We start from the raw sequence: 57,671 nt of genomic DNA, 5'->3' as shown, positions 1-57,671 counted from the left end.
GCGCCGTGGGAGGAGAACCGGCGGACACGGTGATCGGGTACGCCGAACGAACATCCGGCTGATGAACCGGCTCCGACTCTACCCCCCGGGGCAAGCGAACGGCTCAGCCTTGCGCGCCGCTGTCCGAATCCCCGTCATTTGCCGCATCCGCCACCGACATCGCCACCCACGCGGCGAACAACCCGGCCTGCACGTACGGTGCGGCTTCCCCGACCGCACGCACCACCTGCCGGGCACGCCCCTCAGGCCGCTCCGGTGTCTGCGGTCCCGGGACTTCGGCCGGGCGATCGGTGCGCCACGGCGTCTCCCCCGGCCGTACCTCGGCGAGGAAGTCCGCCGTCGGGTCACCGTCGGAATCGCTCATGCCCCACACCCTGACACCGCGGGCCGCCGCTCGCAGGCATATTCCGCGAATCCCGGGGAAACGGGTCAGAACAGCAACGGCAGCAGCGCCTGCCGCCGCCGGAGCACGGCGCCGTAGCGGGCGTCGAGGCGGAGCCAGGAATCGGTGGCGGATACGCGGACCACATCGCCGTCCACCGACGAGTCGAACAGGCCCATCCCGGACAGCGCGAACAAGCAGCGCATCTGGACCTTCACTTCGAGGTCTCCGCCGGTGACGGTGAGCACCGCCTGGTCCATCAGAGAAGCGGGCGGGGTGCCGTGTGGGCCGGCGTTGTCGCGGGCGAGCGCGACCCCGCGGTCGGACAGCTCGGACACCACGCCGACCGGCAGCTCGTCCACCAGCCGCCACCGGCCGCTCGGCGGCAACTCGCCGTGCCACAGCAGATCACGTGCCGGGCCGGGATCCATCACCTCGCCGCCGGCCACGGTGAGCGCGGCCAGCAGCTCGTTGCCCGACACCGTGACGTCGGCCGGGGTGACGGTCCCCGCCACCGCGCGGGTGGCGAGGACCTCGAACGGCGTGGCCGTCCACGCTTCCACGATCTCTTCCCCGGCACGGCGGCGCAGCCGGACCGCGGTGGTCCCGTCCAGCCGGACCGCGCGGGCCACGAACGCGCCCAGCGTCTCCCGGTCGGCGGGATCCGGGATCCGCAGTTCAGGCACCCGCGAACACCCGCTTGAGGAACTCGCCCTCCGCCTCGCTGAGCCGCCGGGGCCGCAGCTTGACGGTGTCATACGGCGCGAGCACGGTCTCCGCGGTGACGGCGACGGGATCGGTCTCGTCCGGACCGCCGTGCACCCGGTAACCGAGGGTCACCGTGGAAGCCTTCAGCTCGGTGAGCTCCATCTCCACGCGCACCGAGCCTTCGGGCCTCGCGACGATCGGCGCACGGTAGTGCACCGCGAGCTTCACGACCACGACGCCCTTCGGCAGCTCGGTGAGACCTTCCTTCACCGCTTCGCCGAACAGCACCGGAACCCGGGCCTCTTCGAGCAACGTCACCACATTCGCGTGGTTGACGTGCCCGTAGAGGTCCATATCCGACCACCTCGGACGGACGTGGCTGACGTAGGTCACCGCACAGTGCTCCGGATCTGTCGCGCGGCCACGGACAGCGTCGCGAGGTCGAGCCGCCCGGAGCGGGTGATCTCGTCCAGCGCCACGCGCGCCCGCGAAAGCCGCGAAGCGTTGGCTTTCTCCCACTGCGCGATCTGCTCGTCGACGGAACGGTCCTGATCACTCTGCCGCAACGCATCGAGCGTGATCGCGCTCAACGAACCGTACACGTCGTCGCGCAGCGAGAGCCGCGCGAGGGCGTGCCAGCGGTTGCCGCGCTCCAGCTTGCTGATCTCGGTGAGCATCCGGTCCACGCCAAGGTGATCCGACAACGCGTAGTACAGCCCCGCGGTGTCCGCCGGCGTGTGCGTGGCGTCCAGGCCGACCTGCTGTTCGGCCAGCTCGGCGACCTCGACCACGTCGAGCAGGCCGTAGCTGTGCAGCAACAGCGCGACCCGGCGGGCCAGATCCGCGGGCACCCCGTCCTTGACGTAGGCGGCCGCGTCCTCCTCCACCGACTCCAGCTCGACCCCGCGCAGCAACCCGCCCAGCTTCGGGCCGAGTTCGGCGAGCACCGGGCCGAACCGGGTGATCTCGGCCAGCGGCGCGAGCGGCTGCGGGCGGTTGGTGAGGAACCAGCGGGCGGCCCGGTCCAGCAGCCGCCGGGTCTCCAGCACCATCCGGTCCGCCACCTCGGTGGGCACCAGGTTGTCCAGCTCCGCGATCTCGACCCAGAGTTTCGGCAGGTCGTAGACGTGGGTGACCACGGCGTAGGCGCGCACCGCGTCGGTCGCGGTCGCGTTCATCTCCTCCATCAGCCGGAAGACGAACGAGATGCCGCCGCCGTCGACCAGTTCGTTGGTCACCAGCGTGGTGATGATCTGCCGGCGCAGCGGGTGCTGCGCGATCGCCTCGGCGAACCGTTCCCGCAGCGGCGCCGGGAAGTACTCCGGCAACCGCCGGGCGAACACCTCCGATTCGGGCAGGTCGGACTCCAGCAGCTCGTCCTTGAGGTCGAGCTTCACGTGCGCCAGCAGCGTGGCCAGCTCCGGCGAGCTGAGCCCGTCCCCGGCCTTCTCCAGCGCGCGGAACTGCGAGGTGGTCGGCAGCGCCTCCAGCCTGCGGTCGAACGCGCCCTTGGCCACCAGCGCGGAGACCTGCCGCGCGTGCACCGAGACCATCGGCACGGCGTGCGCCCGGCTGACCCCGAGCACCGCGTTCTGCCGGTAGTTGTCCGCGAGCACCAGCGCACCGACCTCGTCGGTCATCTCGCCGAGCAGCTCGTCGCGCCCGGTACGGGCCAGCCTGCCGCTCGCCACCAGATGATCGAGCAGGATCTTGATGTTGACCTCGTGATCGGAGCAGTCCACCCCGGCCGAGTTGTCCAGCGCGTCGGTGTTGATCTTGCCGCCGGTGCGGGCGAACTCGATCCGGCCGAGCTGGGTCAGGCCGAGGTTGCCGCCCTCGCCGACCACCTTGACCCGCAGCTGATCGCCGTTGACCCGGATGGCGTCGTTGGCCTTGTCCCCGGCGTCGGCGTTGCTCTCCGAGCCCGCCTTCACGTAGGTGCCGATCCCGCCGTTCCACAGCAGTTCCACCGGCGCCAGCAGGATCGCCTGGATCAGGTCCATCGGCGCGAGCCGGGTGACGCCCTCGGCCAGCCCGAGCGCGGCCCGCACCTGCGGGCTGACCGGGATGGTCTTCGCCGAGCGCGGGTAGATCCCGCCGCCCTCGCTGATCAGCGAGCGGTCGTAGTCGTCCCACGAGGAGCGGGGCAGGTCGAACAGCCGGCGCCGCTCGGCGAACGAACTCGCCGCGTCCGGCTCCGGGTCGAGGAAGACGTGCATGTGGTTGAAAGCGGCGACCAGCCGGATGTGCTCGGACAGCAGCATCCCGTTCCCGAAGACGTCGCCCATCATGTCGCCGATGCCGACCACGGTGAAGTCCTCGGTCTGGGTGTCCTTGCCCAACTCGCGGAAGTGCCGCTTGACGCTCTCCCACGCGCCTTTGGCCGTGATGCCCATGGCCTTGTGGTCGTAACCGACCGAGCCGCCGGAGGCGAAGGCGTCGCCGAGCCAGAAGCCGTACTGCGCGGAGACCTCGTTGGCGATGTCGGAGAACTTCGCGGTGCCCTTGTCCGCGGCGACCACGAGGTAGCTGTCGTCCGCGTCGTGGCGCACCACGCTCGGAGCCGCGACGGTGGCGCCCTCGACCCGGTTGTCGGTCAGGTCCAGCAGACCGGAGATGAACATGCGGTAGCAGGCGATGCCCTCGTTCAGCTGTGCCTCGCGGTCGATCCCGGCGTCGCCGGTCGGCGACGGCGGCCGCTTCACCACGAAGCCGCCCTTGGCCCCCACCGGCACGATCACCGCGTTCTTCACGGCTTGTGCCTTGACCAGGCCGAGGATCTCGGTGCGGAAGTCCTCCCGCCGGTCCGACCAGCGCAGCCCGCCGCGGGCGACCGGGCCGAAGCGCAGGTGCACACCCTCGACGCGGGGCGAGTACACGAAGATCTCGAACTTCGGGTGCGGCTCCGGCAGATCCGGCACCGCACTCGGATCAAGCTTGAGGGCCAGGAACGCGCGCGGGTTCCCACCGGAGTCACGCACGTGGTAGTTCGTCCGCAGGGTAGCGTTGACCACCGCGGTCATCCTGCGCAGGATGCGGTCCTCGTCCAGGCTGGTGACCTCGTCGATCATCGCGGAGATCTCCGCGGCCAGCGTCTCCTCGCGGGTCGCACGGTCCACATCGGACAGTTGCGGGTCGAAGCGGGTCTCGAACAGGCGCAGCAGTTTCGTGGCCACCTGGGTGTGCTTGACCACGGTGTTCTGGATGTAGGACTGGGAAAACGGGCTGCGGGCCTGCTGCAGGTACCGCGAATAGGCGCGCAGCACGGCCACCTGCCGCCAGCTCAGCCCGGCCCGCAGCACGAGCGCGTTGAGCCCGTCGACCTCCGCGTCGCCGTGCCAGGAGGCGTGGAACGCCTGCTGGAAACGGTCGCGCAGCTCGCCCAACGCCGTGCTGTCGGTCTTTTCCAGGCCCTTCGAGTCGATGCGCAAGCCGAAGTCGTAGATCCAGCTCGCGCCGCCATCCTCGCGGAACAGCTCGTACGGCCGCTCGTCGACCACCTCGACGCCCATCGCCTGCAGCACCGGCAGCACCTTGGACAGGGTGACGCCCTCACCGCGCAGGTAGAGCTTGAACCGCCGCTCTCCCGGCTCGGCGTCGTCGGGCAGGTAGAACGACTGGGCGAGATCGCCTTCCTCGGCCAGCGTGTCCAGCTTCCGGAGGTCGGCCAGCGCGTCCTCCGCGCCGAAGTCCTCCTTGTAGGCCTCCGGGAACACCTGGGCGAAGCGCTGGCCCTGCTCGACCGCGGACTCCTCGGCGACCGCGCCGCCCGCGCCCGGCCGCTCGCGGCGCTCGGCGAGAATCGCCTCCGCCAGCCGGTCCTCCCAGCTGCGCACGACCGTGTTGAGCTGCTCCTGGATGTGCAGGACGTCCGGCTCGATCCGGTTCGCCGGATCGGTGTGCACGATGAAATGCACCTGGGCGAACAGGGTCTCGCCGATCCGCGCGCTGTACTCGAGCTGGACGCCCTCCAGCTCCTTCAGCAGCACGTCCTGCATGGCCAGCCGGGTCTTCGTGGTGTAGCGGTCGCCGGGCAGGTAGACCAGGCAGGAGAAGAACCGGCCGTAGGGGTCGCGGCGCAGGAACAGCCGCAGCCGCCGCCGGTCCGACAGCGTGATCGCGCCGGTCGTGGTGGCATACAGCGAATCCGAGTCGGCGGAGAACAGGTCGGCGCGCGGCCAGTTCTGCAGCACCTCCAGCATCCGCTGACCGGAGAAGGACTCCATCGGGAAACCGGCGCGGTGGATCACCTCGCGCACCCGCTTGCCCACCACCGGGATGTCGAGCACGTTCTCGTGCAGCGCGATGGTGGTGAACATGCCGAGGAACCGGTGCTCGCCGGTCACCCGGCCCTGGTCGTCGAACGTCTTCACGCCGACGTAGTACGGGTACACCGGGCGGTGCACGGTGCTCGGCGCGCTCGCCGGGGTAAGCACCAGCAGGGTCGGCGCGAGCCCGTCGACCGAGCTGTCCGGCCCGGCGGTGAGGCTGCGCGCGGCGAGGCTGTCCTGGCGCAGCACACCGAGACCCGACGCGAGCACCGCGCGCAACGCCGGCTCGTCCGTGTCCGAATGCGGGTTGTCGACCAGCTCGTAGCGGCGGTAGCCGAGGAAGGTGAAGTGGCCGTCGGCGAGCCAGCGCAGCAACCGGGCGCCTTCGTCGATCTCGCTTGCGGGCAGCTTCGGCGGGTTCTGCTCCAGCTCGCCGGCGAGCGCACAGGCCGTCTGGCCCATCTTGTCCGCGTCCTCGACGACCTCACGCACGTCACCCAGCACCGAAGCCAGCCGGTTGTCCAGCTCACGCGCCCGATTCGGGTCGGTCACCAGGTCGATCTCGGCGTACATCCAGGATTCCGCCGCCGCACCCGCGGGCGGGTCGCCCGGGTCGGCGTCCAGATGCAGCCCCTCCAGCTCACCCGTCAGCCCACGGCTGACCACGACGATCGGGTGCACGATCCGGTGCACCTGCACGCCGTCGCGGGCGAATTCCGCGGTGATGCTGTCCACCAGGTACGGCATGTCGTCCGTGACCACCTGCACGACGGTGGCCTCCCGGGTCCAGCCGTCTTCGGCGGTGGTCGGGTTGAGCAGCCGTACCGCGGGCCGCCCCGGCATCCGCTGCCCCGCCAGCTGCAGATGCGACCGCACCGCACCGACCAGCGCGACCGGATCGTCGCCGACGATCTCGTCGGCCGGAATGTGCCGATAGTAAAGGCGGATCAACTCTGCGATCTCGGGCGCGCGCGCCGCGGCGGCCTCGACCAGTTCGTCCCGGATCTGCTCCGGGCTGGTGGTACCGCTTGGCGCGCCGGCGTCCGTGCCGACGTCGGTTCCGGACAGGGACGAGGCTCCCGTCGAGCTCATTGAGCAACTCTCCAGTGTGCGAGATCGAGACGCGTCCGTCACCACAACGTGCCGGACGCCCCCACCCTAATCGGCCCGCCACCGGGCCCGTACGGCGCGGGGAAAGACTTAAGGTTCCCGCTATTGCGTTGCCCCGCAGGGTTTGCGCGTGATCGGTTCAGCTACCCGCCGGTCGCTTCGCGGTGCCCCGCCGGGAAACCCCCGGCACCGGCCCGCCACCGCGGTCACGGGCGCCGCGGGCACCTTTCGGAATCGGTTCAGAAGTCTCGGCTCGAACGTCTCGTGGTTGGGAAGGGTGCTTCGGCCGAGCGTGAGGATTTGCCACAACGCACGGTCGTTGCTTGCGTCGTGCCGCTGGCCGATGGCCGTGCTTCGCCTCTGGCTCCGGCTGGCGCCGCCCGGTCTTCTCGACGGTCTACGACTGCTGTCTTCCGGCGCACCCTTTTCGCCCACACGACACGGTGCCTCTCGGCCACTTCCCGACCGCACACCTTGCGAACCAACGGCGCAATCTGCTGATCTGCGCAGGCCCCCGGTCGACGCCCACTGCGAACCCGAACCCGCCGCTTGCCTCCGGTCCCCACGGACTCCACCCGCTCCGTACCGCGCCCGCCCTACACCGCCAGGCGTTGCCCGCCAGCCACCACCGGACCGCACACCCCGCGAGCCAACATCCGAGCAGACCGCGCAACCCCGCCGATCTACGCCACCCCGGCGAACCCCATCGCGCCCCTCTGGCCGTCCGGTACGCGATGCCCACACATCACGCGTACCCTCCGCGTGGCCCTCCCGCGGCCGAACCCTTCGCACCTTCGCAGCCGAAACATCCCGCCTGCCTGGACAACCCGGCCGTCCCAGCGATCATCCCGTTCTCAAGCCATCCCGATCGCGGCTTCTTGTGCCGCCCCCAGCCACCGCGTCCTTGACCCGCCCGGCCCCACGGTGTCGCCCCGAGCGCTGGCCGAGCAGTTCGAGTCAGTCGGTCCTGCGGTGCCGGTCCGCGGTGGCGTGCCCGTTGATCGAACGCTTCGTCCCGTCCTCCGGCCCGAGCCGCTTCACCAAGGCGGCCGCGCTCGCGGTCCCCGCCTGATGTTCGGCGAGCGCGCGGGCGAGCAACTCGGCCAGACCCGCGTCCGCCGGCGGTTCGTCCTCGGCGATGGCCCGCGCGTAACTGTCCGGGAACGGCTGCGACGACGGCGTCCAGTCCTCCACGTCCGTCAGCGGATCGAGCGCGGGCGGCATCCGCAACCGCGGCAACCACGGCTCGCCGGCAAGCTCGTCCAGTTCCGGCTCACGCGCACTCCCGGCCGCCGTTTTCCCCTCCCCCGCAACGGTTTTCCCCGGCTCGGCGGGACCGGCCGACTCCGCGGGCCACTCGGCCTCTTCCGCCTGCGGTCCGGTCGCGCCAGATAGCCGTCCGGGTTCCCCAGCCCACCGCTCGGTTTCCTCGACCTGCCGCCCGGCTTCGTCATCGCGGTGACCGGCCGCGTCGGCCCGACGCCGACCGCCCACACCGTCCCCGGCGGAAATCCCCAACCGGTCCAGCACGGACCGCGCCGCGACCGACCCGTGCTCGGCGTCATGCCGCGTCGTCCGGCGAGCGTCCCGGCGGGCCTGTTCCTCACGCGCCCACTCGTCGCTCTCCCACAACGGCGCCGCGGGCTCGTCCGCCGGCGCCGGCGCCAACGGCAGCTCCGGCAAAATGTCCGAAAGATCCGGCATCCGCAACGAAAACCGCAGCGGTTCATGCGTCGACCGCTCCGCCGGTCCCCTCGGCGCCGAACCGTCCTGCGCCTCGTCCCGTGCTTTCGGCTCGACCTCCGGCCACCGGCCGGAGGTCGCCACATCCCGGCGAACAGACTCCCCAGCGGTTTCCCGACGCACAGTCTCCGCGACTTCCCCACGGGCCGCCGATTCCCCGGCCGCTACCCGACGCAGCGGCTCTTCTCCGACCGGCTCCGCGCCGTCGCCACGCCCTCCCGACCCGCCGACTTCGCCTCGCCGCAACAATTCCGCGTTGTCGCCACGCTCTGCCGGCTCCCCGGCTTCGCCTCGCCGCACCAATTCCGCGTTGTCGCCACGCCCTGCCGGCTCCCCGGCTTCGCGTCGCCGCACCGGTTCCTCGAGAGCCCGCCGCGCAGCCTCCTCGACGGCCCGCCAAGCAGCTTCCCCACCGGAAAGCCGCGCAGCCGCGTCAACCGCCCGCAGCGCGGCCTCCTCGGCCGCTCGCCGCGCAGCACCCCCCGCCGTCCGCGGCGCTCCGTCGTCCACAGCCCGCAGGACTGGCTCTCCCGTCACCCACGACTCGGCTTCCGCCGATACCCGCCGCACGGATTCCCCGGAAGTCCCAGGCACGCCCTCCCCGACAGCCCCGGTCACAGCCTCCCCAGCCGCCACATGCTCCTCTCCCGCCACATGCTCCTCTCCCGCCGCACGCCCCTGCCTCTCCACACGCGCTCCTCCGGACCCGCGTACTCCCCCAAGCCCGTGCGCCTCTCCAGCCACACGCATCTCTCCAAGCCCCTGTACTTCCCCAGGCACACGCACTACCCCTGGCACACGAGCCGGCAGCTCCTCATCAGCCCCGCTCGCCCCACTCCCCTCAGCCCCGCTCGCCCCTCTCCCCTCACGCACCTCGTGGCCCTCTCGCGCATCACGAGCCTCACCAACCTCACGCACCTCACCAACCTCACGCACCTCACCTACAGCACGAAGCGCCCGAGCCTCACCAGCTCCACCCACCTCACCCACCACGGATTCCCCAACAACCCCACGCTCCCCAACCGTCCTCTGCTCACCAACAGCCCCTTGTCCCCCCAGAACCGCATGCGCCACAGACTCCCCGGCGACCCCTTGCTCCCCAGCATCCCCCTGCTTCCCACCAGCATGACGCCCCGCACCCGCCCCAGCAGCCGCACGCCGCCCGACGGTCCCCCAAGCCCCGGACTTCCCACCAGCAGCACGCTTCCCAGCAACAGCCCCCTCAGACGCCCCCGTCGCCCGCGTACGCGCTGTACCCGGCGAAGCAGCCGAAGCCGTGCCACGCACCGCGCGCCGCTCGGACACCTCAAGCAGGTCCGCCACAGACCGCTCAGCAACGTCCCGCCCCTGCTTCGCGGCGTGAGAACCCGCCGGCAGCGAAGCAGCCGTCTCACCACCCCCAGCGACATCCGGCCGCAACGCCCGCACACTCCCCACGGACGCAACAGTCCCCACAGACGCAACATCTTCCCCAGAGACAGCCGGAAACACAGCCGTCTGCTCAAGAGACGTCTCCGCGACAACAGCCGATTCAAAAGGCGGCGAAGCCGACGACGGCTCGTCCCGGATCACCGGCATCACCGAAGTGACCGCCGCCTCAACCCGTGGCTCAACAGCCATCGCCACCGACTGGGCGTCACGCGGCCCACACGTCGCAAGTACCTCGTCCAGATCGAACGACGCCAGCTCACTGGCCCCGAACTCCCCAGCGAGCAAACCGCACGCCTGACGCCGCGCGCGGGCGTGTACGTGCTCCGCAGCGCGCGAGCGGTGTAAACACGCAATGGCATCTTCAGCCCTGCCGAAGCGTTCCTCGATCTGCGACAGCTCCAGCCACAGCCGCGCGGTGAGCGCCGGCAGACCGTGCCGGTCAGTGGCGCCGACAGCGTGCGCCACCAACTCCGCGGCAGCGTCGCCGGCCCCTGCGGGCATATGTACGCGCGTTGCGACGGCGAGCCGCAACCAAGCCGCAGGCGCCACACCAGCAGCGCGTTCCGGCCCCCGCAGCATCGGCTCCGCGATGTCGTACGCCATGTCCGCGTCGCCGCGATCCAGCAAAGTGCTCACCAGCTGTAGCACCAGCCGGATCCGTACGAGGCCACCGTCGTCGCCAGGGCGATCCAGCTTCTCGAGAAAGCCGAGACCGGTGCGCGCGGCGTCCGCAGCCGCCGTGAGATCACCATGCCGGCGACGATGCGCAGCAGTCCCGTTACGCAGCAACGCACGCATGAGGAGACGGCTGTCCGCGTCGAGCGCGTCGTCGGCCACCAGCAGCTTGTCCGCTTCCACCAGTACGCGGTCCAGCTCCGGCTTGCGGCCGAACTGGGCGAGGCAGCCCACAAGGTGACACAGCGCTTCGGCGCGCAACGACGGCAGTACGTCCTTCGACAACGCAGGGCGCAGCGCGGCCAGGCCCATCACCGGTACGCCGAGGCTGCGCGCGCACACCGCCAGGTCGATGCGCAGCCGCGCGGCAGTGTTCACGTACCCGGCGTGCTCGGCCGCGCGCAACGCCGCCACGGCACGGCCGACCGTGTCGGTGCGATCGCCGACGCGCACCCGCGCGGACACGACCAGGCTTTCCGCCCGGATCCAGTGCCCGTCCGCGCCGGCCGCTTCGGCGAGCGCCGCGGCGCGCTCGCCGAGCACCAGTGCCACCTCCGGCGCGCGCAGGTGCAGCGCCTCAGCTTGCCCGATGAGCCGGGCGAGGTCGGCGAGAGTCCCGCCACCGGCAACGGCGGGCCGCCCGTCCGCGGATGCGGACGGGCTGGGCCGGTTGTGCCTGCTGGTTTCCACTCTCCGACCCCCCGCGCCGGTCAGTCGCGCGTCAACTTGCGATGGGTGACCCGGTGCGGGCGGGCGGCTTCCGCACCGAGGCGTTCGATCTTGTTCTTCTCGTAGCCCTCGAAGTTGCCTTCGAACCAGAACCAGCGGGCGGGGTCTTCCTCCGTGCCCTCCCAGGCCAGGATGTGCGTGGCCACCCGGTCGAGGAACCACCGATCGTGCGAAATCACCACGGCGCAGCCGGGGAACTGTCCGAGCGCGTTCTCCAGTGAGCCCAGCGTCTCCACGTCCAGGTCGTTCGTCGGCTCGTCGAGCAGGATCAGGTTGCCACCCTGCTTGAGCGTCAGCGCCAGGTTGAGCCGGTTGCGCTCGCCACCGGAGAGCACGCCGGCCGGCTTCTGCTGGTCCGGGCCCTTGAAGCCGAACGCACTCACGTACGCGCGCGAAGGCATTTCAGTCTGGCCGACGTGGATGTAGTCGAGCTTGTCGGAGACGACCTCCCACACGGTCTTCTTCGGGTCGATGCCGCCCCGGTTCTGGTCCACATAGGACAGCTTGACCGTCTCGCCGATCTTGACCGAGCCGCCGTCCGGCTCCTCCAGCCCGACGATCGTCTTGAACAGCGTGGTCTTACCGACGCCGTTCGGCCCGATCACGCCGACGATGCCGTTGCGCGGCAGGTCGAACGAGAGCCCATCGATGAGGACACGGTCGTCGAAGCCCTTGCGCAGCTTCTCGACCTCGACGACCACATTGCCCAGCCGCGGACCGGGCGGGATCTGGATCTCTTCGAAGTCGAGCTTGCGGTGCTTGTCGGCCTCCGCCGCCATCTCCTCGTAGCGGTCCAGCCGCGAGCGGGACTTGGTCTGCCGCGCCTTCGCGTTGGACCGTACCCACTCCAGCTCGCTGCGAAGCCGCTTCGCGAGCTTCGCGTCCTTCTTGCCCTGTACCTCGAGCCGTTCGCGCTTCTTCTCCAGGTACGTGGAGTAGTTGCCCTCGTAGCCGACGACGCGGCCACGGTCGAGCTCCATGATCCACTGCGCGACGTTGTCCAGGAAGTACCGGTCGTGGGTGACGGCCAGCACGGCGCCCGCGTAGTTCGCGAGGAACTGTTCCAGCCACAGCACGCTTTCGGCGTCCAGGTGGTTGGTGGGCTCGTCGAGCAGCAGCAGGTCGGGCGCGGAGAGCAGGAGCTTGCACAGCGCGACGCGGCGACGCTCACCCCCGGAGAGGTGGGTCACCGGCTCGTCCGGCGGCGGGCAGCGCAGGGCGTCCATCGCCTGTTCCACGGCGGAGTCGAGTTCCCAGGCGTCCGCGTGGTCGAGGTCCTCCTGGAGCTGCCCCATCTCCTCCATCAGCTCGTCGCTGTAGTCGGTCGCCATCTGCTCGGCGATCTCGTTGTAGCGGTCGAGCTTCTTCTTCGTGTCGCCGAGGCCCTCCTCGACGTTCTGCCGCACGGTCTTGCCCTCGTTCAGCTCCGGCTCCTGCATCAGGATGCCGACGGAGGCCCCCGGCTGCAGGAACGCCTCGCCGTTGCTGGCCTGCTCGATCCCCGCCATGATCTTCAGCACGGTGGATTTACCGGCGCCGTTCGGGCCCACCACGCCGATCTTGGCGCCGGGGTAGAACGCGGTGCTGACGTCGTCGAGGATGACCTTGTCCCCGACGGTCTTGCGCACCTTCTTCATGGTGTAGATGAACTCGGCCATGCCAGCGATCGTAGAGTGGGCCTCTCGGCGCCCTGACGGCGGTCACCACCGTGCTACCGAGGGTCACCCCGACATCACTCCGACGACATCACTTTCCGGGGGTTTTACTCGCTCCGCTTGCCCTGCGCGAGGTTCTTCAACATCGCGTTGTAGGCGGTCAGCTCCTCGTCACCGGTGTTCTCCTCGCGCCGGTCACGTCGTTTCGCCTCGCGCTCGTCCGCGCGCGCCCACTGCACCAGCAGCGCGATCAGCACCAGCAGCACGGGCACCTCACCGGACGCCCACGCGATGCCTCCGCCCAGCCGCTGATCCGTGAGCAGGTCACCGACCCACGGCAGCCGAAGCGAGGTGTAGAACTCACGGCCGATGACCGTCTGCATGTTCATCAAGATCACACCGAAGAACGCGTGAAACGGCATCGCGCCGAACATCATGCCGAGACGCCCGATCGGGGGCAGCCGTCGCGGCGCCGGGTCGACGCCGATCACCGGCCAGTAGAAGACGTAGCCGACGAGCAGGAAGTGGGCATTCATCGCCAGGTGTGCCCAGTGGTAGTTCAGGGCGGCGTCGAAGAGTCCCGAGAAGTACAGCCCGTAGAACGACCCGATGAAGAGCAGCAGGGCGATGATCGGGTTGGTCAGGAACCGCGACACCGGTGAGTGCACTGCGGCGAGCAGCCACTCACGCGGGCCTGGCGGCGCGTCGCGACCGGCTGCCGGCAGCGCGCGCAGCGCGAGCGTGACCGGCCCACCGAGGACAAGCAGCACCGGCGCCACCATCGACAGGAGCATGTGGTTGCCCATGTGCACGCTGAACATCGCAGGCGCGTAGCGGCCTATACCGGACGACGTGGCGAGAAGGATCACCAGGCAGCCGGCGACCCACGAGATCGTCCGGCCGATCGGCCACTGGTCCCCACGCTTGCGAAGGCGGCGTACGCCGGCGAGGTACGCCGCGGCGAGGACAATCGCGAGAGTGCCGTACACGAGGTCAAAGCGCCATTCGGTAAGCAGGCGCCAGAACGTGGGTGGACCGTCGAGGTTGTAGCCGATGAGCAGTTCAACGGTGGACGGCTGGGTCACTGCGTCCGGCGGTGGTGGCGTACGCGCGAGCCCGGACGCGATTCCGATCGTGACGAACATGATCAGCACCTCGACCGCGGCCAGCCGTAACAGCTGGCCACCGCCCTTGCCGCCGACCAGGTTCGCGACGCCGCGCTGCCGCTGCTGGTGGCCGAAAACACCGAGAAGCAGCAGCGCGACCACCTTCGCGACCACGAGCAGGCCGTAATCGGTGGTGAACAGGTCGCTCAGGTTGATCCGCACCAGGGCGTTGATAACGCCGGAGACGGCCATCACGATCCAGCACACCAGCGCCAGACGCGAGAAGCGCTGCGCGGCGAGCGAAAGGTGCTTACCCCGGCGCCAGCCGAGCGCCAGCAACGCCAGTAGCCCGCCAACCCACAGCGCGGCGGCGATGAGGTGGAACAGCAGGCTGTTGGTGGCCATGTCGTGGGAGCCACCGCTGGCCGAGTGACCGGTGACCGCTACCGGTATGAGTCCGGCGACAGAGACGAAGAAGAGCGTCGCCGTCCAGCCCCAGCTGAGCACGAGACGGCTGCCGAGCGCGAGCAGGACCGCGATCAGCGCCGTCCAGAGCCATGCCTTCGGTTGTTCGATCGCGTCGACGAGGTCGAGCAACGTCTGTGGGGACAGAACCTCCGACAGTGGCTTCCCTGCGCTGTCGGCGGCGGTGAAGACGACCGAAAGAATGGAAGCGGCAAACCAAACCCACGCGGCGATACCAGCCGCGCGTACGGCGGCGTACCCCTCGGGAGCGAGCGTGCCATTCTGCTGTGGCGGCACCAGGAACGCAGCCAGCAACAGCGAGCCGACAGCGACAACTGACGCGCCTTCGGCCAGCACACGGACAACGGTGACGCCGTAGCGTGTGACGAGGCCCGGATCGGGCAACCCGGCGATGACGTAGCCCGCGCCACCCGTCAGCGCGACGAGACCGACTGCGACCACCGCGGCGAGCAGGACGCCGACCGAGAGCAACGGCAGCACGCTCGTCCGTCGACGAGTGGGTGCTTCCGGCTTCAATACGGGCTCCGACGTCACCCGTCGAGACTAAGACTGTCCCATTTGCCGCGGCACGGGGGTAGGCCGCTGTCACTGGATCAAACCGACCGGCACACGGTCATGTCGTGCCGCCCGTGCCGCGCCGATTGCCGCTGGCACGATCAGCGCGGCGATGAAACCGATTAGGACACGGACAACGACGTCGCCTGGGCGATTCCTCCGATCGATGGCGGCCCGGCGAGGAATCCCGAGTAGGCGATCGTCGACACGAATGCGAGTTCTCGTTCACCACCGCCACCGTCTGCGCGCTGGCCGGCGTCGCCAGCCAGACTGAGCGCGAGGGGAAACACAGAGGCCAACCCCGCCCCTGCGAGCGCGAATCCGGCGTACGCGAACCCTGCCGGAGGCAGTGCGGCATTGACCAGACCTAGTGCGGCGAACCCGGCACCGACGGGCCAGGGAACGCGTCGCGCCGAACCGCTCGTGAATCGACGCGCCCACGGTTCGCGAAAGCGCCATCGCCAGAGCGAAGCCGGCGTACGCGAGCGCGGCCGCGCCCTGGCCGACACCGTGCGCCGTAACCATGAGCAATGCGGACCAGTCGGAACTCGCTCCTTCTGCGATCGCCGAGCACAACGCCACCGAAGCAAGCAGCCACAGGACCGGGCGTCGGATCGGCGCACGCGCGGGCGACTGTTGCCGTGTCTCGTGGGCCGGCCGCCGACCAGGAACAGCGCGCAGCACAGCAACCAGCACGACCAGCGTCACTGCCGCCCCGGCTGTCAGATGCCTCGCAGGAGACCAGCCCTGTCCTGCAGCCAATCCGGCAAGCAGGGAACCGACGAGTGCGCCGAAGCTGAACCCCGCGTGCAACGTCGGCATCACGGCCCATACGGCGTTCTACGAGCACCCCGGCGATGTTCATCGCCACGTCCAATGCTCCGACGCTCGCACCAAGCACGAACAACGCAGCAGCGAGCAACGGGACCGACGACGCGTACCCGACAAACGCGAGCGCGACAGCTGCCACGACCGTGCTCCCCGCAACTGCCATACGTGCGCCGAGCCGTTCCGTAAGCCGACCGGCTAGCGGGGCGCCACACAGCATCCCGACGCTTGCGCCGAGTAACGCGAGGCCGAAGGTTCCCGGCGTAGCAGCGACCTGGGCGGCGAGGGCCGGCGTACGCGGCGCCCACGAGCCGAGCGCCGCACCGTTGAGCGCGAAGACCGTAAAACCGCCGTCCGATCGCGCACCGCACCGTTCCTAATCGGTAGTAGGGGTAGTTCTTCCGGCTCGTGGCCGGGCCTGTTGGTGCTGGTCCGCCGGCGGGCGACGCCCGTCCGTTTCCCGTCGTTCGACGACTTACGAAAGAACGGCGCGTCTGCCGGTGGGCTGGTGATTGTGGTGGTGGGATGTCGTTGCTCGAGTCCGCCGCAGGAGGTGACCTCTCGATGTGTTCCCGAGCTTCGAGCTCTTTGGCAGAACGAGGTTCCTGCGGTGTGCTGGAGTCGCGAACGGCTACTGAGATGACGGACCGCCGAGTCCCGCGATTAGGGCGCTGCGTGACCCCGCCTGGACCCGTGAACAGCAGGAACACCGAAGGAGACGTGACAGGTTGAGACTTTTCTGCGGCATCGACTGGGCCGAATCCCACCACGACGTCGCGATCATCGACGACACCGGAACCGTGGTCGCGAAGGCCCGGATCGGTGACGACGCGGCCGGGTTCGCTCGCCTGCTCGACCTGCTGGCCGGGGCCGGTGACACCGCCGAGGCGCCGGTCCCGGTGGGCATCGAGACCGACCACGGTCTGCTCGTGTCCGCGCTGCGCTCCACCGGCCGCACCATTTATGCGATCAACCCGCTCTCGGCGTCGCGTTACCGGGCCCGGCACCAGGTGTCGGGCGCCAAGTCCGACGCCGCCGACGCGGTGATGCTGGCCAACATCGTGCGCACCGACACCGCCGCGCACCGCCCGCTGCCCGCCGACACCGACCTGGCCCAGGCCATCCGGGTACTGGCTCGGGCGCAGCAGGACGCGGTCTGGAGCCGCCAGCAGCTGGGCAACCGGCTCCGCTCGCTGCTCACACAGTTCTACCCCGCCGCGCTCGACGCGTTCGCCGGGCTGCCCGAGGGCGGCCTGGCTCGCCGCGACGCCCGCACCATCCTCGCCGCAGCACCCACACCCGCGCTCGCGGCAAAGCTGACCCGAGCACGTCTGCGGACGCTGCTGACAAAGGCTGGACGCCGCCGCAACGTCGACCACGACGTGGATCGCCTCTATGGCGTGTTCCGGTCGCAGCGGTTGCGGCAGCCACCCCTGGTGGAGAACGCGATGGGCATCCAGTTTTCGGCTCTGCTGAGCCAATTCGAGGCAGCCTGCGCCGCCGCCGACGATCTCGCGGAGGCCGCGCGAGCACATTGTGAGCAGCACCCGGACGCCGTGATCATCACCAGCTTCCCCGGCCTCGGGCTGCTGGCCGGTGCCCGGGTGCTCGCCGAAATCGGAGACGACCGCACCCGCTTCGCCGACCCGCGCGGCCTCAAGGCCTACGCCGGCTCCGCCCCGATCACCCGCGCCAGCGGACGAAAGACCGTCATCTCGCACCGCCACATCAAAAACCGGCGCCTGGCCGCAGTCGGCCCGATCTGGGCACTTGCATCGCTGCGCGCCTCGCCCGGCGCTCGTCGGCATTTCGACACCCGCCGAGCCGCCGGAGACTGGAACCACCAAGCCCAACGACACCTGTTCAACAAGTTCCTCGGGCAACTGCACCACTGCCTGCAAACGGGCTGTCCTTACGACGAACATCACGCCTTCCCACCCCCACTCGCTGCTGCGGCTTGACTTCTAACAACCTGAGATGTCTTTCGCTCCGTCGGCAAGCCTGACTTAAGCGCTTCAGGAAAACTAGGGCACGCTATGCTCCGCCGATGAGCACCACCCGGCGACGGCGCCCGACATTGGACGACGTCGCAGAGGCGGTCGGGGTTTCTCGCGCCACCGTGTCCAACGCCTACAACCGCCCGGACCAGCTGTCGACGAAACTGCGCGAAGAGATCCTTCGCGCGGCGCGCGGTCTTGGCTACCCCGGCCCCAATCCAACGGCGCGAAGCCTCGCTACGAGCCGCACCGGCGCCATCGCGTTCCTGCTCGACCAATCGCTGTCCGCGGCGTTCTCCGACCCAGCACTGTCGATCACTCTCGACGCGCTGGCGAAGACCGTCGACCCCACCGGCCACGCGCTGCTGCTACTTCCCGGACGCGAAACCCAGGACGGTCCCCCGGCAGAACGCGTACTAGCCGCGCAGGCCGACATCGCCGTTGTTTACTCCCTAGCCGACGGCACTGACGCACTAGACGCCGTACATGCCCGAGGCCTCCCCTTGGTGATCATCGACCAGCCCCCGCTACCCGCAACCGCCCGAGTCGGCTGCGACGACCATGGAGGCGCCTCCCTCGCTGCGCGCCACCTTGTAGAACTGGGCCATCGCCGCTTCGGAATCCTCTCCGCGCCGCGGGTCGCCGTCACCCCGCCAGCTGAACCCGCTCCCACCCAGGCCGCCACTCCCCCAGGATTTGCAACCGCCAACGCCGCACGGCTTTCACCGGGCGACGCCCCGCCAGACTGCTCCGCCAAATCCATTGGCACCACTCGACCGACCCCCGTTACGACCGCGTCGTCCACCGGAAAGCGCAGCAGCCCCGCGACCCCACGACAGCTCGACACGGATCGCCCTGTCGACAAGCGCCAAAGGCCCCACGCCGCCGCCTCGCGTACGCCACCGACCGATCGCCTCGCCGAGCGGGACACTGGCCGCACGCCAGAACTCACCGGCCCAGCACCCCGTACCGGCCTAGAATCCGCCCAGGCCAGCGCCTTCCGCGGTACCCGCGAACGACTGGCGGGCTACCTCGACGTTCTCACCGCCGCCGGAATCACCGAAGTCACTGTCTCCGAGGCGCCCTGGCTGGCCGCGTCGACCGCACGGGCCAGCGCCACCGAACTGCTCACCGCGGAGCCCCGCCCGACCGCCGTGCTGTGCATGTCGGACCAACTCGCCTTCGCCGCCATCGCCGCCGCCCGCCGACTGGGCCTCCGCGTCCCGGAAGACGTGTCGATCGTCGGCTTCGACGACACCCCGCAAGCCTCCTGGTCCGACCCGCCGCTGACGACCGTCCGCCAGGATCTCGCCGGCAAAGGCCGCATCGCCGGCGAACTCGTCCTGCGCCTCCTCGACGGCGATCCCGCTCCGCCGCCGATCGAACTCCCGGTGTCGCTCATCATCCGGGAAAGCACCGCGACGATTTAGGCAAGGCAACTCGCCGATCTGTGGACAACTCGTCCCATTCGAGCTAAGTACGACTACTTGTCCACAGAAGTAGGATTCCCTGCAGACAAACCCCCACTCACCCGCCATTCTGGAACCAGCCCGATTTCCACGGCGGCCACCCGGCCGCATCCAGAGGGGGATTCACCACTATGTTCCGTCACCTGCGCTCTGCCCTTCCGGCGTTCCCCGGCGATTCCGGCCGACCGGATCGCCCGTCGCGCCACCTGCGGCCCGCGCGTCTGCCATACCTTCTTTTCCTGACCGCCACGGGTCTCCTCGCGAGCGGAGCCTTGGCAGAGGCCACCCCGCTGCCCGCACCGGCCACCCCGCCACCGCCCGCCGCGTCGTGCGCGGTCGGCGAATTCTGCCTGTGGGGAGATGAAAACTATTCCGGAACCACCCATAAGTACGACCTGCGCACCGCCAACCCCAGCGACTGCATTCCCCTTCCCGAGGGTTTCGACGCACATTCGTTCGGCAACCGCCTGACCCGCGACGTCACGATCTACCAAGGCGCCGACTGTTCCACTGAAGGAGATTTCATCACCTATCCGGGTGGCGGCACCTATGTTCCCCAGTCGCCGTTCGTGGTCCGCGCCGTCAAGATCTGGGAATAACCCCGAAACGGGGACCGCCGAACCGCCCTGCTCCAGGCCGAGTCGACTCGCGGCGTTTCGCCGGCCCCGGGGGCCGCGCCCCCGGGCGGCCCCCAGCCCGTGGGCGCGCTTCCCGCAACCAGCCGCGCCCACGGGCCCCCCGCCCTCGCCTCCCGCACCGGCCCCCGACCCGAGCGCGGGAGGCGAGGCCAGGGTTCGCTCCGGCACCCGCCCTTGCCCACCACACAACGTCCCTGCCCCTACACCGTCGCCCCGGCCTCAACCCCTCCACCACCCTTATCGCACCCGCCGCCTTCGCGCATCGCCACGGGCAGCGATTCTCCCCTTCGACCGCCGACGCCACCCACCTGTTTCGGCGGCTACTCCGCGTCACCACGCTCACCATCGCCGCCCAGTGCCGCGTCAGGCAACGTTGGGCAGGCAATCCGGGCGGCGGATCTTCGAGCCGGCTGCCAACTGACGCTTGGGGTGGCAACGCCGGTTGCGCCAGTGTAGATAGCCAGCGATCGCGGCTTCCTCAACGGCGTGAGAGGGATAGTTGCCGCCGTCCAGGGCGCGAAGGAGCGCAGCGCGGTGAACTCGCGGCGCCAACCTTCTGAGGCCCGGCACCAGCACGCGACATTACCGGCATCACCGCTACCGGCTTCCGCCGCCCGACGCCACCGGTTGGAACTGAAGCTCAGACACTCTGTGCAACCACTTCACCACTCACCGCACGACACCGCGAAAACCGTGCGCAGACCCACCGGCGTCTTCGGCGGGCCGCCACACCGCACGTCTGCGCCTCTCCGCACAGGAAGCAGATTCGCCCCTCCGGACATGAAACAATCCGGCGGTGTCGGACGATCGAGAGAATGGCGATGGCTAAGCTGCTGGAGTGCCGCCGTCGCCAGCCCGGGCCCTCGTAGCTCAGCTGGATAGAGCAAGAGCCTTCTAATCTCTAGGTCGCAGGTTCGAGTCCTGCCGAGGGCACAGAAACACCAGGTGAAACGGCATATTGATCAAGGAAGGTTGGAACCGCAGGAGCCGGATAGACCACAAATGCAACACATTGGATCCGGCTGACGCGAAGGCGGAGCCCACGGCGCGCAAGCCGAAGCTCCGCCTTCGCCCGTCTGTCCACCCCGGCCGACACCTACCGCCGGAGGTTCAGCGGTAGGCTGGTGGCGGACCTCTTCGCGGAGGAATCGCCCCCGGGTAGCAGGCCAGCTACCGGACCGCTGTTCTGGTGGACGGGGCTCTTTCCTGTCTACGGTGGGCGGCATGGCTGATCGCCTGCTCGTCATGACGACCACGCCGGACCGGGAGTCCGCGGCCCGGATTGCCTCGTCCGCTGTCGCACGGCGACTCGCCGCTACAACGCAGGTCCGTGGGCCGGTCACCGCGTACTTCTGGCACCTTGGCGAGACCGGCGAGGGCGAAGAGTGGATCGTCACGTTCAAGACGACCAAAGCCCGGTACGACGCACTCGAAGCCCACATCCGCGCGGAACACCCCTGGGACAAGCCGGAAGTGACCGGGGTCGAGCTGGTGCGCGGGTCCGCCGACTACCTCGGGTGGGTGGAGATCGCGACCGCGCCGGAGTGAGTCAGGACCGCACCAGGTCGAGCGCCGCCGCGACCTCCGGAACGTCGCGGTGCCGGTCGAGTTTGCGCGCGACCGCGGCGATCCGAACGCCCGGGCGGGTCGAGGCGACGCCGACAGCGAGCTCGTGGGCGCGGCACAGCGTTGCAGCTGCCTGCTCGACCTCGTGCGCCTGCAGGTACGAGGTCGCCAGCCAGGTGAGATAGAGCGCCTTGTCGCGGGCGCAGGTGTCGTCGAAGCCACCGAGCACGCGTTCCAGCACAGGCACAGCGCGGAGCGGCCGAGCCAGCTCCGGTCAGCAGCGACCGGCCATGATGTCGACCTCGGCGCTATCGACCCAGAACACCCAGTCCGGCTCCGGCCGCTCGTCAGGCTGGTTCAGGGCATCGCGGGCCATGGCGAGCGCGGTGTCGGCCTGCCGGACGTCCCCGGCGACCGCGTAGGCCCATGCCTTGCGGGACAGCAGCAGAGCAGACACCTTCGGTGTAGCGGCCTCGCGCGCGACTTCGTACGAGGCGTCGGCGACCGCAGTGCCGTTCTTCGCCGTCGTCGTCTGCTGGTATGCCGCATAGGCGAGTGCATTGCCAGCGAGGTCCTGGGCGCCAGCCTCCTCGGCCGCGCGGCGGCTGTCGGCGTAGAAGCGGCTGGCCCGCCGAAGGTCGCCGTGGTCGAACGCCGCCCAACCCGCTTGTTGCAGGTGTCCGGCGAGCAACACGTGAAGCTCACGCCCGATATCGCCCGTGAAACTGGCGCCGCGGAGGAGGTTCTGCATCGCAACGACCTCGGCGGCGTAGACGGGCGCAGTGTCAGCCCCGCCGAGTACATCGTCCAGACGCCGGAGCCGCGCGGTACGTCGCCGTAGGGGGTCAAGGTCGGCCTGTCCGATCTGCCGGTCTGTCGGCTGCTGGACAAGTCTCAACGGCAGCGCGAGGGACGCCACGGCCCCGATGAACTCCCGCCTCTGCACCGCGCCGTCGTCTCCCTTCTGTTGCCGCCGCGCCGCACGCGTCGCCGCCACGGCATCCCTGAGCACTCGGCTCTCCACGTCGAAGCTGTCGGCGAAATGCTGCTGCCAGAACGGCGTCAGCAGTCGACGTTCCGCCTCCCAGCGCGAGACCTCGTTGCAGGTAACCGGTCGGCCAGACAGCGCCGACAGCGTGTCGGCCTGCTCGGTTTGGGATCGTCCCGACTGAACCCGGAGACGCCGGAGCAATTCGCCGATCGTGTCGGGCTCCATGTGTACCCCCCGCCCTCCGCCTGGCGTAGTGGCCACTGCGCATCATCACACGTGGCGGAGCAAGGCGGTGATCATGACGGTGCGGGTTAAGGAGCAGCGCCGGCGCTACCGGGCGCCGGGGACGACCGATCTGGCGCTGAGGGTGCACATGGATCCGATGAACGCTCGGCGCAAGACGGCGCATTTCTACCTGAAACGACCTCTCGCGGACCCGGCGGCGTGGTGGCTGATCCCGTGGTGCTCGGTGGACACGATCTACCCGAAACGGCCTGAGCCCGGGGACCTGGACCTGTCGGGGTTCGTGGACGCCGGATGGTGCCCGGCCTGCACTCAGCGGGACCCGCAGTGACCGCGGTCATCTACCTCGATCCGGCGGTGCCGCGCCCGGTGATCGATGGGGCGTGGCATCTGGCCCGGCTCACGGAGACGGTCCCGGCGCTCGGCGACGAGATCGAGACGCTGCGTGGCGCGTCGGCGCTGGTCGAGTACGCGCCAATGGCCGCGCGAACCGCCCAGCGGACCCATTGCCCCCAACTGCCTGGGGAAACGCTGCGCGAAACCGCAAGCGCAGCGTTTCCCCAGGAACAGATTGCGCGCGGGCCTGGGAGAGATACTTCACGGAGGTGCTCACCCACGAGCGAGACGCGACGCAACGGCTGGGAAGGCGAGCCGGTCGGCGTATCGAGGTGCGAGGGCGGCCGGTCCGTCCGCGAGATCGCCGCCGAAGCCGAGATCGCCGCTGCGGTCACCTCCGGCACCATAGGGCCGCTTCGATGACAATCCACGGGCCGGCAGTCCGCCATCAGATCGGGACCAACCAGGTCGGAGGCACAACATAGGGCCGCTCTATCCGTCACGGGACAGTGGAGGGCCAAGTTCGATCCCCGGCCGCCGGTCGTGAGGGGCCAGTTCGGGCCGAAGAAGTCAGGATGCCCTCGGCCGCCGTGGCGATCGTGCGCGACGTGACGACCTCGCCCGGCCTGGCGGCCGGGTGCGGGGGCCGGGCGGGCATCAGGGTCTGCCCACGTCCGGCCGTGGGTCAGATCCGGTGCTTCGTCCAGACTGGGCCGACGATGCGCCACTCGTTCTCCCAACCCGCCGCGCGATGCCTGTTCAGCGGCCACCGCAGCAGCGCGACCAGTCCGGTCAGCGCCAGAATGACGGCCAGTTCGGTCAGGATGCCGACGACGGTGCCGCGTCTGCCCGCCTGATCGGTGCCCACCGGTGGGGACACCTGCCGTCCCTGTCTGTCGACCCAGATCGTGACCGTAGTCGGGGCCGAGGTCCCGACGTTCATCTCGACCTGGCCGGAGTGCACTGACCCGTCCGGCAAGGTCCACACGACCGGCACCGGACGGGTGGTCGGGACAGGAGGGACGTTCAGCGCCTTCTGGACGGGCGTCGCGGCGACCGGAGTGCTCGCCGCGGCTTGGGCGGCCGCTGTGTGCTGGACACCAGTGGATACCGCACGTCCGGCCGCGACGGCGAACGGCACGGCGGCCAGCGCCAACAGGATCGCGACCGCGACCAGCAGGCTCTCCAGGCGGTCGACCGTGCGTCTCAGAGGACTGGGCAGCAGCCCGATGCGCCGGGCGAACCACAGGATGGGCCGGAATGCTTGAATGATGGTCATCTCCATCACCTGTGCCCACTCAACTGAATTCGGCTGCGGACAGATTCCGTATTCCGGTCGCTATTCGCTGACCTTCGCTTCCCTGCCGTGCACGATGATCGCGTAGATGACCAGCACGTCCAGTGCGATGACGATCGTCCCCCACACCGGGTACGCGGACAGGAACACCAGTTGTGCGATCGCGTTGACGCCAGCCAGGATGACGGCGATGATCCGCGCCCAGAGCATGCCGGTGAACAGGAAGCCCCCTGCCACGACGGCGAGTCCACCGACGATGACGTGAACCCAGCCCCACCCGGTCATGTCGAACACCAGCAGCCCCTGCCGGGTGACGACGTAGTACTTGTCGTTGAACAGGGCGACGAAGCCCTCGATGAGGCTGAACAAGCCCAGCAGGATCATCATCGAGGCGCCGAACCAGATCCAGCCGACCCACCGCGTGGGGGTTGTGCTCTCCGGAGTGGTGAACATCGACGTGCTGTCGCTGATGCCTGAGTGTTGCTGTGCGTGCTGGCTCATGGTCGCGCTCCCTTCCCTGGATACCGAGGCCATCATCGCGTCGGCCGGTCGGCTGCTCCTCGCCCGCGCCGGATGAGATGGGCCGGGCACACGCGGCGGCGATCGCGACGCGGCGATCACGACGCGTCCGTGGTGCGCTTCCGAAGCCGATCCACTCTCACGTGGCATCGTGGCTCACCCTGCGCGGGGGAGGCCGTCCCGGGGGGCCGGGCGGAGGATTCCCCGATGGGAGTCATGTCGCATGAAAGTGTGATCGAAGGTGCTGGTCTCACCCGCGCGGAGCGCGCCGCCCGCGGCAAGGCCGCCCGGGCCGAGGTGCCTCGGGCCAGTCATGCCGAGTTCGTCCGGAAGTCGCGTCGTCCGTCGCCGTTGAAGTTGCTCGCGCGGCAGGACACTTCCCGGGTGCCGGAGCTGGTACCGATCCGCTATGGACGGATGGCTGTCTCGCCGTTCACGTACTTTCGGGGTGCGGCCCTGCCGATGGCGGCCGATCTGTCCACCTCCCCGTCCAGTGGCCTCTCGGTCCAGGCGTGCGGGGACGCGCACCTGATGAACTTCGGCCTGTTCGCCTCGCCGGAACGTCGCCTGATATTCGACATCAACGACTTCGACGAGACGTTGCCCGGACCGTGGGAGTGGGACGTCAAACGGCTGGCGGCGAGCCTGGAGATCGCGGGCCGGTCCAATGGCTATGCCGCGAAACGTCGCCGCGGCATCGACGTCGCGACGGTTCGTGAGTACCGCCAGGCGATGCGCGAGTTCGCGAGCGCCACCGCGCTGGACGTCTGGTACGCCCATGCCGACGTCGAGACGGTGCGGGCCGTCTACACGCAGAACCTGACCGCGGCCAGTCAGCGAAAGCTGGAGCGGACCCTCGCCAAAGTACGCACCAGGGACAACCTCGGAGCGCTGCGCCGATACACCGAGACCTATGACGGAGGGTTGCGCATCGCATCGGACGCGCCCCGTGTGGTCCGGGTCGACGACATCACCGATCCCGGCCAGGATCCCGGCGAGTTGCGGGCGCGTCTCGGCGAGATCGTCCGGGCCTACCGGGAAACACTGGAACCGGAACGCCGGGCGCTGCTGGATCGGTACCAGTACGTGGATCTCGCGCGCAAGGTGGTGGGTGTCGGCAGCGTGGGCACCCGCTGCTGGATGATCCTGATGCTCGGTGACGACGAGCAGGATCCACTTTTCCTCCAGGCGAAGGAGGCCGGGCCGTCGGTGCTCGAGCAGTACCTGGAGCCGAGCCGGTTCGACAATGCCGGGCGTCGCGTGGTCACGGGACAGCGTCTCATGCAGACGGTCAGCGACGTGTTTCTCGGCTGGGTCCGGGTCGGCGGGCTCGACGGCCGGCAGCGTGACTTCTACCTGAGGCAGTTGCGTGACTGGAAGGGGTCGGCCGAGATCGAGTCGATGCCACCGCGCAACATGAGGGACTACGGCCGCCTCTGCGGCTGGACGCTCGCGCGGGCACACGCCCGATCGGGCGACCCCATCGCGATCGGCGCATACCTCGGTTCAGCCACGGTGTTCGACGAGGCGATCGCGGACTTCGCCGCTGCCTATGCCGACCAGAACGAGCGAGACCATGCCGCGCTGGCGGCGGCGATCGCGTCGGGTGCGGTGCGGGCCGAACCGGACGTGTGAATGCGGCGGTGTGCTGGTCACCCACGGTGTCAAACCCACGGTGTCAAGAAGCGCTCGCCGACGTGGGATGGTCCTCGCGCGGCTGGTCCAGGAACTGCACGATGCCCAGACACACCAGCAGCACGAGAGCGATGATCAACACGGTCAGCGCACTGGGCTGGCTGATCAACACGAAGACCAGCACGGCGATGGCCACCAGACCGATCCGCAGGGCGTTGCGGAACCGGTGGACCCAGGGCCCGACCGGACCCGTCCGCAGGCCCGCCCTGGCTCCGCCACGGCGGAGCCAGCCGATTCCGTTCGCGACACCCTTGCGGATGCTGACGGCCGTGACGGAGGGTCCGCTGAGGAAGGCCGCCAGGGCGAGCACGAGGCCGACCGCGAGCACGGTGCGCAGTCCGTCGCGCAGGAAACGCACCAGGATGTCGTATGCGGACCCGGTGGCCGGCGCCGCGTTGGCGGGCACGCTACCGATGAGGATGCCCCGCACGATCAGCAGTGCCGCCGCGATCACCAGCATGCCTCCAGCGACGCCTAGTCCAGCGCCCACCAGGGCGTGCCTGTGGTTGCGGGCCAGGTAGACCCCCGCGGCCAGGAACACCAGGGTGACCCAGGGCAACCAGGTCGCCACGCTGCCCAGCAGCGAGTAGATGCCTTTGCCGCGTTCCAGCGTGGTGGCGTTGGTCAGCGGTACCGTCGGATGCACGTCCGGCACCCGCGCGGCCACGCCGAACCCGGCGGCTACCAGTTGTTGCTTCGCCGCGGTGATGAAGGGGCCGAGGTCGAGCCGCACCTCTCCGTTGCTGACGACGACGGACTGGCTGTTGCCGGAGAGCACCTGATTCATCTGCTCACTGGTGGTCCGCAGCGCCTGGTTCCACACCTGGGCAACCGCGGGGCTGGCAACGATCTGCGCGACCGCGCCGTGCACGTAGTTCTGCACGGCGTTGGTGAGCGGCCCGGTCAAGCCTTGCAGCCGGTCGGTCACATTGGGCGGCACGCCGCGCTCCCCCAACGCGTGCACCGCGTCCGTCGCGATCGCCTGTACGTCGACATAGCTGAAGATGGTGTTCGCGACACGGTCGGTGATGACGGTCTGCACCGCCGGGTCCTGAATCAGGGGACTCGCCGTCGCCACGAATCGGTCCGTGTTGGCCACCTGGTTGTGCACCCACACCGTCAGCAGTGAGATCGGGGCGAGCAGGCATCCGAGCACCAGCAGGAAACCCGCGCCGATAGACCTCCACGGGATGCCTCGCCGCTCTCGATGTTGCCGTAGCGTGCGCAGCCGTTCCAACTCGGCGCGTTCGCCGGCGGTCAGCGGCGTCTCCCCGTTCTCACCCGCCGTGCCGGACATGGTCACCTCGCAGGGGTTCGGAAGGTAGCGAGGGAATCTCGTGCACGGCCACGATGCGCAGGCCGAGTGTCTCCAGTAACATCAGCAGCCCGTGCAGCTGCGCCTGATCCTCAACCGCTCCGTAGATCAGCGTCTCCGGCGGCGCCTGCACGACCTGGACATCAGTGAATTCGTCCACTGCCTGGCGCAGCGGATCGGAGACTCTTCCATACACTCGGAATTCGTAGTTCCTCGCTGCCACCTCCGCACTGTTGGCCGTTTGCTGGCCGACTTCCTCATCCGCGCTGGGTGAAACGCGCGATTGAACTGGAGAGCGGACAGCGGATCCACCGACAATGGGGACAGTGTCGGGAGGAGGCTGCGATGCCGGACGATTGGCCCGGGCCGGCCCGCCGACGGGTGCCACGCACCAAGATCATGGTGGCGGACCTGCCGGTTCGGATGGTGACCCGATGGCGGTTGCTGCACATGCTCGACCAGGCACGAGACGCGGCCGTGACCGTTCTCAGCGCGCCTCCGGGCACCGGGAAGACCGTCCTGCTGGCGGAATGGGCGCGCCAGCACGACAGGTCGGGCATCTCCTGGGTGTCGCTGGACTCCGATGACCATGACGACTGTCGATTCTGGTCGGCAGTGCTCGACGCGCTTTCCACCAACGCAGACCTGCCCGGCACCAGTCCGATCAGGACATTGGCGGTGCCTGCCGAACCCGCGACGGACCTGGCTTTCTTCGCCGCGGTGGTGGACGCGTTGGACGAACTTCCGCGTCCGGTCACACTGGTCCTGGACGACGTGCAGGAACTCGGCGGCGCCCGGTCCGCGCACGGGCTGCGTGCGCTGGTTCGCGCACGGCCATCGGGACTACGCCTGATCCTGTCCGGTCGCGGCGACCCGCCCGTGTCGTTGGCACGGTTGCGGATGTCCGGCGAGATCGCCGAGATCGACGCCGAGCAGTTGCGGTTCACCCTCGCCGAGGTGTGTTCGCTGTTCGCGATCAGTGGCGCGACCATCACCCCCGACGAACTGATCCGGCTGGCCGATGAGGCGGAAGGCTGGGCGGTCGACGTCCGGATGGCAGTGGCAGCCGCCGTCCGGGAAGGCAACATCGGCGAGTTCCTCGCCGGCCATGACCGGGCCCTGCGCGAGTACCTGACGGAGGAGGTGCTTGCGGCGTTGCGCACCGACCAGCGCGAGTTGCTGTACGCGATCAGCGGATGCGAGGAGGTCACTCCGGCCCTGGCCACGGTCCTGTCCGGCCACTCGCACGCGCAGGGGCTGCTGCACGAGCTGGGCGGGCAGGCGGTCATCGCGACCAGGCTCGCCGGTCCGGAGCCGCACTACCGGATACCGACCTTGCTGCGGTCGTATCTGCTCGCCGAACTCACCAGGCGGGATCCGGTGCGCGTCGACCGGCTGCACATCGCCGCGGCCGAGTGGTTCACGGCGCAAGGGCAGCCGGCGGACGCGCTGCGGCACGCGACGCAGGCTCGCGACGCCGAACAGGTCGCGACACTGCTGCGCGGCTCCGCGGTCGATCTCTTCCTGGCCGGGAGACACGACGTGCTCCGCAAGGCGTTCGGGGTGCTGGACGATCGGACGGTCGCGGCGGACCCGCTCCTGGCGCTGTGGTCGGCATCGCTCTACCTGGAGGCGGGGCAAACGGATGCGGCGGACCTGCGGCTGGCCCATGCCGGGGCGAGCATGCCCGCCCCGCCCGAGCCCGAACTCCGGGCGTTGTGGCAGCTGGCGGTCGCCCGCCGGGCCCAGATCGCCGGTGACGCCCCCCAGATCGTGTCCACGCTGCGTGAGGTCGACTCCGAACTCGCGCGGGGGAACGCACTCGGCGGTCTGGTGGAGCTGTCCCGCGAGACCCTGGCCCTGATCGCCGGGGACACGGCCGGCAGTCGGAAACGGCTGACGACGGTGCTCGACGACGCCACCCGCACGGGCCGGGAGTTCGTGGTCGCCCGCTGCCTCACCACGCTGGCGGAGCTCGCGGCCATCGAGGGCGACTTCACCGGCATGAACAAGATCGCGCGCACGGCCGATGCGCGCCTGCGGGCAATGGCGGGTGGAGGCGAGATCGAACAGGCGACAGTCTGCCTGATGCTGGCCTATGCAGCGTTGCTGCGCGCGGAGCCCGCCGAGTGTGTGCGGCAGTCCGCCCGGCTCGGCGACGTGCCGGGACAGACCCTGTCGGGCAGGCACAATCTGCGTCTGATCGCCGCGGCATTGCGTGGTGCGGCCGAATTCGAGCTGGGTGACTGGCATACCGGGCTGCGGCGGATGCGACGGGCTCGGACCGCGATGGGAACCAGCACGCCGTCGCCCCGATCCGCCGCCCTGTGCGCGGCGATGGAGCATCGCGGAGCCTTGTTGCTCGGCTCGACGGAACAAGCCCGGGAAGTCGTCCGATGGAGCCAGGGTGTGCTGAAGCATTCCGGCGAATTGCTCCTGATGCGTGGCAGAACGCAATTCGCACTTGGCAGGCACGTCTCCGCACGGAGAATGCTCGAGCCGGTGCTGTCCGGTGCGGTCGGTTGCGCACTGCCCTGGACGATGCTGGACAGCGCGCTGCTCGGCGCGCGGATCGCCATCAGCGACGACGCGGACGGCCCGGCTCGCCGGCTGCTGGACCGGGCGCTGGACATGGGCGAGTCCATGGGCGTGCGGCATCCGTTCGTCTTCGCCCCGTACGACCTGGTCGAGGTCCTCACCAAGCGGCTGGGCCGGCTCGGCGCCCGCGACAAGTTCGCTTCCGAGGTGCTCGCCCAGCGCAGGCGACTCGCGCTGCCGGTGGTTCCGCCTCCCCTGACCGAACGCGAGATGAGCGTGCTGCGCCTGCTGCCCACCCTGCGGTCGATCGAGGAGATCGCCGAGGATCTGACGGTTTCCCCGAACACCGTCAAGACGCACGTGCGGGGCATCTATGCGAAGCTCAACGTGCGACGCAGGCGCGACGCCGTCGCTATCGCGATCAGTCACGGCCTGCTCGACCACAGATCGTCGATTTCGGGAATTCAGCCCTGAGCCAAAGGGTCGTTCGGCCCTGTAAGCCCGATTTCCCCGGTCATAACCTCCGCTGGGTGTACCAGGTTAGCTTCGTCTCGGATGGCAGTCGCCGCTGGCCGATGCCGCACACCAAGCTCGTGCCGCCGCCTCTGCCGTCGCGTTTCGTCGAGCGTCCGGCACTTCGCCGCAGGCTGGTCAACCATGCGTCCTCGACCGACGTGACGCTGCTCTGCGCACCACCCGGATATGGCAAGTCGACGCTGCTGGCCGACTGGATCAGGACAGCAGGCGACGCGGACAGGGCATGGGTGTCACTGGACCGCGACGACGATGCCGGGCGATTCCTGACCGCCGCCCTGCTGTCGCTCGGTGAGTGCGGCGTCGTCCCGGCCGGCAGCAGGCTCAGGACGCTCTCCCCAGCCGACGACCAGGACCCGGCGAGCCTGCTGGCCGACCTGGTGAACGCCGTGGCCGCGGTTCCCGCGCGGTTGTATCTGGTGCTCGACGATGTGCAGGAAATGTCCAGTGTGGAAGTTCGGCGGGTGCTCGCCGCGCTGATCCGTCATCAGCCGGGCAACCTGCGGCTGGTGCTGGCCAGCCAGTCCGACCCACCGTTGCCGCTGGCCCGGTGGCGCGTGCAGGGGCGCCTGGCTGAGCTGCGCGCCGACGAACTGTGCTTCTCGCTGGGCGACGCCAGCCGGCTGATTCGGGACGCCGGGGTGACGCTCACCGGCGATCAGCTGCGCCGGCTGGTCGCACAGACCGAGGGCTGGGCGGCGGGCCTCCGGTTGGCCGCGCGGTCGCTGCGGACCGCGGGCGATCCGGAGCGGCTGCTCGCCGATCTCGCGGGTGGCGATCGCGCGATCTCCGATTTCCTCGCCGGCGAGGTCCTCGCGGGGCTGCCACCCGATACGAGAAGGCTGCTGCGCCTGCTCAGCCCGTGCGACCAGGTGGATCCACGGTTGGCGGCGCTGTTGTCCGGACAGGCCGACGTGGGTGAGATCCTGGCCGAGCTGGAACGGACCAGTTCGCCCATGGTCACGCTGGGACCTGACCGGCGCAGTTACTCGATCCACCCGCTGCTGCGCTGCTACCTGCGTGCCGATCTGGTACGGCACGAGCCGCGACTGGCCAACCAGGTGCACGCCAGGGCGTCTGCGTGGTACGCGGCCCACCGTCGGCCGGCCGAGGCGCTACGGCATGCCGAACAGAACGGCGACGAGCACGCGGTGGTGGCGCTCCTGCGCGACGTGTCGATCGGGATGCTGCTCCAGGGCAGGCCGGAAATGGTCCGTCAGGGTCTGGCGTCGGCGGGCGCCGGTGCCATCGGCAACGACGCTGTGCTGTTGCTGTGCTCGGCATTCGCTCATCTGGAGATGGGTGAGTTGTCCGTGGCCGAATCCGATCTCGCGCGCGGTGACGCGGTCTGGCCGGCTTCCCCGACCGGCAGCGAGGCGGCTTTGCGGCACCTTGTCGTATCCGCGCACGCGCTCGCGCTCGGGCGGAAACCACCGAACCGTCCGGACGACGACGGCGCGCTCGCCTCCGGCCCTTCTGGCATCGACGCATGGCTGCTGCTGGACCGCGGGCTGGCGCTCGCGGCGCACGGTGACCGTGCCGGCGCCCGGAGTCTGTTGCGCTCCGCACGCGAATCGAGCCGTGCTCAGGGGTTCGACTATCTCGCGATGCACGTCCGGGTCGCGCTGGCCGTGTTGCAGGCGCTGGATGGTGACTACGCGGCTATGGAGACGGCATGCGCCGAGGCCCTGGCGTGGTCCCGGACGAGCGGATGGCCGCGGTCGCCCTGGCTCGCCCCGGCCGAAGTGCTGCCGGGGCTGGCCCGGCTGCTGCGCTCGGATCCGTCCGGCGCGTTGGAGTCGTCCGGGCGGTTCGCGGACGCGGAGCCGAGTCTGGTGCGGTTCCTGGCCCGCCTGGTGGTCGGGGTCGCCCGGTTCGACCTGGGTGACCGCGTTCCGGGAGCGCGCCTCCTCCAGACCAATCGCCGGGACCTGGCCGACGATCACCTGCCGCCCGAACTGACCGCGACCGCCGCCGTGCTGGAACACCAGTGCGCCATCGTGGGTCGTCACCTCCCGGTCGCCCGGGACGTCGCGGAGTGGTCGCTGCGGCGCCTCGGCGCAGGCGCGGAGAGCGCTCTGCTGGACGCTCGGACCAGGTTCGTCCACGGCGACCTCGCGGGGACCAGGCGAGCGCTGGAGGCGATCCTCTCGGAGCGGACGTCGGCTCTCGTCCCGGCGACCACGGTCGAGGCCTGGCTGCTCGACGCGGCGACGTCACTGCGCGCGGAACGCCGGACGTCGGCACGGGAATCGCTCAGCAGAGCACTCTCCGTCGCCGAGCGCTCCAGCATCGTCCGGCCCTTCGCCCATGCCGACCCCCCGGTTCACCGGTTGTTGCTGGATCAGATCGGCGGCTTCGGCCACACCGACGCCTTCGCCGAACGGGTGCGGCAGGTCCTGACCGCGCCCGGGGAAAGAGCTGACGAGCATGTCCTCACCGGCCGTGAACAGGACGTGCTGGCCAGGTTGATCCTGCCGCAACCGCTGGAGGAGGTGGCCTCCGACCTTCGGGTCTCGGTGAACACGGTCAAGACGCATGTCCGGGCCATCTACGCCAAGCTCGGCGTCAACAGCCGCCGCGCCGCGGTCGTGGCCGCGCGGGAGCGTGGCCTGGCCTGAGCGCCGCGCGTTCGCCGTGGGCTGTGCGGATGAACTCACCCAACCCGGGTGGTGCGTACCGCTGCCGGTCCGGGCCACCGTGATCGAGCAACCTGCGCAGGGTGCCTGAGAGCCGCGGCGGACGGATCGTGGTGGGCGATCGCCGGACATCCGCGCGGCCGGATGAACGGAGGAGTCATGACGGGTTACCCGTTTCTGGATCTCGTCTGGACGATGCTGGTGTTCTTCGGCTGGGTCATCTGGTTCTGGCTGCTGATCGTCATCTTCGGCGATCTGTTCCACAGGCATGACGTCTCCGGCTGGGCAAAAGCCGGCTGGACGGTCGGTCTCATCCTGTTGCCGTTCGTGGGTGTGCTGATCTACCTCATCGCCGAGGGCAAGCACATGGGCGAGCGCAAGATGGCCGAGTCCAAGGCCGCGCAGCGGCAGTTCGACGACTATGTCCGGTCTGTGTCCGCCACGGGCAACGACGCGAGCGCCCGGATCGCGACCGCCAAGCGGCTGCTCGACGAAGGCACGATCACCGAGGACGAGTACCAGACCCTGAAGGCGGACGCGCTCGCCCACCCCCACTGACGGCCGATGGTGGGGCGGGTGCCAGACGAGGAGAACGGTCACGTCGGCGTGTCACGTCTGCGCATGTTCGTGCTGGGCGTGACACGCCCGCTCGCCACGGTCGTCCTGCTCGTCGTGGCGTACTACGTGTTGCCGTCGGGGCGGCGGCTCGACCACGGCGACGTGTGGCTGCTCGCCGTCGGCCTGGTTCTGGTGACGGCACTGCTGGCCTGGAACGTCCGGCGGATCCTGCGATCCCGGCATCCCGTCGCGCAGGGCATCCAGACGCTGGCCCTGGTGATACCGCTGTTCCTGCTCATCTTCGCCTACGTCTACGTGGTGGTCGGCGAGGACCCGCCGCTGAACTTCAGCATGCCGCTGACCAAGACGAACGCGCTGTACTTCACGGTGACGGTGTTCAGCACGGTCGGTTTCGGCGACATCACGCCGGTGACCGAAGGCGCGCGCGTTCTGGTCACCATCCAGATGGTCTGCGATCTGCTCGTCCTCGGCGGGGTGTTCCAGGTCGTCGTGACGGCGGTGCGGCGGGCCCGGGCGGCGTCTCCAGGTGCCGGGCAGCCGGACGCCAGGCCTCACCGGCGCGGCTGATTCCGCGCGCCGCCGTGACCGATTCGGTGGGCACATCGGGTGAAGAACCGACTGGAGGCAGAAGATGACCGAGACCGCGATCGCCGACCACGGGATGATCGGAGACCTACAGACAGCGGCGCTGGTGACGACGGACGGATCGATCGACTGGTTCTGCTGTCCGCGCTTCGACTCGCCGAGCGTCTTCGGCGCGATACTGGACGATCAGCGCGGCGGCCGGTTCCGGATGCGCCCCACCGGCGTGGAATACACGACGAAGCAGATGTACTACCCGGATTCCGCCGCCCTGATCACGCGCTTCTTCACCGAATCGGGGGTCGGTGAAGTCATCGACTTCATGCCGCTGACGGGTACGCGGGCGACGGACAACCATCGGATAGTCCGGTTGCTGCGCTGCGTGCGCGGCAGGATGAACTTCGAGGTGGAGATCGCGCCGCGCTTCGACTACGGCCGCCGGCCCCACGAGACCCGGGTCACCGAGAACGGAATCGTCTTCACCTCCGACGACCTGACGCTCACCGTGCACTCGGTGCGGGAACCGGACGACGCGCGGCTGGCCCATGGCCAGGTCCAGGACGGCACTGTCGGTCTGAACATCGAACTGGCCGCGGGTCAGGTTCGCGGGATGGCGCTGGAGTCGGCCGCGGAGGGGCCGCCCAGGCAGATCCGGGCCGCGGAGATCGAGACCTTGTTCGAGGACACCGTGCGGTACTGGGGATCCTGGCTGGCGAGGTCGGCGTACTCCGGGCGCTGGCGCCAGGCCGTGGAGCGCTCGGCGATGACCCTCAAGCTGATGACCTACGCGCCCACCGGAGGCATAGTCGCCGCGCCGACCATGAGCCTGCCCGAGCAGGTCGGCGGCGAACGCAACTGGGACTACCGCTACACCTGGGTGCGGGACGCGTCGTTCTCGGTCGCCGCATTGCTCGAACTCGGCTTCGTGGACGAGGCCGAGCAGTTCGGCCGCTGGCTCGGCGACCGGGTGCGCGAGACCGCGGGCGGAGCCGGTGGGCCGCTGAACATCATGTACCGCGTCGACGGCACGTCCGATCTCAACGAGGAAGTGCTCGGCCACTGGTCGGGCCACCGGGGATCCACCCCGATCCGGGTCGGCAACGGCGCCGCCGGACAACTACAGCTGGACATCTACGGCGAAGTGCTGGACAGCCTGTTCATCGGTGATCGGGCCGGGCTCTGGGTTCCGCACAACGGGTGGTCGGCGATCCGCGGCGTGCTGGACTGGGTCGCCGGCAACTGGGATCAGCCCGAGGAGGGCATCTGGGAGACCCGCGGGGGCCGCCAGCCGTTCACCTACGGACGGTTGATGTGCTGGGTCGCGCTGGACCGCGGAATCCGGCTGGCCACGACGCACGGCCGCCCGGCGGACATCAATCGGTGGCAGACGGAGCGGGACCGGATCTACAACGAGGTCATGCGCCGTGGCTGGAGTCCCGCGCGCCGGGCGTTCGTCCAGCATTACCACACGGAGGTCCTCGACTCGTCGCTGCTGCGCATGCCCAAGGTGGGTTTCATCGCACCACGGGATCCACTGTGGCTGTCCACTTTGGACGCTATGGACACCGAACTGGTGACCGACAGCCTCGTCTACCGGTACGACCCGGCAGCATCGCCGGACGGGTTGCGCGGCTCGGAGGGAACGTTCTCGCTGTGCACCTTCGCCTACGTCGACGCGCTGGCCAGAGCCGGACGGGTGGATCAGGCGCGGCGGGTGTTCGAGAAGATGCTCACCTACGCCAACCACGTCGGACTGTACTCCGAGGAGATCGCGTTGACCGGGGAGCAGATCGGCAACTTCCCGCAGGCGTTCACGCACCTGGCGCTCATCGACGCCGCGATCACACTGGACGCGGCGATGGACGGCGACCGGCACCCGGCCGGTCTGTTGCCGCGCACGGCGGGCGTGCCAGTCGCCATGCTGACGCAATGACCGGTCCCGCCGGACCGGATCCCACGCCGCCGGCCCACCGCTGCCCGACGTCCCATCAGTTCCGGGCGAACTCGGCCGCCGAGATCCGCTCCTCCATGCGTCAGAAACCCCCGCGACAGGAGGAATGCCGGGCCGCCACGCCCCTGCCTCGCGCGCACTGGAGCTGCTTCCCCGGCGGGTCCGCTGCCGACGCCATACCGGTCGACGGTGCGGTCGCGGGATCAGGGCGGCCCGGGTCAGGCCGGCGCCGCGTCGGCAGCGGTGCGACTCGCGGGCAGGCTCGCGGCGGCCGCGAAACCGATGAGCCCGATGGCCGCCAAGGTGATCAGCGCGGCCGCGTAGGCATGGCTGGTGAACGTGGCTACCAGGATCGTGCCGGCGATGGCGGTACCCAGCGAGGAACCCAGGTTGGACACACTGCGCGACAAGCCGGAGATCTCACCCTGTTCCTCCTCGGGAAAGCTGGACTGCACGATGTTGACCGACGGCGTGAGCATCAGGCCGATCCCCAGGCCCATGAACAGCAGGCCGGGCGCGGAGATCCATGGGTTGGCGGACACCGCCGACAGCGCGATCAGGCCGCCGATGCCGATGATGGTCAGCGCGAAGCCCCACATCACAAGGGTGCGCTGCGCCCGGCGTTTCGCGAGCCGTTCAGCCGACAGCGACGACGCGAGCAGTCCCACGGTCGCCGAGGTGAGGATCACTCCCGTCTCGATCGCGTCGTATCCGCGCACCACCTGTAGATAGGCCGCCACCACGAAGGACGCGCCCATCAGCACCAGCCACTGGATGTTCTGGGTCACCAGGCCCAGATTGGACGTCCGGTTGCGGAACATGCCGGTCGGGATCAGCGCCTCGCGGCCGGACCGCTCCCTCCCGCGAATCCACAGGAAGAACCACAGCAGGACGAGCAGGCCCGCGACCATGAGCGCGATCGCCACCCAGCCGTTGTTCTTCAGCACCAGGATGCCCATCACCAGCAGCACCAGGCCGACGGCGGACAACACCGTTCCACCGACGTCGAAGGGGCGGGTCGGATCCGGTCGCACCGGATCCGTTATCGCACGGCTGAGCAGGATGATCACCACGATCACCAGGGCCTGGAAACCGAACGCGGCGCGCCAGCTGATCGCGCTGGTGATCAGCCCGCCGATCAGCGGCCCCGCCGCGGCGCCGAGTCCGGCCATCGCCATGATCGTGCCGAACGCCCGGGCCCGTGCGGCGACGCCGGTGAACAATATCGTCGTGAGAATGTAGACCGGCGGGATGAGCATCGCCGTGCCGACGCCCTCCAGAATCGAGTTCCCGATGATCAGCACACCGAGCCCGGGCGCGCACGCGCTCAGTACCGCGCCTACCCCGTACAGCGCGAGACCGACGATCAGGCAACGCTTCCGGCCGTACTTGTCGGTGAGCTTCCCGCCGGGAATCATCAGGGCCGCCATGACGAGCAGGAACGCGGTGATCGACAGCTGCACGCCCTGAACGGTCGTGTGCAGGTCGTGACTGATGTCGTTGATCATCACGTTCATGTTCGAGCCGGCGAAACTACAGATGAACTGCGCGAGCGCGAGTGGCACGAGCACCGCTCGCAACGCATCGGACGCACTCGTACCGGTCATTGACTTCACCTTCGTCGGCCAGGCAGCCATGGACACGGAAAAGCCTGCCGCCACGCGCCGGGCGACCGGCTCACCTCAAACGGAGGGGAACTCGCCGCCACGCAAGTCACCGGCGCGGAACTCGGGTCCCCCGCGTTCACAGGTCCACACACGCGGCGCACCACCATCCATCGGTCCGCGGGGCGAACCGGACATGCTGGGCCGACACACCTTTCGGCACCGCGCCCACCGCCACGACGCCGGCGAGGTCGGCCACGCCCAAACGCACCCGAAGCCCGTTCGGAGCGGCCCACACATCCGCCGCGACCGGAATCTCGTTCCGCGCTCCGATGCCGGAGATCACCGTGCGGAGCACACCGACCAGCAGCGCGACATCGGTGTCGCCGTGCACGTCGAATTCCGTGGCGCTGGTTTGCCGCGGGAGCCGGGGCACGAAGCCCGCCACGAGAGCACTGACGGTCTGCGCGACGCATTCCTCCCTGGTCGCTCCCCATGCCCGGATCCGCAGATCACCGGCATGCAATGGTTTGGCAGTGCTGATGCTCACCCGCCTATCAGGCAGGACAGGCTCCCGACGGACCTCACCCGCTCCGGATGGTTCCCGGCGATAGTGGGTTGAGCCGGTGACCCGGCCGTGGTCCCTGGTCCGGTGGATCCGTGACTGTCAGGATGTCGGCGGCGCGGTGGGGCTCGTCGTCGAACAGACCGTCGCGATGCCGCGCAGGTCGACCGCCAGGGCGTTGGCTGCGGCCCGGACACCGGCCACGTCGACCGGTTGTGCCTGCAACGCGTCCACCAGTTTCCGCACGTCGGTCTGCGCGTTGTCGACGTGCGTCCCCACGGCCGGAGCCAGCGCCGCGTGCGCGGAGTCGAGCGCGGTGCTGAAGTTCTGCACGGCCGACTGCACGTCGCTCGGGGTGGCGCTCCCGTTGACGAACTGGAGCACCGTCGTGGCCAATGCCTGTCCCTTCGCCACGACGTCCGCGCATTGCGGCTGTGCCGGTCCGGCCGTGCCCGAGACGCTGGTTGCCGGGCTGGTCGGCGTCGTGCCCGACCCAGTGGAGTTCGCACAGCCGCTCACCGCCAGCGCGGTCGCGGTCGCGATCGTGATCATCGGTCGCCAATGTCGGTGGTCGATTCCCATCGCCGGATGGTCCGGTCGGCGCGGCGGCGGGCACCTCACTCGCCCCGGGTGAAATGATCCCAGTCATAGATGACCGACGTGCGGACCAGAATGTCCTGAACGGACCGGCGACGCGGACTGACCGCCGCCCACAACACGCCCACCATGAACACCGTGCACAGTACGGAGCGCAGCAGCGCCAGCGCCGGGTGGGGGACCCTGCCCCGCCGATCGATCACCCGCAGGCCGAGAACATGATCACCAAAGGTGCGGCCGACCGTGGCCCAGCCGACCGCGAGATAGGCGACCAGCAGCACGCCGCCGACGATGATCACCATCGTGCGGGACACCGCCGGCGGGCGGAAAGCCACCGGATCGATCACGAACAGCAGCGTGGCCCAGCCGAGGTAGAACACACCCATCATCGCGAACACGACCACGATGTCGATGGCGCCGGCCAGGCCCCGGCTGACAATACCGGCGGCCTGCCCCTGATAGGCCCGCGCCTCCCGGGGGATTACCGGGATCCGAACCGGAGACCGGCCACGTCCGGGCGGCCGGTCACTGGTCATCCGGCGCCGCCGTGGCCGACCCGGTGGCCGGCGGGGCGTCGGCATGTCCCGGACGCAGGATCCGGCGCACCCAGGTGGACACGAATTGATCGGCGGAGATGCTGCGCATCCGGACGTCCCGCACACTTTCCGACGCCATCGAGACGGTGGACTCGCGGATGATCTCCGGGAGGTCGATGTCGATCACGACCTGACGGCAGATGCCGACGATGTCGACCCGGCGAATGACCGCCTCGACGTCCAGTTGCGCGGCGACCCGGTCCAGGTCGACGCAGTCGATCACCAATTGGGTGAGATCGAGCTGATCGAGCGCGGCGGTCACCGCGCCGCGCACCGCGGCGCGCAGCGGTCCGGAGAGTTCGGCGGCGATCCGGCGCGGTCGCCGCCCCAGCTCCGTTATCGCGAGCGCGCCGAGTCTCACCAACGTCAACGCTAAGTCGCTGGCGGTCCGGACGGGATGCGCTGGCACGGACACGACCCCATGATCGGCGACCGGACCACATTGTGCTCATCCCCGGCGGGTGAGATGCGCGATGCGTGGACGGACGGCGCCGCGTCCCTCCGTATCGATTCGGCGGGGCGATGGCCCTGTCCGGGGTCGTATTCTCCCCCATGCGGAACACCGCCGACGTCGACATTTCACTCGGGACAGGCGAGGACGCCGCCGCCGGGGAGATGCCGGCGATTCGCGCGGCCTGCCGGCCGGACCGGGACCGCACAAGGCAGTACCGACATGAGTGGCCGAGCGCCGCCGGTGCCCGTTGCCGCCGGGACCGAAGATCTCGACGAGGGCTTCCGATGCTGGTCGACCTGGTCGTCATCCAGATCCTCACCGATGCCGAGTTCGACAGGATAAAGAGCCGGATTCTCCATTCGCAGCCAGACCGCGGTCATGGTCAAACCGGCGGAACGGATCGCGAATCGGTGTTCAGTCCGTTGTGGAGGATTCTCGGCGATCGGCGGTTCCGCCGCCCCATTCGGCTCCGGTCTGTCGCCGGAACGCGGACACGGCGGCCTCGACCGTCGGATAAAGGTGCCGGGGGTCGCCGGTACGTGTCAGCTGGTAACGCTCGATCTTGCGTCGCACTGGGTCCTTCAGCTCCGAGAACACCAGCGAGGTCCCACCGGCGCTGAGTTCCTCGTCCAGGGCCTCCAGCATGTCGGCCGCGGTCGTGTCGACGTCGGTGACCGGTTCCGCGGCCACCACGATCCAGGCGGGCGGCGGTTCGGCCCGGGCCAGTCGGCGGACCTCGTCGCGGAAGCTGCTGGCGTTGGCGAAGAACAGCGGTCCGTCGAACCGGAAGAGCACCAGACCGGGCAGTCGCTGCGCGTTCGGGTACGACCGGATGTCGTGATAGCCCGGCACTCCGCTCATCCGCCCGAGCACCGTCCGGTAGGGCCACCACGCGTGCCGGAAGACGTTCAGGATCGACAAACCGACCGCGATGGCGATCCCGGGTAACACGCCGAGCAGGGCCACCCCCAGGAAGGCGGCAACGCACAGAGCGAACTCGGTTCTGCGCTGCCGCCACAACCGCGCGACGCCCGGCAGGTCGGCGAGAGACAGCGAAGCGGTGATCACCACCGCCGCCAGCGCGGGTTGCGGCAGATTGCGGAACAGACCGGGCAGCAACACGATCATGAGGATGATCAGCACGGCGCCGGTAACGCCGGTGAGCTGGGTCTTCGCGCCCGACTGCTGCGCCACCGCGGTGCGCGAACCACTCGTGCTGACCGGGAAACCCTGGAACAGGCCCGCGGCCAGATTGGCCACCCCGATGCCGACCATCTCCGCGTTGCCCCGCACCTCCTGCCCGGTCCGGGCCGCGAACGCCGAAGACGTGGAGATCGTGTCGCCCAGCGACACCAAGGCGATACCGAGGGCGCCGGCGAACAGCAATCCGAAGTCCGCGACCGACACATGGGGAATCGTCAGCGGCGGAAAGCCCTTGGGCAGCACGCCGACCAGGTCGACGCCGTGCTGCGCCAGGTGGAACAGGGGCACCGCGCCGATGGCGAGCACCACCATGACGAGCACCGCGGGAACCTTGGGCAGCCAGCGCTGGAGCACGAGGATCAGCGCGGTGCCGGCGATCCCGACGATGGCCGCGGCGAGCACAGCCTCGCCACCGGCCAGACCCTGGACGAACGCCACGAACTCGCCGATCAGACCGTTCGCGTCGACCTTGAAGCCGAACAGCTTGGGCAACTGTCCTACCAGGATCGTCAGGGCGAGACCGTTCAGATAGCCGATCATCGTCGGCTTGGAAATGAGGTCGGCGACGAAACCGAGCTTCGCCACCGCCGCGACGATCATGATCACCGCCACCATGATGGCGAGCAGCGAGGCCAGTGCGACCGCCCGTGCCGGGTCGCCGTTCGCGCCCGCCAGCGGGAGGATCGTGGCGGCGATCATCGGCCCCAGCGATGAGTCCGGCCCCAGCAAGAGGATCCGCGACGGGCCGAACATCGCATAGCCGAGCAGGCAAAAGATCGAGGTGTACAGGCCGGTGATCGGCGGCAGCCCCGCCAGCTCGGCGTACGCCATGCCCTGGGGAACCAGCAATGTCGTCAGCACAACGCCCGCGACCAAGTCCTTGGCCAGCCACTCTCGGCGATAGGTCAGGACAAGACGGATTCCCGGCAAGGTACGCGCCATTCGAACACCCCGTTGTGCGTGTCTCCGAATTCGTTCATCGTAGACACTCACGCACCGTGGCCCCATTGTCCGCTGGTCCCGTCACGCGGTGACGAATGACCCTAGGCGCGCGCCCGGAGAGGCCGGACGATGGACAGCCAGCGATGCTCCGCACGTCGGGCAGCAATGAGCGTCCGCGACCGTTGGATGTTCGCCGACGGCATCGCGGTGCGGAAGGGACGGTCCTTGATGGCCGACAAACGAGCGAAGCGCATCGCCGACTTCATCAAACCGCTACGGGTCAAGCCAGGCCGCAAAATACACCTGGCCAAGGATTTCGATCCCGGCTACAAGGCCGACTTCCTCAAGAAGAAGGACGGCAAGGCACTGTTGCGCACCGGCATCGGCCTGCTGGCCGACTACCAGCGGCGGCTGGCCGCGCAGGACACGTACGGCGTGCTGGTCTGTCTCCAGTCGCTGGATGCGGGCGGCAAGGACGGCACCATCCGGCACGTGATGAGCGGCGTCAATCCACAGGGTGTGCGCGTCCACGGTTTCAAGGTGCCCTCCGCGGAGGAACTCGACCACGATTACCTGTGGCGGTACGCCAGCCGGCTGCCGCGCCGTGGCGAGATCTGCATCTTCAATCGCTCGCACTACGAAGAAGTCCTGGTGGTGCGGGTGCACTCGGAGAACCTGCGCCGTCAGCGGCTGCCCAGCGAGGACATCGACGACGTGATCTGGGAACGCCGATACCGAGAGATCAACGACTGGGAGCGGTACCTGACGGACAACGGGTTCCTGGTCGTCAAGTTGTTTCTCAACCTGTCCCGAGAGGAACAGCGCACGCGGTTTCTCAAGCGTATCGACGTCCCGGAACGTAACTGGAAGTTCTCCGCGGCCGACGTGCGCGAGCGGCGTTACTGGGACGACTACCAGAAGGCGTTCTCCGAGATGCTGTCGGCCACCAGCACACCGTGGGCGCCCTGGTATGTCGTGCCCGCCGACCGCAAGTGGTTCGCCCGCATCAGCGCGGGCGCGATCCTCGCGCACACCCTGATCGAAATCGACCCGCAATACCCCGACATCGGCAAGGAAGCCCGCCGCGACCTGGCAACAGCCAAGAAGGAACTGCTGGCTCAGGTGCCCAAGGGCGCGCCCGCCGACCCATACGCGGCCGCCCACCAGCAATAGCGCCGAATTCGATCGGAGGCGACCCATGGCGGCTGAAGCATTTTCGCCGGGCACGCCGGGCACGAAGCCGGGACACTGGTACTCGCGACCTGTGCACGACGTCGCGACAGCGTTCGGTGTCGACCCGTCGGCCGGCTTAAGCCAGGCGCGCGCCGCCGAACTGCTCGCCGCGAACGGGACCAACGCCCTGCCGGAGGAACGGCCCAAACCGGCCTGGCTGAAGTTCCTCGACGAGTACCGCAGTTACATGCAGCTCATCCTGGTCGCGGCCGCCGTGGTGTCGCTGCTGATCAGGGAGTGGAGCACCGCGATCCTGCTGGTCGCGCTGACGGTCCTGAACGCGGTGGTGGGCCTTCGCCAGCAGGGCAAGGCCGAGAGCGCGATGAACGCGCTCAGGTCGATGGTCAAGGCGACCGCACGGGTGCGCCGCGACGGTGTGGACACCCAGCTCCCGGCCGAGCAACTCGTGATCGGCGACATCGTGCTCATCACGGCAGGCGACAAAGTGCCCGCCGACGGCCGCATTCTCACCGCGAGCGCCTTGCAGATCGACGAATCGGCGCTCACCGGGGAAAGCACGCCGGCCGCCAAGGAGGCCACGACCCTGACCGAGGACCGGCTCAACCCGGGCGACCAGGTGAACATGGCCTTCATGAACACGCCGGTGACACACGGCAGCGGCACGATGATCGTCACCGCGACCGGCGCAGGCACGGAACTGGGCAAGATTTCCGGAATGCTGTCCACGACCGCCACGGAACAGTCTCCGCTGACCCGCGAACTGAACCGGCTGACGCTGTGGATCGCGGCCGCCGCGGGGCTGACGATGATCGTGATGTTCGTCCTGGGCCGCGGCCGTGGGGAGGCCTGGGACAGCCTGTTCGTCGCCGCGGTCTCGCTGGCCATCGCCGCCATTCCCGAGGCGCTGCCCACCGTCACGCAGACGATCCTGTCCCTGGGCGGCCAGGATCTCGCGCGCCGCAACGCCATAGTCAAGGACCTGCCCTCGGTCGAAACCCTGGGGTTCACCTCGGCCATCAATTCCGACAAGACCGGTACCCTGACGATGAACCAGATGACCGTGGCCGAGGTCGTCACCTCGACCGACCGGTACACCGTCTCCGGCACCGGCTACGGCTTGCAGGGCCGCATCCATCACGTGGCAGGCGACACAAGCTCTATCGAGAACGCGATCCTGCCGTTCCTGGTGGCCAACGACGCCAAACTGGTGGAGGGCGAAGTGGTCGGCGACCCCACCGAGGGCGCCCTGCTGATCCTGGCGCACAAGGCCGGCCTGGACATCGACGGCACCCGCGAGGGCCTGCCCCGGCTCGCGACCCTGCCGTTCGACCCCGCCTACAAGCTGATGGCCACCTTCCACGCCGTCACCGGCTCCGACGGGCGCTCCGTGGTCCGTTGTTACGTCAAAGGCGCCGCGCCCGCGGTGCTTGCCCGGATTTCGTCCGCCGCCGCGGGCGACACGACGCGAGCCTGGGACGCGGCGGCACAAAGCCGCGCGGAGGAGAATGTCGAGCGCATGGAGCGCGAGGGCAAGCGGGTGATGGCGGCCGCGGTCGGCGACCTGGCGCCCACCGACTTCAACCCGGACGGCGACCTGCTCGGCTACGTCACCGGGCTGACGATGACCAGCCTCGCCGGCATGGTCGACCCGCCACGCGAGGAATCGCGGGCCGCTGTGTCGAGCGCGCACGCCGCCCACATAAGGGTGCGCATGGTCACCGGGGACGATGTCATCACCGGGGCCGCGATCGCGAAACAGGTCGGCATTCCCGGCGAGGCGATCCTGGGCGCGGACTTCGCCGCGATGCCGGAGGCAGACCGGCTCGCCCATATCGACGGCATCGGTGTCGTCGGCCGCGTCGCGCCCGAACACAAGGTACTGCTGGCCGACACGCTCAAGAAGAAGGGCCATGTCGTCGCGATGACCGGCGACGGTGTCAACGACGCCCCGGCCATCAAGGCCGCCGACATCGGCATCGCCATGGGCACCGGCACCGACGTGGCCAAGAACGCCGGCCGGATGATCCTCTCGGACGACAACTTCGCCACCATCGTGTTCGCCGTGGAGCAGGGCAGGAAGATCTACGACAACCTCAGCAAGTACATCCGCTTCGTGCTGATCCTGCTGGTCGTCTTCGTCCTGACGTTCCTCGGCGCGACCCTGCTCAACATCGCCGGCGGCGAACCGTTCACGCCCGCCCAGGTCCTGTGGGTCCACTTCATCGTCAACGCGCCGTTCGGTTTCGCCCTCGGCTTCGACCGGGAGAGCCCGGGGCTCATGGCGCGCGTACCGCGGCCGAGGGGCGAGTCCGTGCTCACCACCGGCGTCGTGGTCACCGTCGGGCTGGCGGGGCTGGCCATCACCGTGGGCCTGCTGGGCATGATCAACCTGGGACAGACGCACTTCCACAGCGTGGCCATCGGCAACTCGATCGCGTTCACCGCGTTCGCGCTGTGCCTGATCGTGGCTGCGGTGGAGTGCCGCAGTGAACGGAACACCGCGCTGACCACGGCCACATTCGACTCCAAGCAGATGAACTGGGCCATCCTTGGCGAGTTCGTGCTCGCGGTGTTCGTCACGCGGTTGGACGCGCTGCGCGGTCTGCTGGGCACGGTCCAGCTCGACCTCCCCCAGTTCGGCTGGGCGCTGGTGCCCGCGGTGGGGCTGCTGGTGCTGTGGGAGCTGGCCAAGTTCGTCGCCCGGCGCCTGCCGTCGGGATAGTTCCGCGGCCGTTCTGGATGATGGAACCGGCTCTCCCCGGTCATCTCATCCGGCGTGGGCGAGGATGCCGACCCGCGTCCGCGCTGACCATCACCTTGGCTTCGGATTCGCGTCACTAGTGAAGGAGCACACGAATGAGCCAAGAGACACACCCGCGTTCGGCGACCGGGTTCGGTTCGGTTCCGGCCGCGGGGCGCACGAGATCCCAAACCTTGTGGGTCGGGTGGATCCGGTTCGCCGCGGTGATGATGATCATCATCGGCGCGTTCGACATCATCGAGGGCATCGTCGCCCTGGTCCACAAGCAGTACTACGTGGTCAGTCCCAGCGGCCTGCTCGTGTTCAACCTGACCGCGTGGGGCTGGGTTCACCTGATCATCGGTGCGCTCGCCGTCGCCGCGGGCGCCGCCCTGCTCAGCGGTGCGTTGTGGGCGCGCATAGTCGCCGTGGGACTCGCCGCGATCAACGCCATCGCGCAACTCGCCTTCGTTTCCGCCCACCCGGTGTGGACCACGATCATCATCGCGCTCGACGTCCTCGTCATCTGGGCGGTGATCGTGCACGGCAGCGAGGTCGAATCCGAGTACTGATCGATGGGCGGCCCTATGCAACTCACACCATGGGCGTTCGGACTGGCCGAAAAACTCCTGGCGACCGAATTGCCGCGACGCTGGGCGCATGTGCGTGGCACGGCGAGGCACGCGAACCGCATAGGTTTGCTGATCCTGGACGGCGACGAGCAGGACCTGCTCGTCGCCGCCGCCGTGTCGCACGACATCGGATACGCCCGATCGCTTGTCCGGTACGGCTTCCACCCACTGGACGGCGCGACCTTCGTGGCACGAGTGGGCGCGCCTGACCGGCTTACCCGGTTGGTGGCCAACCATTCCGCGTCGGCGTTCGCCGCCGGCATCCGTGGCATGTCCGAGGAGATGTCCCGGTTCCCGGACGAGTCCACGCCAGTGCGCGACGCCCTGTGGTACTGCGATTGCGTGACCGATCCGAACGGGAACCCGATCGCCTTCGAGGCCCGCATGGCCGAGATCCGCCGTCGGCATGGCCTTGACTCGGTCAACGTGCGCGCACTGGACGCGGGCGGGCTGGCTGCCCGGACGGACGCGGTGCGCCGGTGCGAACAACGGATGCGGGCGGCAGCACGGCGACAGCCGGCCCAAGCCCGTCCGTGCCAGGGCCCGGCACGGGCGAACCGTGCCGGGCCCTGGCAACGAACGCGGTCAGAACCGCCGGCGGGAAACTCGCCGTGCGGTGCGCCGGCTGGTGCGCCGGGCGATCCTGCGTGACCTGAACATGTGCACCTCCCAGATGTCCGTCAGTGGGCCACCGCGGTGGATTCCAGTGTGGCGAGTTGCGCCGCCTCCTCCGCTGTGACCAGGCCGACGCCCACGAGGTCGAGCGGGCTGATGAAGGCGTCGTTGATCCGGTATCCGCCCGCCGAGGCGATCGCGTCGCGCAGCGGAACGGCCCAGTGGTGCTCGATGAGCAACAACGCGGCCGCAGTGCCGTTCGGGATCTCCTCGAGCACGTCCCACGCGTCGACGTCATCGAACGAATGCACACCCTCGGCCTCCGCCATCGCGGCCCCGGCCTCCGCGCCTGCCTCCATACCCTCCTCGCCCTCGATGCCCAGTCCGATCAGCGCGCCGATCTTGGTGCCGAGTTCCACGGCCTCCTCGTCGGTGAGGTTGCTCAGATGAACCACCTCCATCGCACCATCGGCGTCCTTGTGCACGGCCAACGCGTCGATCACCTTGACCAAGTCGCTCTCGCGGAGCTTTTCCAGCTCCTCGATGACCTGTCCGTGGAAGTTCGGGTGCGGAAACCCGAGCACGATGAGCTGCACTGGACCAATCGCCATATCCGGTTCCTCCTCCTGGGTTCTGTGAAACGCCATGGTGGCGAGCGGATCGGCTGAGCTGCATCACCCCGCCGAGGTGAACCAGCCGATCACCGCGCCCGGCGAAGCACCGGGAGCGCCCCGGCGGCCGCCATCGATCATCAGGTGGCCCCGGCCCCGCTGCGCGTGCTCGGGCCGCGATCGTCGCGACCCGCCGGGTGCGGTTGTGCGCCGGCGCCGGTTGACCTGGCCGGACCGGGATCGGGCCGCCCCATCAGCACCGCGAACAGGGCACCGGCCGACCTGCCGACGCCCACCGGTGCGGCCTGAGCGGGGGAGACCAGCGGCGCGTTCCTGGGCAAGCGAACCCGCAGCACCCCCGGCAGAGACCGGAACCGCAGCGGTGGCGGCAGCCGCAATGCCTCGCCGTCCACGCCGACCTCGACGAGGGGTTTTCCGGAGGTCACCACGAACTCGGGTGTGGTCCAGGCCGTATAGCCGGGAAAGCGGCTCAGCCTGCCGCTCACCTCAGCGGCGGCCAGGGCCGGCACCTCGGAGGCGCGATTCACCGAGATGGTGACGACGCCCAGCACTCCGGCGTCCATTCGCTCCCGGCTGCCGAACCCGTTCAGGTGCTCCAGCCGGTAGGGACCATTGGAGATCAGGACGACGTCCGCACCCGACTGTTCCGTGCCATCCGGCCGGGTGAACCGTAGATCGGGGCGATTTCCGTTCGGGCCGAGAAGATCAGGCAGGCTCGCGGCTATGTTCGACACCTTCGCATCGCGGTACCCGGCGGACTGCACGACGGTGGCGTACACACCCAGGGACGCGTTGTTGACGAACACCCGGTCGCCCAGCATGGCGAGGTCGATGGTTCGCTCATACGCGTGGCCGTAGGCATCGAGGGCGCCGACGACGTTGTCGCGATCCAGACCGAGGTCGAGCGCGAGGTGATTGCGGGTACCCGCGGGCACGCACACGAACGGAATACCGTGCCGACGGGCGACATCGGCGACAAGCGCCTGCGACCCGTCGCCGCCCGCCATCCCCAGCACGTCGGCGCCGTTGGTCACGGCACGCTCGGCGAGCTCGCTCAGGTCGTCACCCTGCCGCAGCAGGACGGTCCGCACGCCCCGCTTGCGGGCTTCCGCCTCCAGACCAAACTTCTCGACCTTCCCGCCCCCCGACTTCGCGTTCATCAGCAGGACACCGTGCCGCGCGGGACCGACCTCGGCCGGCCCCGCACCAGGCGCCACGCGGTGCCCGATCGCGACCTTCGCGAGGGCAGCCGACAGCGCGGCAAGACAGAGATACAGCAGCATCACCAGATAGACGCGCACGTCGGGCAGTGCAGAGGGCGCCCCGATCGCCACCACGGCCACCATCACGGCGATCACTCGCCGGACACCACGGTGCACCAGCGCGGCCCAGGCCGCAGCCAGCGCGATGGCGACGAGCACCAACGTGATCAGGAGTTCCACAGGATGTCTGATCAAAAGCGCGATCACCACCACCAGCGCGGCCGCGGCGGCGGCCAGCGCCAGCAGCGCGCACGACCGCCGGGCGAGCGACGGCCGGATTGCCTGTTCGTCCATCGGGGGTCACCCCTTCGGTCCGCCGTCTCCCCGGCGCACCGTGACTACGCCGGCCAACGGGGTTACGCGGGTGCGGCGCGCACCCGGAATTTGTACTTCCGCACAGACCAATGCCCCACCCTCGACCGGCGATCGGCCGGCCACTTCATCCTGGGCGGGTGAGATCGTGGCGCGGCCGGGCGGCGGGCGTCGCGCTACGCAGATGTCCGGCCGTGGTGGTGACCACTCAGCGGCCATCACGTAGGGGTCTTGCCGTCGTGACCGACCAGGTCCATCCGCGCAACCGCGTCCAGCAGAATGCGGACGCGGTCGGCGAAACCGTGCCACAGGGCGTTGTGTACCCGCCGGTGATGCCCTGGTGGTTCAGGTCGGCCCCGGGCGCGCCGACCAGGATGCGGGTGATGTCGGAATGGCCGTTGTCCTCCGCTTTGTGCGGCGAGGACGCGCCGAACGTGGTGGCGACTCGCGGACGAACTCGACGGTGCCCCGGCCGATCAACAGGCCCGGATCTCACAACACCTGCTCATCCGGCCGTGGCCTATTCGAACCGGGTGGCGTCGCCGGCTCCGTGGCGGACGACCTCAGCCTCGCCGGAGGAATAGTCGATCACCGTGGTCGGCTCCACCCCGCAGTCGCCTGAGTCGACCACCGCGTCCAGCACGTGATCAAGCTCTTCCTTGATCTCCCAGCCCTGGGTGAGGGGTTCGCCGGAGTCGGGCAGCAACAGCGTGCTCGACAGGATCGGCTCGCCCAACTCGGCGAGCAGGGCCTGGGTGACCACGTGGTCGGGGATCCGCGCGCCGACGGTCTTCTTCTTGGCGTGGAGGAGCCGGCGCGGTACCTCCTTGGTCGCGGGCAGGATGAACGTGTACGGGCCGGGAGTGCTGGCCTTGATCGCGCGGAACACCGCGTTGTCGATGTGCACGAACTGTCCGAGCTGCGCGAAGTCCTGACAGACGAGTGTGAAGTGGTGCCGGTGATCCAAGCGGCGGATGCTGCGGATGCGCTCCATTCCCCGCTGGTTACCGAGCCGGCAGCCGAGTGCGAAGCACGAATCCGTGGGGTAGGCGATCAGGCCGTCCTCGCGCAGCAAGTCCACTACCTGCCCGAGGGCACGGCGCTGTGGGTTCTGCGGATGCACATCGAAGTACCGGGCCATGCGCCGAGCTTAGGCGGGACGACTGAGCCGAGTGCGCAGGCAGGCCGCATACCGGGCACAGTGGCCGCAGAGACAGTGGCCACAGAGGAGGTTCTCCGTGCACGCGTTGTGGTCCACCGGCGACCAGTGGTCGCTGCTTCTGCCGGTCCTGCTCGCACTGGTGCTGAGCACGGTGATCGGGCTGGAACGCGAGGCCGGGAACAAGCAGGCCGGGCTGCGGACGCACACCCTGGTGGGCGTCGGATCGGCGGTGTTCATGCTCGTGTCGAAATACGGATTCGCGGATCTGCTCGGGCTGGAACACGTCGCGCTCGATCCGTCGCGGATCGCCGCGCAGATCGTGTCCGGGATCGGCTTCGTCGGCGGTGGGCTGATCTTCGTGCGCCGGGACGCGGTGCGCGGACTCACCACGGCGGCCACGGTCTGGCTCGCGGCGGCGGTCGGTGTCGCGTGTGGTGCCGGGCTGCCGGTGCTCGGTGTCGCGACCACGGTGGGGCTTGTCGTGATCACTCGGGGTTTCCCACCGCTTTCCCGGTTCGTGGCCCGGCACCGGCGGCAGCCGCCGATCCTGCGGCTGAGCTACGCGGACGGCCACGGGGTGCTGCGCGTGGTGCTGACCACATGCACCGACCGGGGCTGGGCCGTGCATCGCGTCGCGGTCGACCGTGAAACGGTTTCCGAGGAGGGGCAACGGATTGCGGTCGTCATGCTGCTCCTGCAGGGGCGCGGTGACCTGACCGATCTCACCGCGGAACTCGCGGAATTGCCTGGTGTGCGCAGCACTGCGACCGGCGCGGAGGATCCGCTCGAAGATTGATCGACCCCGATTCCCCACTCGTGGTCCTCCTTCGGGCACACTGGGGGCAGGTGAAATTCCCCGTGCGGCAGGAAAAACGAGCAGCCGAGGAGAAACCATCCAAATGGGAGGTGAGCGCATGGCCCCCGGCGGTGGCGAGGACCTGATGCCCGTACGACCGGCTTTCGATCCGGCGTGGCGCGGCTACCACCGTGGCCAGGTCAAGGAATTCGTGGCCTGGGTCGAGGACGAGTTCCGGCGGCTGGCGGCCGAACGGGACGCCGCCGCGCGGCTGGCGGCCGAGCTCGCGGAGCGAAATCGTGAGCTGCACGCGACGATCGACCGGATCAGCCGCACCCCCATCGAGGCGGACGCTCTGCAGGAACGGTCGCGGCGGATGATCGAGCTGACCCGGGAGGAAGCCCGGGAGATCATCGGCTGTGCCGAGGCGACCGCCGAGCGGATCGTCGTCGACGCGGAAGCAGAAGCCGTGCGCCTCACCGAAAAGGAACGCGCGCTGGTCGAAGCGGTGGAACAGGACCGTGAGCGTCAACTGCGCGAGTACGAGAAATTCATGCACGACGCGGCCGAGGAACGAGCAGCCGCCGACGAGGCCGCGGCGAAGGAACGGCGCAGACTGGACGAAGAGGTCACCCACACGCTCACCGAGCGTCGCACGGACGCCGTCCGTGAGATCGCCGAGCGCACTGCTGCCGCCCGGGCCGAAGCAGACGGTCTCGTCCACGGGGCCACCGAGTACGCCGGCCGAATCGTGACCGAAGCCGAAAGCCGGGTCGCCGAGCTGGCCGCGATCCGGCAGCGGCTGACCGCCGCCTTGCGCAGCACCCGCGAACTCATCGCCACCGCGAACGCGGCATTGGATCCGGACGGTGCACCAGTACCGAGTCAACGCCGCACGTCCGCCCTCACCAAGGCCACCTCCACCGGCTGACAACGACGGCAGATACGCCAGGAGGGTATGCTTGACGTCGAGGGCAAGCTGACGAAGGGGACAACGCGCGATGACCGGTTACGGCAGTGAGCGGGAGGCCTACCTCAAGCGGCTCCGCCGGATCGAGGGCCAGATCCGCGGTCTTCAGCGCATGGTCGAGCAGGACAAATACTGCATCGACATCCTGACCCAGGTCTCCGCGGCGACGAAGGCCCTGCAATCGTTCTCCCTGGAGCTGCTCGACGAACACCTGGCCACATGCGTCGTCGAGGCCGCGGCAGCAGGTGGCGAGGAGGCGGATCTGAAGGTCCGGGAGGCGTCCGACGCGATCGCCCGGCTTGTCCGTTCCTGAGTGTCGGGGCGTCTGACCTCGGGGTCCGCCGCTGCTCGATGGCGGCCGGGCAAGCTCGGCGAGGTCCGATCGCCCGGATGAACCACGCCGCCTGCCGTCCGGTTGAGAAAAGCACGCGACGGCTCACGGCTGTCCGATCTGAGCTGCCGGACATCTGGCTCCGGCCTCGCCGACCCGCCCGTCACACCGAGCGAACCACCTTGCGGCCAGGTCCCGACCGCTTTACGAGGCAGCCCGGAAGCGACGCAGGCGAAGGCTGTTCGACACGACGAAGGCCGACGAAATCGCCATCGCGGCACCGGCGATCATCGGGTTCAGCAGGCCGAAAGCGGCCAGGGGCAGGGCGGCGACGTTGTAGGCGAAGGCCCAGAACAGGTTGCCCCGGATCGTGCCCAGGGTGCGGCGGGAGAGGCGGATCGCGTCAACGGCGGCGCGCAGGTCGCCGCGGACGAGGGTCAGGTCGCCGGCTTCGATGGCGGCGTCGGTGCCGGTGCCCATGGACAGGCCCAGGTCGGCCTGGGCCAGGGCGGCGGCGTCGTTCACGCCGTCGCCGACCATCGCGACGGTTCGGCCTTCCTGTTGCAGGCGCCCTACAGCGGCGACCTTGTCCTCCGGCAGCACCTCGGCGATGACCTCGGGGATTCCGGCGGCCTCGGCCACTGCGCGGGCGGCGCCTTCGTTGTCACCAGTCAGCAGGATCGGGCGCAAACCGAGGGCACGCAGTTCCGATACGGCTTGCGCAGAGGTCGGCTTGATGGTGTCGGACACCGCCAGTACGCCGCGCGCGACGCCGTCCCAGGCGACGAAGACCGCGGTTGCGCCCTGATCCTCGGCAGCGGTCTTCGCGAGCGCCAGGCGATCGTCGACGCTGACGTTCCAGTCTGCCAGGAACGCTGCCCGCCCGGCGAGCACAGCGGTCCCGTTCACGAGGCCGGAGACGCCGAGGCCCGCGGTGTTCCGGAAGTCCGTGGCGGTCGGCAGTTCGCCGAGGCGTTCCCGGGCACCGTCCGCGATCGCCTTCGCGATCGGGTGCTCCGACGGGTGCTCGACAGCGCCTGCGTAGCGCAGCATTTCCGCTTCGTCGACGCCGTCCGCGACGTGCACCTCGGACAGGCTCATCCGCCCGGTGGTAACGGTGCCGGTCTTGTCGAGCACGATCGTGTCGACTCGGCGAGTGGACTCGAGCACCTCTGGTCCCTTGATCAGAATCCCGAGCTGGGCACCGCGACCGGTACCCACCAGGAGCGCGGTCGGCGTGGCGAGCCCGAGCGCGCACGGGCAGGCGATGATCAGCACGGCGACCGCCGCGGTGAACGCTTCGGTCGCGTCTCCCCCGGTCGCGAGCCACGCGATCAACGTCCCCAGCGCCAGGACCAGGACAATCGGCACGAACACGGCGGAGACCCGATCCGCCAGACGCTGGACGGCGGCCTTGCCGCTCTGCGCTTCCTCGACGAGCCGCGCCATCTGCGCGAGCCGGGTGTCGGCACCGACCCGCGTCGCGCGTACCAGGACGCGGCCGCCGACGTTCACCGTCGCACCGGTGACAGCGTCACCCTCGGCGACCTCGACCGGGACCGATTCGCCGGTGATCATGCTGACGTCGACTGCCGAACTACCTTCGGTGACCACGCCGTCGGTGGCGATCTTTTCCCCCGGCCGCACGACGAAGACGTCGCCGACCCGCAAGCCGGCCACCGGGATTCGCTGTTCACGGCCGTCGCGAAGCACTGTGACGTCCTTCGCGCCGAGCTCCAGCAGCGCGCGCAGCGCGGCGCCGGAACGTCGCTTGGAACGGGCTTCGAAGTAGCGGCCGGCGAGAATGAACGTGGTGACGCCGGATGCGACCTCAAGGTAGATGTTGGCGGTGCCGTCGCCGGGTGTCACAGTGAACTCGAAACCGTGCCGTATACCCGGCATACCGGCCATCCCGAAGAACAGCGAGTACAGCGACCACAGCGTGGCGGCAATGACCCCCAGTGAGATCAGCGTGTCCATGGTCGCCGCGCCGTGCCGCAGGTTGGTCCAGGCGGCGCGGTGGAACGGCCAAGCCCCCCAAACGACCACCGGCGCGGCAAGTGTGAGTGACAACCACTGCCAGTTGTCGAACTGGGCGGCAGGGATCATCGCGAGAACGATCACGGGCAGGGTCAGCAGGGCGGAGTAGATCAGCCGGTCACGCAGTGGCCGGGTCTCGTCCTCTTCCGTCTCGGGCTGGCCGGCCTGCGGTTCGGGGGCCTGCGCGGTGTAACCGGTGGCCTCGACGACACCCACCAGGTCGTCGACCGAAACGGTGGTGGGGTATTCGACGTGGGCCTTCTCGGTGGCGTAGTTGACGCTCGCCGTCACGCCGTCGACCTTGTTGAGCTTGCGTTCGACGCGGGCGGCGCACGAAGCACACGTCATCCCGCCGATGACGAGTTCGACCGTCCGTGAAGTGTCGTGTGCTGTCGTGCTCATGCCGCCCTGCTCTCTACGCGACGAGCCGGTAACCGGCCTCGGTGACCGCGGCTTCGACCGCGTCCTGGGCCAGCGGCTGCTCGCTGGTCACCTTCACTGCGCCGGAGCCGAGGTCCACTTCGACCGAGTTGACCCCGGTGAGCTCGCCGACCTCCTCCTTCACCGCGCCGACGCAGTGCGCACAGGTCATCCCCTCGACGGTGTAGGTGGCCTCAGTCATCGCCGCATCCTCCTCTGGTCGCGTCGTCCGATGACTCCTTTATACCCCTTGGGGGTACATGTAGGCCATCCGGCCCGGCTGCAGGGCCGATCGCCCCGCGGGGCAGACTGCGAGCATGCGGAGGATCTATGCGATCGGGATCGGCGCGGGCGACCCGGAACACCTGACTGTCCAGGCCATCGACCGGCTCAACCGGGTCGATGTGTTCTTCGTCCTCGACAAGGGGGAGGCCAAGGCCGACCTGGTACGACTGCGGCAGGACATCCTGGACCGGTTCGTGACCCGGCCGGGGTATCGAGTGGTGAGCGCGCAGGACCCGGACCGGGATCGGACGCCGGCCGACTACCGCGTCGCGGTCGCGGACTGGCATCGGCTCCGCACGGACGTGTACGAACGGCTGATTCGCGACGAGCTGGGCGAAGACGAGACCGGCGCGTTCCTGGTGTGGGGCGACCCGTCGTTGTACGACAGCACCATCGCTCTGATCGAAGCGGTGCTGGCGCGGGAGACGGTGGAGTTCGACTACGAGGTGGTGCCCGGAGTAAGCAGCGTTTCGGCGCTGGCCGCCCGGCACCGCACTACGATGAACCAGATCGGGCGCGCGGTGCAGTTCACGACCGGGCGGCGGCTGTCCGAAGGCTGGCCTGCGGATGCGGACGACGTTTTCGTGCTGCTCGACGCCCATACGACCTTCGACCGGTTCGCCGATCAGGGGGTCTGGATCTATTGGGGGGCCTATCTCGGGACGCCGGAGGAGATTCTGGTGTCGGGCTTGCTGGACGCCGGGCTGGCCACGCGAATCCGCGAGCTGCGAGCGGAGGCTCGGGAGCGGAACGGATGGATCATGGACACCTATCTTCTACGGCGGCCGCAGTGAGCGGAGTTGAGCGGGCTCGTCGGAGTCTCGGCTGCTGGTGAGGCGGGCGGGACCTCTTGCCAAGGTGGGCGGAGGCCCTGACATCGGGCACGTCCGGGCCATGGGTCCATCTGTGCGACCCGGCGACCTGCCCGGGCCGTGGGCCTCTGCGTGGCACCGAGATCTGACCAAGCGTGGCATGCCTCTTCGGGCGCCGGGGGATGTTGACCGGCGAGTCCTTCATGCTGCCGGCGTGTTCTGGGGAGCGGGAAACTGCAGGATTGCTGACCGAGCCGCTGTGACGCTGGAAGATCTGCAATGGGCCAGCAGGCGAAGTATTCGGCTCTCAACCTTGGGTGTGCGGCTGGGTTCTTCCCTCGTACATGAGAAGTGCTGGGCCGGTGGCCTGGTCCTGGGGTGTGTCGCGTTGCTGTCCATCGCCGCAGACCGGGCACGGTGCCCGATGGCGGTGGGAAGGGTGGTGGCTGGCCCTGGATCCGTTGCCGGAGGTGGTCTGGTCCTTGATGGTGCTGGGCGTCTGACGCGGGAGGCATGTCCTGGAGTGTTGTGTTCGGTGAGCACGCCCTCCGCCGTGGTGTGCGGGCTGGGTTCTTCCGGTATACGACAAGGACCAGGCCGCTGGGCCTGGTCCTTTTGTGGTGGCGTGATGGTGCGGGCGCGTCCTGGAGTGTTCTGTGGCGTGGTGTGGTTCGGTGAACGCATCCTGCGGGGTGCCGGGGATCCGTGGAGGAGTGCCGGTTGTGAGTGGATACGGGGCGGGGGTAGCCCCGACGTGCGTTGACGTCGGCCAGCAGCCCGGGGCTTGAGTGGATGCCGGGGGTAGAGGGGGTATGCAGGGAGGCCCCGGGAGAGCCCTTGTGGGGGTTCTCGACCGGGGCCTGACCTGTCTAGGTTGAGTTCGGCGGTGTCCTACTCTCCCACAACCCTTCGGTTGCAGTACCATCGGCGCTGTCAGGC

43 protein-coding genes, 1 tRNA gene and 3 pseudogenes are annotated in these 57,671 nt (G+C 69.0%); 22 read left to right on the top strand and 25 right to left on the bottom strand.

Annotation, left to right across the window (positions count from 1 at the left end; all coding sequences use genetic code 11):
* Window positions 1–103: 103 nt before the first annotated feature.
* From D5S19_RS00725 to D5S19_RS00690, 8 genes and pseudogenes are all read right to left on the bottom strand, one after another.
* Complete coding sequence (locus D5S19_RS00725; RefSeq protein ID WP_120021387.1) at window positions 104–364, bottom strand: hypothetical protein; 261 nt, start codon at window positions 362–364, stop codon at window positions 104–106.
* A gap of 65 nt (window positions 365–429) precedes the next feature.
* Window positions 430–1,068: a hypothetical protein gene (locus D5S19_RS00720; protein WP_098513996.1), complete on the bottom strand. Its 639-nt coding sequence runs from the start codon at window positions 1,066–1,068 to the stop codon at window positions 430–432.
* A complete protein-coding gene (locus D5S19_RS00715) occupies window positions 1,061–1,483 on the bottom strand; it encodes an acyl-CoA thioesterase (RefSeq protein ID WP_120021386.1) in 423 nt (140 codons plus the stop codon). The genes D5S19_RS00720 and D5S19_RS00715 overlap by 8 nt, the downstream gene beginning before the upstream one ends.
* Window positions 1,480–6,453, bottom strand: a complete 4,974-nt coding sequence (locus D5S19_RS00710; protein WP_120021385.1) for an NAD-glutamate dehydrogenase — start codon at window positions 6,451–6,453, stop codon at window positions 1,480–1,482. The genes D5S19_RS00715 and D5S19_RS00710 overlap by 4 nt, the downstream gene beginning before the upstream one ends.
* Before the next feature lie 975 nt (window positions 6,454–7,428).
* A complete protein-coding gene (locus tag D5S19_RS33975) occupies window positions 7,429–11,010 on the bottom strand; it encodes a hypothetical protein (RefSeq protein WP_233573633.1) in 3,582 nt (1,193 codons plus the stop codon).
* A gap of 20 nt (window positions 11,011–11,030) precedes the next feature.
* Window positions 11,031–12,707 carry an energy-dependent translational throttle protein EttA gene (ettA, locus tag D5S19_RS00700; RefSeq protein ID WP_120021384.1) on the bottom strand — a complete coding sequence of 559 codons (1,677 nt, stop codon included), beginning with the start codon at window positions 12,705–12,707 and terminating at the stop codon, window positions 11,031–11,033.
* A gap of 104 nt (window positions 12,708–12,811) precedes the next feature.
* Entirely contained in the window at window positions 12,812–14,830 is a 2,019-nt protein-coding gene (locus D5S19_RS00695) for a cytochrome c oxidase assembly protein (protein WP_199730242.1), read from the bottom strand.
* Between the two features lie 51 nt (window positions 14,831–14,881).
* Window positions 14,882–16,045, bottom strand: a pseudogene (locus D5S19_RS00690) (MFS transporter).
* 362 nt (window positions 16,046–16,407) lie between these two features.
* Here D5S19_RS00690 and D5S19_RS00685 point away from each other — a divergent pair.
* The 6 genes and pseudogenes from D5S19_RS00685 (at window position 16,408) to cutA (ending at window position 21,331) form a co-directional block, all read left to right on the top strand.
* Window positions 16,408–17,640 (top strand): IS110 family RNA-guided transposase, encoded by a 1,233-nt coding sequence (locus tag D5S19_RS00685; protein WP_120021382.1) that lies wholly within the window; start codon window positions 16,408–16,410, stop codon window positions 17,638–17,640.
* An 86-nt stretch (window positions 17,641–17,726) separates the two neighbouring features.
* Window positions 17,727–18,308, top strand: a pseudogene (locus tag D5S19_RS33970) (LacI family DNA-binding transcriptional regulator); the annotation flags it as partial.
* Window positions 18,297–19,106, top strand: coding sequence for a substrate-binding domain-containing protein (locus D5S19_RS33965; protein WP_407641692.1), 810 nt, complete (start codon window positions 18,297–18,299; stop codon window positions 19,104–19,106). The pseudogene D5S19_RS33970 and the gene D5S19_RS33965, both read left to right, overlap by 12 nt.
* A 170-nt stretch (window positions 19,107–19,276) precedes the next feature.
* Window positions 19,277–19,744: a peptidase inhibitor family I36 protein gene (locus D5S19_RS00670; protein ID WP_120021381.1), complete on the top strand. Its 468-nt coding sequence runs from the start codon at window positions 19,277–19,279 to the stop codon at window positions 19,742–19,744.
* An 898-nt stretch (window positions 19,745–20,642) separates the two neighbouring features.
* Window positions 20,643–20,716: transfer RNA gene (locus D5S19_RS00665), tRNA-Arg, on the top strand.
* A 291-nt stretch (window positions 20,717–21,007) separates the two neighbouring features.
* Window positions 21,008–21,331: a divalent-cation tolerance protein CutA gene (gene cutA, locus D5S19_RS00660; RefSeq protein ID WP_120021380.1), complete on the top strand. Its 324-nt coding sequence runs from the start codon at window positions 21,008–21,010 to the stop codon at window positions 21,329–21,331.
* A gap of 1 nt (window position 21,332) precedes the next feature.
* Here the strand turns inward: cutA and D5S19_RS00655 are convergent, their stop codons facing one another.
* On the bottom strand, window positions 21,333–21,596 hold the full coding sequence (locus tag D5S19_RS00655; RefSeq protein ID WP_147397298.1) for a hypothetical protein: 264 nt from the start codon (window positions 21,594–21,596) through the stop codon (window positions 21,333–21,335).
* Between the two features lie 27 nt (window positions 21,597–21,623).
* Complete coding sequence (locus tag D5S19_RS00650) at window positions 21,624–22,565, bottom strand: hypothetical protein (RefSeq protein ID WP_120021378.1); 942 nt, start codon at window positions 22,563–22,565, stop codon at window positions 21,624–21,626.
* A 73-nt stretch (window positions 22,566–22,638) separates the two neighbouring features.
* Between D5S19_RS00650 and D5S19_RS00645 the strand changes: the two genes are divergently transcribed.
* The gene (locus D5S19_RS00645) at window positions 22,639–22,914 is read left to right on the top strand and encodes a hypothetical protein (protein WP_147397297.1); all 276 of its coding nucleotides are present in this window, start codon (window positions 22,639–22,641) and stop codon (window positions 22,912–22,914) included.
* Entirely contained in the window at window positions 22,911–23,342 is a 432-nt protein-coding gene (locus D5S19_RS00640; protein WP_120021376.1) for a hypothetical protein, read from the top strand. Before D5S19_RS00645 ends, D5S19_RS00640 begins: the two co-directional genes overlap by 4 nt.
* 262 nt (window positions 23,343–23,604) lie before the next feature.
* Here D5S19_RS00640 and D5S19_RS00635 read toward each other — a convergent pair whose 3' ends face one another.
* On the bottom strand, window positions 23,605–24,198 hold the full coding sequence (locus D5S19_RS00635) for an Rv1733c family protein (protein ID WP_147397296.1): 594 nt from the start codon (window positions 24,196–24,198) through the stop codon (window positions 23,605–23,607).
* 60 nt (window positions 24,199–24,258) lie between these two features.
* Window positions 24,259–24,669, bottom strand: a complete 411-nt coding sequence (locus D5S19_RS00630) for a DUF7144 family membrane protein (protein ID WP_199730248.1) — start codon at window positions 24,667–24,669, stop codon at window positions 24,259–24,261.
* A 282-nt stretch (window positions 24,670–24,951) separates the two neighbouring features.
* On the opposite strand from D5S19_RS00630, the gene D5S19_RS00625 reads away from it, so the two are divergent.
* Window positions 24,952–26,370, top strand: coding sequence for a DUF2252 domain-containing protein (locus D5S19_RS00625; protein WP_199730240.1), 1,419 nt, complete (start codon window positions 24,952–24,954; stop codon window positions 26,368–26,370).
* Window positions 26,371–26,413: 43 nt separating this feature from the next.
* Here the strand turns inward: D5S19_RS00625 and D5S19_RS00620 are convergent, their stop codons facing one another.
* Both D5S19_RS00620 and D5S19_RS00615 read right to left on the bottom strand, forming a co-directional pair.
* The gene (locus D5S19_RS00620; RefSeq protein ID WP_120021372.1) at window positions 26,414–27,727 is read right to left on the bottom strand and encodes a hypothetical protein; all 1,314 of its coding nucleotides are present in this window, start codon (window positions 27,725–27,727) and stop codon (window positions 26,414–26,416) included.
* A complete protein-coding gene (locus D5S19_RS00615) occupies window positions 27,708–27,941 on the bottom strand; it encodes a hypothetical protein (protein WP_233573631.1) in 234 nt (77 codons plus the stop codon). Before D5S19_RS00615 ends, D5S19_RS00620 begins: the two co-directional genes overlap by 20 nt.
* A gap of 149 nt (window positions 27,942–28,090) precedes the next feature.
* Here D5S19_RS00615 and D5S19_RS00610 point away from each other — a divergent pair, with 149 nt between their 5' ends.
* The 5 genes and pseudogenes from D5S19_RS00610 to D5S19_RS00590 all read left to right on the top strand — a co-directional run.
* Complete coding sequence (locus D5S19_RS00610) at window positions 28,091–30,757, top strand: LuxR C-terminal-related transcriptional regulator (RefSeq protein ID WP_120021370.1); 2,667 nt, start codon at window positions 28,091–28,093, stop codon at window positions 30,755–30,757.
* A gap of 56 nt (window positions 30,758–30,813) precedes the next feature.
* Entirely contained in the window at window positions 30,814–33,438 is a 2,625-nt protein-coding gene (locus D5S19_RS00605) for a LuxR C-terminal-related transcriptional regulator (protein WP_233573630.1), read from the top strand.
* Between the two features lie 177 nt (window positions 33,439–33,615).
* Window positions 33,616–34,014 carry an SHOCT domain-containing protein gene (locus tag D5S19_RS00600; RefSeq protein ID WP_120021368.1) on the top strand — a complete coding sequence of 133 codons (399 nt, stop codon included), beginning with the start codon at window positions 33,616–33,618 and terminating at the stop codon, window positions 34,012–34,014.
* Between the two features lie 18 nt (window positions 34,015–34,032).
* Window positions 34,033–34,602, top strand: a complete 570-nt coding sequence (locus D5S19_RS00595; protein WP_233573629.1) for a potassium channel family protein — start codon at window positions 34,033–34,035, stop codon at window positions 34,600–34,602.
* Window positions 34,603–34,657: 55 nt separating this feature from the next.
* Window positions 34,658–36,550: pseudogene (locus D5S19_RS00590) on the top strand (glycoside hydrolase family 15 protein); the annotation flags it as partial.
* Between the two features lie 236 nt (window positions 36,551–36,786).
* Here the strand turns inward: D5S19_RS00590 and D5S19_RS00585 are convergent.
* From D5S19_RS00585 to D5S19_RS00555, 6 genes are all read right to left on the bottom strand, one after another.
* A complete protein-coding gene (locus D5S19_RS00585) occupies window positions 36,787–38,175 on the bottom strand; it encodes an MFS transporter (RefSeq protein WP_120021365.1) in 1,389 nt (462 codons plus the stop codon).
* A 136-nt stretch (window positions 38,176–38,311) separates the two neighbouring features.
* Entirely contained in the window at window positions 38,312–38,722 is a 411-nt protein-coding gene (locus tag D5S19_RS00580) for an archease (protein ID WP_158605449.1), read from the bottom strand.
* 117 nt (window positions 38,723–38,839) lie between these two features.
* The gene (locus D5S19_RS00575) at window positions 38,840–39,289 is read right to left on the bottom strand and encodes a hypothetical protein (protein WP_120021363.1); all 450 of its coding nucleotides are present in this window, start codon (window positions 39,287–39,289) and stop codon (window positions 38,840–38,842) included.
* Between the two features lie 65 nt (window positions 39,290–39,354).
* Window positions 39,355–39,870, bottom strand: coding sequence for an RDD family protein (locus D5S19_RS00570; RefSeq protein ID WP_120021362.1), 516 nt, complete (start codon window positions 39,868–39,870; stop codon window positions 39,355–39,357).
* Complete coding sequence (locus tag D5S19_RS00565) at window positions 39,860–40,300, bottom strand: hypothetical protein (RefSeq protein WP_147397295.1); 441 nt, start codon at window positions 40,298–40,300, stop codon at window positions 39,860–39,862. Before D5S19_RS00565 ends, D5S19_RS00570 begins: the two co-directional genes overlap by 11 nt.
* A gap of 498 nt (window positions 40,301–40,798) precedes the next feature.
* Window positions 40,799–42,529 (bottom strand): SulP family inorganic anion transporter, encoded by a 1,731-nt coding sequence (locus D5S19_RS00555; RefSeq protein WP_120021359.1) that lies wholly within the window; start codon window positions 42,527–42,529, stop codon window positions 40,799–40,801.
* Between the two features lie 228 nt (window positions 42,530–42,757).
* Here D5S19_RS00555 and D5S19_RS00550 point away from each other — a divergent pair, with 228 nt between their 5' ends.
* The 4 genes from D5S19_RS00550 to D5S19_RS00535 all read left to right on the top strand — a co-directional run bounded on the left by D5S19_RS00550 (window position 42,758) and on the right by D5S19_RS00535 (window position 47,746).
* Complete coding sequence (locus D5S19_RS00550; protein WP_120021462.1) at window positions 42,758–43,702, top strand: polyphosphate kinase 2 family protein; 945 nt, start codon at window positions 42,758–42,760, stop codon at window positions 43,700–43,702.
* Between the two features lie 25 nt (window positions 43,703–43,727).
* Window positions 43,728–46,445, top strand: a complete 2,718-nt coding sequence (locus tag D5S19_RS00545) for a cation-translocating P-type ATPase (protein WP_120021358.1) — start codon at window positions 43,728–43,730, stop codon at window positions 46,443–46,445.
* A gap of 134 nt (window positions 46,446–46,579) precedes the next feature.
* A complete protein-coding gene (locus tag D5S19_RS00540; RefSeq protein ID WP_120021357.1) occupies window positions 46,580–47,035 on the top strand; it encodes a DUF7144 family membrane protein in 456 nt (151 codons plus the stop codon).
* A gap of 15 nt (window positions 47,036–47,050) precedes the next feature.
* Entirely contained in the window at window positions 47,051–47,746 is a 696-nt protein-coding gene (locus tag D5S19_RS00535; RefSeq protein ID WP_158605448.1) for an HD domain-containing protein, read from the top strand.
* 29 nt (window positions 47,747–47,775) lie between these two features.
* Here the strand turns inward: D5S19_RS00535 and D5S19_RS00530 are convergent, their stop codons facing one another.
* The 3 genes from D5S19_RS00530 to D5S19_RS00520 form a co-directional block, all read right to left on the bottom strand.
* On the bottom strand, window positions 47,776–48,321 hold the full coding sequence (locus D5S19_RS00530; RefSeq protein WP_120021355.1) for a hypothetical protein: 546 nt from the start codon (window positions 48,319–48,321) through the stop codon (window positions 47,776–47,778).
* Between the two features lie 140 nt (window positions 48,322–48,461).
* Window positions 48,462–49,898, bottom strand: coding sequence for a diacylglycerol/lipid kinase family protein (locus D5S19_RS00525; protein WP_120021354.1), 1,437 nt, complete (start codon window positions 49,896–49,898; stop codon window positions 48,462–48,464).
* Window positions 49,899–50,436: 538 nt separating this feature from the next.
* The gene (locus D5S19_RS00520) at window positions 50,437–51,057 is read right to left on the bottom strand and encodes an L-threonylcarbamoyladenylate synthase (protein ID WP_120021353.1); all 621 of its coding nucleotides are present in this window, start codon (window positions 51,055–51,057) and stop codon (window positions 50,437–50,439) included.
* A 97-nt stretch (window positions 51,058–51,154) separates the two neighbouring features.
* Here D5S19_RS00520 and D5S19_RS00515 point away from each other — a divergent pair, with 97 nt between their 5' ends.
* The 3 genes from D5S19_RS00515 (at window position 51,155) to D5S19_RS00505 (ending at window position 53,157) form a co-directional block, all read left to right on the top strand.
* Window positions 51,155–51,874, top strand: a complete 720-nt coding sequence (locus tag D5S19_RS00515; RefSeq protein WP_120021352.1) for an MgtC/SapB family protein — start codon at window positions 51,155–51,157, stop codon at window positions 51,872–51,874.
* Between the two features lie 118 nt (window positions 51,875–51,992).
* Window positions 51,993–52,805 (top strand): DivIVA domain-containing protein, encoded by an 813-nt coding sequence (locus D5S19_RS00510; RefSeq protein ID WP_120021351.1) that lies wholly within the window; start codon window positions 51,993–51,995, stop codon window positions 52,803–52,805.
* A 70-nt stretch (window positions 52,806–52,875) separates the two neighbouring features.
* Entirely contained in the window at window positions 52,876–53,157 is a 282-nt protein-coding gene (locus D5S19_RS00505; RefSeq protein ID WP_033294707.1) for a metal-sensitive transcriptional regulator, read from the top strand.
* A 222-nt stretch (window positions 53,158–53,379) separates the two neighbouring features.
* Here the strand turns inward: D5S19_RS00505 and D5S19_RS00500 are convergent, their stop codons facing one another.
* Window positions 53,380–55,617 (bottom strand): heavy metal translocating P-type ATPase, encoded by a 2,238-nt coding sequence (locus D5S19_RS00500; RefSeq protein WP_120021350.1) that lies wholly within the window; start codon window positions 55,615–55,617, stop codon window positions 53,380–53,382.
* Between the two features lie 13 nt (window positions 55,618–55,630).
* A complete protein-coding gene (locus tag D5S19_RS00495) occupies window positions 55,631–55,837 on the bottom strand; it encodes a heavy-metal-associated domain-containing protein (RefSeq protein WP_120021349.1) in 207 nt (68 codons plus the stop codon).
* A gap of 115 nt (window positions 55,838–55,952) precedes the next feature.
* Here D5S19_RS00495 and cobF point away from each other — a divergent pair, with 115 nt between their 5' ends.
* Window positions 55,953–56,714 carry a precorrin-6A synthase (deacetylating) gene (gene cobF / locus D5S19_RS00490; protein ID WP_120021348.1) on the top strand — a complete coding sequence of 254 codons (762 nt, stop codon included), beginning with the start codon at window positions 55,953–55,955 and terminating at the stop codon, window positions 56,712–56,714.
* Window positions 56,715–57,671 lie beyond the last annotated feature (957 nt).

Origin of the sequence: Amycolatopsis panacis (genome assembly GCF_003600245.1) — a bacterium.
GTDB classification, from domain to species: domain Bacteria; phylum Actinomycetota; class Actinomycetes; order Mycobacteriales; family Pseudonocardiaceae; genus Amycolatopsis; species Amycolatopsis sulphurea.
Note: the sequence above shows the minus strand (reverse complement) of the source record. Positions and strands in the feature narration are given on the sequence as shown.

Coding starts and splice junctions, on each gene's coding strand:
- D5S19_RS00725 (WP_120021387.1), bottom strand. CDS start 364: ATGAGCGATTCCGACGGTGACCCGACGGCGGACTTCCTCGCCGAGGTA.
- D5S19_RS00710 (WP_120021385.1), bottom strand. CDS start 6,453: ATGAGCTCGACGGGAGCCTCGTCCCTGTCCGGAACCGACGTCGGCACG.
- ettA (WP_120021384.1), bottom strand. CDS start 12,707: ATGGCCGAGTTCATCTACACCATGAAGAAGGTGCGCAAGACCGTCGGG.
- D5S19_RS00670 (WP_120021381.1), top strand. CDS start 19,277: ATGTTCCGTCACCTGCGCTCTGCCCTTCCGGCGTTCCCCGGCGATTCC.
- cutA (WP_120021380.1), top strand. CDS start 21,008: ATGGCTGATCGCCTGCTCGTCATGACGACCACGCCGGACCGGGAGTCC.
- D5S19_RS00650 (WP_120021378.1), bottom strand. CDS start 22,565: ATGGAGCCCGACACGATCGGCGAATTGCTCCGGCGTCTCCGGGTTCAG.
- D5S19_RS00645 (WP_147397297.1), top strand. CDS start 22,639: ATGACGGTGCGGGTTAAGGAGCAGCGCCGGCGCTACCGGGCGCCGGGG.
- D5S19_RS00635 (WP_147397296.1), bottom strand. CDS start 24,198: ATGACCATCATTCAAGCATTCCGGCCCATCCTGTGGTTCGCCCGGCGC.
- D5S19_RS00630 (WP_199730248.1), bottom strand. CDS start 24,669: ATGTTCACCACTCCGGAGAGCACAACCCCCACGCGGTGGGTCGGCTGG.
- D5S19_RS00625 (WP_199730240.1), top strand. CDS start 24,952: ATGTCGCATGAAAGTGTGATCGAAGGTGCTGGTCTCACCCGCGCGGAG.
- D5S19_RS00620 (WP_120021372.1), bottom strand. CDS start 27,727: ATGTCCGGCACGGCGGGTGAGAACGGGGAGACGCCGCTGACCGCCGGC.
- D5S19_RS00610 (WP_120021370.1), top strand. CDS start 28,091: ATGCCGGACGATTGGCCCGGGCCGGCCCGCCGACGGGTGCCACGCACC.
- D5S19_RS00600 (WP_120021368.1), top strand. CDS start 33,616: ATGACGGGTTACCCGTTTCTGGATCTCGTCTGGACGATGCTGGTGTTC.
- D5S19_RS00585 (WP_120021365.1), bottom strand. CDS start 38,175: ATGACCGGTACGAGTGCGTCCGATGCGTTGCGAGCGGTGCTCGTGCCA.
- D5S19_RS00575 (WP_120021363.1), bottom strand. CDS start 39,289: ATGATCACGATCGCGACCGCGACCGCGCTGGCGGTGAGCGGCTGTGCG.
- D5S19_RS00570 (WP_120021362.1), bottom strand. CDS start 39,870: ATGACCAGTGACCGGCCGCCCGGACGTGGCCGGTCTCCGGTTCGGATC.
- D5S19_RS00555 (WP_120021359.1), bottom strand. CDS start 42,529: ATGGCGCGTACCTTGCCGGGAATCCGTCTTGTCCTGACCTATCGCCGA.
- D5S19_RS00550 (WP_120021462.1), top strand. CDS start 42,758: ATGGCCGACAAACGAGCGAAGCGCATCGCCGACTTCATCAAACCGCTA.
- D5S19_RS00545 (WP_120021358.1), top strand. CDS start 43,728: ATGGCGGCTGAAGCATTTTCGCCGGGCACGCCGGGCACGAAGCCGGGA.
- D5S19_RS00540 (WP_120021357.1), top strand. CDS start 46,580: ATGAGCCAAGAGACACACCCGCGTTCGGCGACCGGGTTCGGTTCGGTT.
- D5S19_RS00535 (WP_158605448.1), top strand. CDS start 47,051: ATGCAACTCACACCATGGGCGTTCGGACTGGCCGAAAAACTCCTGGCG.
- D5S19_RS00530 (WP_120021355.1), bottom strand. CDS start 48,321: ATGGCGATTGGTCCAGTGCAGCTCATCGTGCTCGGGTTTCCGCACCCG.
- D5S19_RS00525 (WP_120021354.1), bottom strand. CDS start 49,898: ATGGACGAACAGGCAATCCGGCCGTCGCTCGCCCGGCGGTCGTGCGCG.
- D5S19_RS00520 (WP_120021353.1), bottom strand. CDS start 51,057: ATGGCCCGGTACTTCGATGTGCATCCGCAGAACCCACAGCGCCGTGCC.
- D5S19_RS00510 (WP_120021351.1), top strand. CDS start 51,993: ATGGCCCCCGGCGGTGGCGAGGACCTGATGCCCGTACGACCGGCTTTC.
- D5S19_RS00505 (WP_033294707.1), top strand. CDS start 52,876: ATGACCGGTTACGGCAGTGAGCGGGAGGCCTACCTCAAGCGGCTCCGC.
- D5S19_RS00500 (WP_120021350.1), bottom strand. CDS start 55,617: ATGAGCACGACAGCACACGACACTTCACGGACGGTCGAACTCGTCATC.
- D5S19_RS00495 (WP_120021349.1), bottom strand. CDS start 55,837: ATGACTGAGGCCACCTACACCGTCGAGGGGATGACCTGTGCGCACTGC.
- cobF (WP_120021348.1), top strand. CDS start 55,953: ATGCGGAGGATCTATGCGATCGGGATCGGCGCGGGCGACCCGGAACAC.